Annotated in this window: 43 protein-coding genes, 2 tRNA genes and 3 rRNA genes (2 of these 48 cut by a window edge); 21 read left to right on the forward strand and 27 right to left on the reverse strand. The window is 40.7% G+C overall.

Features of this window, described 5'->3' with window-relative positions; translation table 11 throughout:
• The 5 genes from rrf to QE382_RS17725 form a co-directional block, all read right to left on the reverse strand.
• Positions 1–24, reverse strand: a 5S ribosomal RNA gene (gene rrf, locus QE382_RS17705) (it extends 88 nt beyond the left edge of the window).
• Positions 25–149: 125 nt separating this feature from the next.
• Positions 150–3,031 (reverse strand): 23S ribosomal RNA (locus QE382_RS17710).
• A 227-nt stretch (positions 3,032–3,258) separates the two neighbouring features.
• Positions 3,259–3,332: transfer RNA gene (locus QE382_RS17715), tRNA-Ala, on the reverse strand.
• 11 nt (positions 3,333–3,343) lie between these two features.
• A tRNA-Ile gene (locus tag QE382_RS17720) sits at positions 3,344–3,417 on the reverse strand.
• Positions 3,418–3,543: 126 nt separating this feature from the next.
• A 16S ribosomal RNA gene (locus QE382_RS17725) occupies positions 3,544–5,073 on the reverse strand.
• The 16S, 23S and 5S rRNA genes sit together here with 2 tRNA genes alongside, the layout of an rRNA operon.
• 1,060 nt (positions 5,074–6,133) lie before the next feature.
• Between QE382_RS17725 and QE382_RS17730 the strand changes: the two genes are divergently transcribed.
• Positions 6,134–7,156 (forward strand): LacI family DNA-binding transcriptional regulator, encoded by a 1,023-nt coding sequence (locus QE382_RS17730; protein WP_307187094.1) that lies wholly within the window; start codon positions 6,134–6,136, stop codon positions 7,154–7,156.
• Positions 7,157–7,296: 140 nt separating this feature from the next.
• On the opposite strand, the gene uxuA is transcribed toward QE382_RS17730, so the two are convergent.
• The 9 genes from uxuA to ettA form a co-directional block, all read right to left on the reverse strand.
• Entirely contained in the window at positions 7,297–8,457 is a 1,161-nt protein-coding gene (uxuA, locus tag QE382_RS17735) for a mannonate dehydratase (RefSeq protein ID WP_307187095.1), read from the reverse strand.
• 12 nt (positions 8,458–8,469) lie between these two features.
• A complete protein-coding gene (locus QE382_RS17740) occupies positions 8,470–9,288 on the reverse strand; it encodes an SDR family oxidoreductase (protein WP_307187096.1) in 819 nt (272 codons plus the stop codon).
• A 105-nt stretch (positions 9,289–9,393) separates the two neighbouring features.
• Positions 9,394–9,555, reverse strand: coding sequence for a cbb3-type cytochrome oxidase assembly protein CcoS (gene ccoS / locus QE382_RS17745; protein ID WP_307187097.1), 162 nt, complete (start codon positions 9,553–9,555; stop codon positions 9,394–9,396).
• A gap of 5 nt (positions 9,556–9,560) precedes the next feature.
• Positions 9,561–11,954 (reverse strand): heavy metal translocating P-type ATPase, encoded by a 2,394-nt coding sequence (locus tag QE382_RS17750; protein WP_307187098.1) that lies wholly within the window; start codon positions 11,952–11,954, stop codon positions 9,561–9,563.
• 9 nt (positions 11,955–11,963) lie between these two features.
• Complete coding sequence (hemN, locus tag QE382_RS17755; RefSeq protein WP_307187099.1) at positions 11,964–13,334, reverse strand: oxygen-independent coproporphyrinogen III oxidase; 1,371 nt, start codon at positions 13,332–13,334, stop codon at positions 11,964–11,966.
• A 1-nt stretch (position 13,335) separates the two neighbouring features.
• Positions 13,336–13,752: a Rossmann-fold NAD(P)-binding domain-containing protein gene (locus QE382_RS17760; protein ID WP_209579136.1), complete on the reverse strand. Its 417-nt coding sequence runs from the start codon at positions 13,750–13,752 to the stop codon at positions 13,336–13,338.
• 233 nt (positions 13,753–13,985) lie between these two features.
• Positions 13,986–15,053: a response regulator gene (locus QE382_RS17765; RefSeq protein ID WP_307187100.1), complete on the reverse strand. Its 1,068-nt coding sequence runs from the start codon at positions 15,051–15,053 to the stop codon at positions 13,986–13,988.
• A gap of 68 nt (positions 15,054–15,121) precedes the next feature.
• Positions 15,122–16,306, reverse strand: a complete 1,185-nt coding sequence (locus QE382_RS17770; protein ID WP_307187101.1) for a PAS domain-containing sensor histidine kinase — start codon at positions 16,304–16,306, stop codon at positions 15,122–15,124.
• Between the two features lie 9 nt (positions 16,307–16,315).
• Positions 16,316–17,998 carry an energy-dependent translational throttle protein EttA gene (gene ettA, locus QE382_RS17775; RefSeq protein WP_307187102.1) on the reverse strand — a complete coding sequence of 561 codons (1,683 nt, stop codon included), beginning with the start codon at positions 17,996–17,998 and terminating at the stop codon, positions 16,316–16,318.
• A gap of 184 nt (positions 17,999–18,182) precedes the next feature.
• Between ettA and QE382_RS17780 the strand changes: the two genes are divergently transcribed.
• The 3 genes from QE382_RS17780 (at position 18,183) to QE382_RS17790 (ending at position 22,768) form a co-directional block, all read left to right on the forward strand.
• Entirely contained in the window at positions 18,183–20,708 is a 2,526-nt protein-coding gene (locus QE382_RS17780) for an ATP-dependent Clp protease ATP-binding subunit (protein WP_293953631.1), read from the forward strand.
• Positions 20,709–20,817: 109 nt separating this feature from the next.
• Positions 20,818–22,212, forward strand: coding sequence for a hypothetical protein (locus QE382_RS17785; protein WP_307187103.1), 1,395 nt, complete (start codon positions 20,818–20,820; stop codon positions 22,210–22,212).
• Between the two features lie 127 nt (positions 22,213–22,339).
• On the forward strand, positions 22,340–22,768 hold the full coding sequence (locus QE382_RS17790; RefSeq protein WP_307187104.1) for a hypothetical protein: 429 nt from the start codon (positions 22,340–22,342) through the stop codon (positions 22,766–22,768).
• 73 nt (positions 22,769–22,841) lie between these two features.
• On the opposite strand, the gene recN is transcribed toward QE382_RS17790, so the two are convergent.
• Complete coding sequence (gene recN / locus QE382_RS17795) at positions 22,842–24,503, reverse strand: DNA repair protein RecN (RefSeq protein WP_307187106.1); 1,662 nt, start codon at positions 24,501–24,503, stop codon at positions 22,842–22,844.
• 301 nt (positions 24,504–24,804) lie between these two features.
• On the opposite strand from recN, the gene QE382_RS17800 reads away from it, so the two are divergent.
• Entirely contained in the window at positions 24,805–25,419 is a 615-nt protein-coding gene (locus tag QE382_RS17800) for a SprT family zinc-dependent metalloprotease (RefSeq protein WP_307187107.1), read from the forward strand.
• Positions 25,420–25,486: 67 nt separating this feature from the next.
• Entirely contained in the window at positions 25,487–25,900 is a 414-nt protein-coding gene (locus QE382_RS17805; RefSeq protein ID WP_293953624.1) for a hypothetical protein, read from the forward strand.
• Between the two features lie 176 nt (positions 25,901–26,076).
• Here the strand turns inward: QE382_RS17805 and QE382_RS17810 are convergent, their stop codons facing one another.
• Both QE382_RS17810 and QE382_RS17815 read right to left on the reverse strand, forming a co-directional pair.
• Positions 26,077–26,337, reverse strand: coding sequence for a hypothetical protein (locus tag QE382_RS17810; protein WP_209579127.1), 261 nt, complete (start codon positions 26,335–26,337; stop codon positions 26,077–26,079).
• Positions 26,338–26,415: 78 nt separating this feature from the next.
• On the reverse strand, positions 26,416–26,715 hold the full coding sequence (locus QE382_RS17815; RefSeq protein ID WP_307187108.1) for a hypothetical protein: 300 nt from the start codon (positions 26,713–26,715) through the stop codon (positions 26,416–26,418).
• A gap of 453 nt (positions 26,716–27,168) precedes the next feature.
• On the opposite strand from QE382_RS17815, the gene QE382_RS17820 reads away from it, so the two are divergent.
• The 3 genes from QE382_RS17820 (at position 27,169) to QE382_RS17830 (ending at position 29,980) form a co-directional block, all read left to right on the forward strand.
• Positions 27,169–28,017: a hypothetical protein gene (locus QE382_RS17820; protein WP_307187109.1), complete on the forward strand. Its 849-nt coding sequence runs from the start codon at positions 27,169–27,171 to the stop codon at positions 28,015–28,017.
• Between the two features lie 38 nt (positions 28,018–28,055).
• Positions 28,056–29,324, forward strand: coding sequence for a MutS-related protein (locus QE382_RS17825; RefSeq protein ID WP_307187110.1), 1,269 nt, complete (start codon positions 28,056–28,058; stop codon positions 29,322–29,324).
• Positions 29,325–29,419: 95 nt separating this feature from the next.
• Entirely contained in the window at positions 29,420–29,980 is a 561-nt protein-coding gene (locus QE382_RS17830) for a plasmid pRiA4b ORF-3 family protein (protein ID WP_307187111.1), read from the forward strand.
• Between the two features lie 37 nt (positions 29,981–30,017).
• Here QE382_RS17830 and QE382_RS17835 read toward each other — a convergent pair whose 3' ends face one another.
• The 3 genes from QE382_RS17835 to QE382_RS17845 all read right to left on the reverse strand — a co-directional run bounded on the left by QE382_RS17835 (position 30,018) and on the right by QE382_RS17845 (position 33,501).
• Positions 30,018–30,488, reverse strand: a complete 471-nt coding sequence (locus QE382_RS17835) for a PDDEXK nuclease domain-containing protein (protein ID WP_307187112.1) — start codon at positions 30,486–30,488, stop codon at positions 30,018–30,020.
• Entirely contained in the window at positions 30,463–31,155 is a 693-nt protein-coding gene (locus QE382_RS17840) for a DUF6493 family protein (RefSeq protein WP_307187113.1), read from the reverse strand. The genes QE382_RS17835 and QE382_RS17840 overlap by 26 nt, the downstream gene beginning before the upstream one ends.
• Before the next feature lie 144 nt (positions 31,156–31,299).
• The gene (locus QE382_RS17845) at positions 31,300–33,501 is read right to left on the reverse strand and encodes a TlpA family protein disulfide reductase (RefSeq protein WP_307187114.1); all 2,202 of its coding nucleotides are present in this window, start codon (positions 33,499–33,501) and stop codon (positions 31,300–31,302) included.
• A gap of 321 nt (positions 33,502–33,822) precedes the next feature.
• Between QE382_RS17845 and QE382_RS17850 the strand changes: the two genes are divergently transcribed.
• A complete protein-coding gene (locus QE382_RS17850; RefSeq protein ID WP_307187115.1) occupies positions 33,823–34,350 on the forward strand; it encodes a hypothetical protein in 528 nt (175 codons plus the stop codon).
• A 60-nt stretch (positions 34,351–34,410) separates the two neighbouring features.
• Here the strand turns inward: QE382_RS17850 and tamL are convergent, their stop codons facing one another.
• A complete protein-coding gene (gene tamL, locus QE382_RS17855; protein ID WP_307187116.1) occupies positions 34,411–36,762 on the reverse strand; it encodes a translocation and assembly module lipoprotein TamL in 2,352 nt (783 codons plus the stop codon).
• Between the two features lie 8 nt (positions 36,763–36,770).
• On the opposite strand from tamL, the gene QE382_RS17860 reads away from it, so the two are divergent.
• The 6 genes from QE382_RS17860 to QE382_RS17885 all read left to right on the forward strand — a co-directional run bounded on the left by QE382_RS17860 (position 36,771) and on the right by QE382_RS17885 (position 44,009).
• Entirely contained in the window at positions 36,771–37,520 is a 750-nt protein-coding gene (locus QE382_RS17860; RefSeq protein ID WP_307187117.1) for a TrmH family RNA methyltransferase, read from the forward strand.
• 59 nt (positions 37,521–37,579) lie between these two features.
• Positions 37,580–38,752 carry an MFS transporter gene (locus QE382_RS17865; RefSeq protein ID WP_182332949.1) on the forward strand — a complete coding sequence of 391 codons (1,173 nt, stop codon included), beginning with the start codon at positions 37,580–37,582 and terminating at the stop codon, positions 38,750–38,752.
• Positions 38,753–38,950: 198 nt separating this feature from the next.
• The gene (locus QE382_RS17870; RefSeq protein WP_307187118.1) at positions 38,951–39,865 is read left to right on the forward strand and encodes a hypothetical protein; all 915 of its coding nucleotides are present in this window, start codon (positions 38,951–38,953) and stop codon (positions 39,863–39,865) included.
• Entirely contained in the window at positions 39,862–40,539 is a 678-nt protein-coding gene (locus QE382_RS17875; protein ID WP_307187119.1) for an ABC transporter ATP-binding protein, read from the forward strand. Before QE382_RS17870 ends, QE382_RS17875 begins: the two co-directional genes overlap by 4 nt.
• A gap of 21 nt (positions 40,540–40,560) precedes the next feature.
• Positions 40,561–41,124, forward strand: coding sequence for a GNAT family N-acetyltransferase (locus tag QE382_RS17880; RefSeq protein ID WP_307187120.1), 564 nt, complete (start codon positions 40,561–40,563; stop codon positions 41,122–41,124).
• A gap of 143 nt (positions 41,125–41,267) precedes the next feature.
• Positions 41,268–44,009: a DNA gyrase/topoisomerase IV subunit A gene (locus QE382_RS17885; protein ID WP_307187121.1), complete on the forward strand. Its 2,742-nt coding sequence runs from the start codon at positions 41,268–41,270 to the stop codon at positions 44,007–44,009.
• A 169-nt stretch (positions 44,010–44,178) separates the two neighbouring features.
• Here QE382_RS17885 and msrA read toward each other — a convergent pair whose 3' ends face one another.
• Together msrA and QE382_RS17895 are read right to left on the reverse strand one after the other, a co-directional pair.
• Positions 44,179–44,694, reverse strand: coding sequence for a peptide-methionine (S)-S-oxide reductase MsrA (msrA, locus tag QE382_RS17890; protein ID WP_307187122.1), 516 nt, complete (start codon positions 44,692–44,694; stop codon positions 44,179–44,181).
• A 148-nt stretch (positions 44,695–44,842) separates the two neighbouring features.
• Positions 44,843–45,883 (reverse strand): glycosylasparaginase, encoded by a 1,041-nt coding sequence (locus tag QE382_RS17895; RefSeq protein WP_370877882.1) that lies wholly within the window; start codon positions 45,881–45,883, stop codon positions 44,843–44,845.
• 390 nt (positions 45,884–46,273) lie between these two features.
• Here QE382_RS17895 and QE382_RS17900 point away from each other — a divergent pair, with 390 nt between their 5' ends.
• The 5 genes from QE382_RS17900 to QE382_RS17920 all read left to right on the forward strand — a co-directional run bounded on the left by QE382_RS17900 (position 46,274) and on the right by QE382_RS17920 (position 53,380).
• Positions 46,274–47,500 (forward strand): C40 family peptidase, encoded by a 1,227-nt coding sequence (locus tag QE382_RS17900; RefSeq protein WP_307187123.1) that lies wholly within the window; start codon positions 46,274–46,276, stop codon positions 47,498–47,500.
• 7 nt (positions 47,501–47,507) lie between these two features.
• On the forward strand, positions 47,508–47,996 hold the full coding sequence (locus QE382_RS17905; RefSeq protein WP_307187124.1) for an enolase-like domain-containing protein: 489 nt from the start codon (positions 47,508–47,510) through the stop codon (positions 47,994–47,996).
• A 37-nt stretch (positions 47,997–48,033) separates the two neighbouring features.
• On the forward strand, positions 48,034–48,564 hold the full coding sequence (locus QE382_RS17910) for an enolase C-terminal domain-like protein (protein ID WP_307187125.1): 531 nt from the start codon (positions 48,034–48,036) through the stop codon (positions 48,562–48,564).
• Between the two features lie 119 nt (positions 48,565–48,683).
• On the forward strand, positions 48,684–51,875 hold the full coding sequence (locus QE382_RS17915; protein ID WP_307187126.1) for a SusC/RagA family TonB-linked outer membrane protein: 3,192 nt from the start codon (positions 48,684–48,686) through the stop codon (positions 51,873–51,875).
• A 17-nt stretch (positions 51,876–51,892) separates the two neighbouring features.
• Positions 51,893–53,380, forward strand: a complete 1,488-nt coding sequence (locus tag QE382_RS17920) for a RagB/SusD family nutrient uptake outer membrane protein (protein ID WP_307187128.1) — start codon at positions 51,893–51,895, stop codon at positions 53,378–53,380.
• 60 nt (positions 53,381–53,440) lie between these two features.
• Here the strand turns inward: QE382_RS17920 and QE382_RS17925 are convergent, their stop codons facing one another.
• The 4 genes from QE382_RS17925 to QE382_RS17940 form a co-directional block, all read right to left on the reverse strand.
• Positions 53,441–54,844 carry a M14 family zinc carboxypeptidase gene (locus tag QE382_RS17925; RefSeq protein ID WP_307187129.1) on the reverse strand — a complete coding sequence of 468 codons (1,404 nt, stop codon included), beginning with the start codon at positions 54,842–54,844 and terminating at the stop codon, positions 53,441–53,443.
• A 1-nt stretch (position 54,845) separates the two neighbouring features.
• On the reverse strand, positions 54,846–55,904 hold the full coding sequence (locus tag QE382_RS17930) for a S66 peptidase family protein (protein ID WP_307187130.1): 1,059 nt from the start codon (positions 55,902–55,904) through the stop codon (positions 54,846–54,848).
• An 8-nt stretch (positions 55,905–55,912) separates the two neighbouring features.
• Positions 55,913–57,250, reverse strand: a complete 1,338-nt coding sequence (locus QE382_RS17935; protein WP_307187131.1) for a dihydroorotase — start codon at positions 57,248–57,250, stop codon at positions 55,913–55,915.
• A 141-nt stretch (positions 57,251–57,391) separates the two neighbouring features.
• Positions 57,392–57,671: the 3' end of a response regulator transcription factor gene (locus QE382_RS17940; protein WP_209579101.1), read on the reverse strand. It continues 416 nt past the right edge of the window; 280 of the gene's 696 nt are visible here — the last part of the coding sequence; its start codon lies off the right edge, out of view — the gene reads right to left on this strand; the stop codon is at positions 57,392–57,394.

The following is a 57,671-nucleotide window of genomic DNA, read 5'->3' on the forward strand; positions in this document are numbered from 1 at the left end:
GACACCGCCGATATAGGCACCTAAAAATCTTTATTGGCTGATCTATGATATCCATATCATGTGATCCATGCCAAATGACATATATACTGAAAGAGTTACGTTTCTGTCTGTTTCAAAAATTAAAGAGGAAGACAACAGTGTCTGTCTGCTTGAGAAAGCTTCGGGCTATTAGTACCACTTGGCTTTGGTCTCTCAACCTTTACACCTATGGCCTATCAACGTAGTCATCTTCTACGACCCTATAAGGAAGTCTCATCTCGTGGCTAGTTTCGCACTTAGATGCTTTCAGCGCTTATCTATTCCAGACGTAGCTACCCTGCCGTACACCTGGCGGCATAACAGGTTCACCAGAGGTCTGTCCAACCCGGTCCTCTCGTACTAAGGTCAGATCCACTCAAACTTCCAACGCCCACAACAGATAGGGACCGAACTGTCTCGCGACGTTCTGAACCCAGCTCGCGTGCCACTTTAATGGGCGAACAGCCCAACCCTTGGGACCTTCTCCAGCCCCAGGATGTGACGAGCCGACATCGAGGTGCCAAACCTCCCCGTCGATATGAGCTCTTGGGGGAGATCAGCCTGTTATCCCCAGCGTACCTTTTATCCTTTGAGCGATGGCCCTTCCATACAGAACCACCGGATCACTATGTCCGTCTTTCGACCCTGTTCGACTTGTCGGTCTCACAGTCAAGCAAGCTTATGCCATTGCACTCCACGTACGGTTACCAAGCGTACTGAGCTTACCTTTGAAAGCCTCCGTTACCTTTTTGGAGGCGACCACCCCAGTCAAACTACCCACCAAACAATGTCCTCCACATGATGGAGTTAGAAACCGGATACAGAAAGGGCGGTATTTCAAGGTTGATTCCATGACTCCTGGCGAAGCCACTTCAACATCTCCCGCCTATCCTACACATCCTGTACCCAATCTCAATGTTAAGCTATAGTGAAGGTGCATGGGGTCTTTCCGTCCCGTTGCGGGTAATCGGCGTCTTCACCGATACCACAATTTCACCGAGCTCATGGCTGAGACAGCGCCCAGATCGTTACACCATTCGTGCAGGTCGGAACTTACCCGACAAGGAATTTCGCTACCTTAGGACCGTTATAGTTACGGCCGCCGTTTACTGGGGCTTCGATTCAATGCTTCTCTTGCGATGACATCCCCTCTTAACCTTCCAGCACCGGGCAGGTGTCAGGCCTTATACTTCATCTTGCGATTTTGCAAAGCCATATGTTTTTGTTAAACAGTCGCCTGGGCCTTTTCACTGCGGCTGCTCTTTCGAGACAGCGCCCCTTCTCCCGAAGTTACAGGGCCATTTTGCCGAGTTCCTTAGCCATGACTCACTCGAGCACCTTAGGATTCTCTCCTCGACCACCTGTGTCGGTTTGCGGTACGGGTCTTCATAACCTGAAGCTTAGCGGGTTTTCTTGGAAGTCTGTTTACCTGCTCTATCAGCGCCACCGGAGCTTTGCTGTACTATTGGGTTTCAGCTAGAGTTGCGGATTTGCCTACAACTCCAATACCTACGCCTTTCAACGAACTATTCCGTCAGTTCGCGGCAGTGTCACTACTCCGTCACCACATCGCAGTTATGAAGAGTACTGGAATATTAACCAGTTGTCCATCGGCTTGCCCCCTTCGGGTGCGCCTTAGGTCCCGACTGACCCTGATCCGATTAACGTTGATCAGGAAACCTTGGTCTTTCGGTGGGCGGGTTTCTCACCCGCCTTATCGTTACTTATGCCTACATTTGCTTTTCCATAACCTCCACAGTTCATTGCCAAACTGCTTCTCCGGCGATGGAATGCTCCCCTACCAGATGCACATCTTTCAGTGCAAATCCATAGCTTCGGTACCGTTCTTGATGCCCGTTTATTATCCACGCCCGGCCGCTCGACTAGTGAGCTGTTACGCACTCTTTAAATGAATGGCTGCTTCCAAGCCAACATCCTAGCTGTCTGGGCAACCGGACCTCGTTAGTTCAACTTAGAACGAATTTGGGGACCTTAGCTGATGGTCTGGGTTCTTTCCCTCTCGGCCTTGGACCTTAGCACCCAAAGCCTCACTGCCGGCTATATTTGATAGCATTCGGAGTTCGTCTGGATTTGGTAGGATTTGACTCCCCCGCACCCAATCGGTAGCTCTACCTCTATCAAACTCCACGCCGACGCTGTTCCTAAAAACATTTCGGGGAGTACGAGCTATTTCCCAGTTTGATTGGCCTTTCACCCCTACCCTCAGGTCATCCGGAAACTTTTCAACGTTTATCGGTTCGGTCCTCCATTACATGTTACTGCAACTTCAACCTGCCCAAGGGTAGATCACAAGGTTTCGCGTCTACCTCATCTGACTATCCGCCCTATTAAGACTCGCTTTCGCTTCGGCTGCGTCCCTGAAGGACTTAACCTTGCCAGACAAGAGTAACTCGTAGGCTCATTATGCAAAAGGCACGCTGTCACAGAACTCGTCTGCTCCAACCGCTTGTAAGCACACGGTTTCAGGTTCTTTTCACTCCCCTGTTCGGGGTTCTTTTCACCTTTCCCTCACGGTACTGGTTCACTATCGGTCTCTCAGGAGTATTTAGCCTTACCAGATGGTGCTGGTGGATTCCCACAGGATTTCTCCGGTCCCGCGGTACTCAGGATACCACTATGCCAATATTCTTTACCTGTACGGGGCTCTCACCCTTGTCGCGCAGTTTCCCACCTGCTTCCAGTTCATAGCATTGTACAATATCGTGGTCCTACAACCCCGTCTATGCCGTAACATAAACGGTTTGGGCTCTTTCCCGTTCGCTCGCCACTACTTGGGAAATCATTGTTATTTTCTTCTCCTACGCCTACTTAGATGTTTCAGTTCAGCGCGTTCGCGTTTTATACGGCTATTCTTCAAATAGCCAGGTTGCCCCATTCGGAAATCTTTGGATCAAGTCGCATTTGCCAATCCCCAAAGCTTATCGCAGCTTATCACGTCCTTCTTCGCCTCTGAGAGCCTAGGCATCCCCCGTGTGCCCTTATTTACTTTCTTCACCGGCATAGCCTTTTGCTACTATGCGGCTGCTTTTGATATATATACCCGTATGCTACGTAAAGATTCGTTCGGCCTGGACCGAGGGTCTCCTCTCTACATCGAACACATACACGTATTGTCTCTATACTGTTGTCTTCTCTTGTAATTTTTTTTCTCTTTCAATATGTCAAAGAACTCTTTTTCCGGTATAGTTGAAGTATATCTTTTATACTTCCCCGGAGATGTGGAGAATAACGGATTCGAACCGTTGACCCCCTGCGTGCAAGGCAGGTGCTCTAGCCAGCTGAGCTAATTCCCCTTAACTTTTCGTAGTCCCGAGCAGATTTGAACTGCTGACCCCTACATTATCAGTGTAGTGCTCTAACCAACTGAGCTACGGGACTAGCTATTTCCTGTTCATCTATCTCTCTCGGTCCTGCTCCCTTCGGGGCGGGCACTTTCTTCTGATGTTTTTTTTCTTCTTATTCAATCATATGTAACGTGACGAGTACCGATCCGCGATACTCTAGAAAGGAGGTATTCCAGCCGCACCTTCCGGTACGGCTACCTTGTTACGACTTAGCCCCAATTATCGGTTTTACCCTAACACGCTCCTTGCGGTAACATGCTTTAGGTACCCCCAACTTTCATGGCTTGACGGGCGGTGTGTACAAGGCCCGGGAACGTATTCACCGCGTCATTGCTGATACGCGATTACTAGCGAATCCAACTTCATGGGGTCGAGTTGCAGACCCCAATCCGAACTGTGAATGGCTTTTAGAGATTAGCATCATATTGCTATGTAGCTGCCCGCTGTACCATCCATTGTAGCACGTGTGTAGCCCCGGACGTAAGGGCCATGATGACTTGACGTCGTCCCCACCTTCCTCACTGTTTGCACAGGCAGTCTGTTTAGAGTCCCCACCATGACATGCTGGCAACTAAACATAGGGGTTGCGCTCGTTGCGGGACTTAACCCAACACCTCACGGCACGAGCTGACGACAGCCATGCAGCACCTAGTTTCGTGTCCCGAAGGACGGATGCGTCTCTGCATCCTTCACTAACTTTCAAGCCCGGGTAAGGTTCCTCGCGTATCATCGAATTAAACCACATGCTCCTCCGCTTGTGCGGGCCCCCGTCAATTCCTTTGAGTTTCACCCTTGCGGGCGTACTCCCCAGGTGGATAACTTAACGCTTTCGCTGGGACGCTGGCTGTCTATCGCCAACATCGAGTTATCATCGTTTAGGGCGTGGACTACCAGGGTATCTAATCCTGTTCGATCCCCACGCTTTCGTGCATCAGCGTCAATACCAGCTTAGTGAGCTGCCTTCGCAATCGGAGTTCTAAGACATATCTATGCATTTCACCGCTACTTGTCTTATTCCGCCCACTTCAAATGGATTCAAGCCCGTCAGTATCAAAGGCACTGCGATGGTTGAGCCACCGTATTTCACCCCTGACTTAACAGGCCGCCTACGCACCCTTTAAACCCAATAAATCCGGATAACGCTCGGATCCTCCGTATTACCGCGGCTGCTGGCACGGAGTTAGCCGATCCTTATTCTTCCAGTACATTCAGCCAGATACTCGTATCTGGGGTTATTCCTGGACAAAAGCAGTTTACAACCCATAGGGCAGTCATCCTGCACGCGGCATGGCTGGTTCAGGCTTCCGCCCATTGACCAATATTCCTTACTGCTGCCTCCCGTAGGAGTCTGGTCCGTGTCTCAGTACCAGTGTGGGGGATTCTCCTCTCAGAGCCCCTAGACATCGTCGCCTTGGTAAGCCGTTACCCTACCAACTAGCTAATGTCACGCGAGCCCATCTCTATCCTATAAATATTTAATATCTAACCGATGCCGGTCAAATATATTATGCGGTCTTAATCTCTCTTTCGAGAGGCTATCCCCCTGATAGAGGTAGGTTGCTCACGCGTTACGCACCCGTGCGCCACTCTCACCATCTTCGAGCAAGCTCTCCGATGGATCCCGTCCGACTTGCATGTATTAGGCCTGCCGCTAGCGTTCATCCTGAGCCAGGATCAAACTCTCCATTGTAAAATGAAGTTTTTGATTCCAACTATTTATAAATAATCAGAATTCTTTTTTTATATCTCTGATCTTGGATCGAATGGAACAATTACTTGAATTTGTTCATGACTTTCGTTTGTCTACTCGTCACGCTTACATGATTGTGTTTTCTTAAAGAACTTTGTCGCTTCAACTTCCGTATCCGCTATATTCCGATGGCATTGCGCCGTCTTTATCTTTTTTGTTTTCCCTCCGTTTCAGTTGGGACTGCAAAGGTAGAAATCTTTTCTGAACTTCCAAAAACTTTTTGAAGTTTTTTTCTTTTCTTTTTTTCGATTTCCGCGTTTAACTCACATTAAACCCTTCTTTTTTCAAGGTTTCTTCTCTCGAAGCAACCGTTCCTCCCTTGCGGAGTGGTGCAAAGATAGGAAGTTTACAAACAAACTTCCAAGCCTTTTGTTCTTATTTATTTCATTTTGGGCATAACTACCTGGAAGGATGGGAGATTCTTTTTCATATGGGGTCTCCCGGAGCGATATTGCAGGGACGGATGGCCGGTGAAAGGTTCTGCGGGCAGGGGACTACAGCGAGGTATCTTTCACAGGTTGTATGCAGCAGGCAGCGCCGAGCTAAACGTAAACGGCCTGCCGAATTGGTCGTATAGGGCAGCCGGCAGCTGTGCTATCACGGAATGACTGCAGAAGTCGAAGTATGTGGAAAGGCACACCGCCGGGGCTCATGTCCGGTATCTTGCCCAGGTTGTATGCTGCAGGCAGCGCCGAGCTGAATGTAAACGGCCGCAAACATGGTCGTATCGGGCGGCCAATGCAGGGCATTTAAACCTACATCATATCATAGGTTAGTTTAGGGTTTAGTTAGGGTTAGTTTAGGTTTAGTATAGGTATAAGCTATACTAAACCTAACTTAAGGCTAAGCTATAGGGAAACAAAAACTATACTAAGGGATAAGAAGGTGGTAACGGTGTATTGCGTAACATGCCTGCTACAGAGTAATAATGCAAGCATATAAAAAGGCTTATATATATATTTTTATGTAGATTTATCTTTTTAAAATAACCAACAAAGCGATGAGCAGAACTACCCTGAAAGATATAGCATTGGCACTCAATATTTCTGTTTCTACTGTTTCCAAAGCATTATCGGAAAGTTATGAAATAAGTGAAGCCACTAAAAAGATCGTTCAGGAATATGCCAAAAAGCATAATTTCCAACCAAATAAGTTGGCAAGAAGCTTAAAAATAGGAAAGTCCAACACCATAGGAGTTATCGTATCCAATATCAGCAATACATTCGTTTCACAAATTTTGGATGGGATCCAAATAGCCTCTCAGCAAACCGTGTATGATGTTATCTTCATGCAAAGCCGGGAAGACGAACGGATTGAGAAAAATTGTATTGACGTCTTGCGTATGCGTGGAATTGATGGCTTAATGATAGCTCCGGTATCTTCAGATTCAAATATTGATGAACTAAAAGCATTGATAAAATCTCAGATACCAGTTGTTATCTTTGATCGTATCAACCACCAGCTTGATACATTTAAGGTGGGTGTCAATAATTTTCAAGGCGCCTACAATGCCACAAAGCATCTCACCGAGCAGGGTAAAAAAAGTATATTGCATATTACGGGAAAGAACTTGGGTGTGGCAACCGAACGGTTAAATGGCTTTATATCTGCTTTATCAGACGCGGGAATTCCTTTTGATAATAAACACCATATTGAATGTAGTTTGAATAACACCAAAGATATAGACCAAACAATCCGAGAAGTTTTGCTAAAAGAATGTATTGAAAACAAAAATATCGATGCAATTTTCGGTGCTACAGATGTTATTACAACCCGGACGTTGGGTATTTTGGCCGATCTTCAGATCCAGGTTCCTTCTGAGGTAGCTGTAATTGGCTTTTCAAATACACAAATTGCAGCTTCATTAAATCCGGCACTATCCACAGTTGTACAGCCGGCAATAGAAATTGGGGAACTAGCGACAAACAAACTAATCGCCACAATTAATCAAACAAGACCAATACATGAATTTGAAACGATTGAGCTCCCGACACAGCTTATTATTCGCAAATCTTCCCTATAATGTTTGCCATTATAGTGTTTGTCCACATAATTAAAATAAAAGTAGGAAAATAAGAGGTAAGCGCCCCTATTTTCCGACTGTCATTGCGTCTGATCTAAATTACCGCATAAGATCGCTAATCTTTACGTGAATTATTGGCATCATTCACCAATAATACCATATTCTAAACCCCGCAATTCAGCTAGCCCTCTCAGTCTTCCAATCGCAGAGTATCCGGGATTTGTCACCTTATTTAGGTCATCCAGCATTTGATGACCATGATCTGGCCTGAATGGAATAGCTATCGACCTCACTTGGTTTTCAGCAACCAATATCTTCATAATTTTATACATATTGACATCACCATCCAAATGGTCTGCTTCGTAAAAACTCCCGATTGCATCCTTCTTTACATTACGTAAGTGAACAAAGTTTACACGCCCTTTGATTTTTTCTAGGATAGCTGGCAAATCGTTTGTCTGACTGGCACCCAATGATCCTGTGCAGAAACAAACACCATTGAATTGCTGTGGAACTGCATGCAGAAAGTAGTCAAAATCTTCGCCGTTACTGGCAATGCGTGGTAAACCTAAAATAGGATACGGTGGATCATCCGGATGGATGGTCATACATATACCGTTCTCCTCACAAGCTGATGCAATACCCTGAAGGAAATAGATTAAATTATTGCGTAGACCTTCTTTTCCAATATGTTTATAGGTATTAAGGCTCGCTTTCAATGCGTCCAATTCCACACTTTTTTCTCCGGGGATTCCCATTAAAACAACATTTGCCAATTCCTGCTTTTGCTGTTCAGAAATCTCATCATATCGTAAAGTCGCCTGTTTGACAACATCTTCTGGATATGCAGACCTAGCTTCATCACGTTTTAATATAAATATATCAAAGAGAGCCAGATCAATCCAGTCAAAATATAAGGCTTTTGAACCATCGGCCATGGTTAAATCCAATTGAGTACGTGTCCAATCCAGCACGGGCATAAAATTATAGCAAATCGTCTTGATACCGCATTTCGCCAGATTAGCCAACGTCGTATTATATTTTTGAAGATACTCATCCACCTTTGCCCCTTTTGTCTTGATTTCCTCATGTACCGTCACACTTTCCACCACAGACCAAGTAAGACCAGCTTCTTCAATAATGCGTTTCCTTTCTTGAATATCTGCCAATGGCCATACATCACCGTGTGGAATATGATGTAGGGCTGTCACAATACCAGTTGCTCCAGCCTGTTTAATATCCTGTAAAGATACGGGGTCATTTGGACCATACCAACGCCATGTTTGTTCTAGTTTTCTCATCTTAAAATTCAATTATACGCCGCACCATGCATTAAAACCGCCATCTACAAAAACAGTTTCGCCTGTTACAAAAGCTGATGCATCGCTCAATAGATAGATTAAAGTTCCTTTTAACTCACGGGGGTCGCCCAAACGATTATAAGGAGTTCCACTAAGAATACGTTTGGTACGATCGCTATACGTACCGTCGGGGTTAATCAATAAATTTTTGTTTTGCTTGGTTAAGAATACTCCGGGCGCAATTGCATTGACACGAACCTGATCACCATAACGCTGTGCAAGTTCAGTTGCCATCCATTTTGTATAACCATCGATTCCATGTTTGGCCACAGTATAGCCCAAAACACGTGTAAAAGGACGGCTGGCTGTAAGGGATGAAATATTTACAATGGTTCCCTTTCCGCTCTCCGCAATCACACGGCCGATAATATGGGTAGGAATCATCGTACCATACAGGTTAAGCTCAATGGCTTTGATGGTATCCTGAATATTGCTGGCAAACAGATCTTGATCGGCACCGATTGTTGCACCTGGAATATTACCGCCAACCGCGTTAACTAAGGCGTCTATTCTCCCCCACCTTTGCAACACTTCATCCTTCGCCCTGATGACATCCTGTTCGTTCATGATGTCTACTTCCACAAATAGAGCTTCTCCGCCTAGGGACTCCACTTGCTGAACACGCTCTACACCGATCTGTCCATTACGTCCCAAGATTGCGACCTTGGCCTCTGCCTCGGCTAATGCCTCCACAAATGCCTCGCCTAAAATTCCTGTACCGCCCGTAATTACAACTACCTTATCTTTTAATGAAAATGGGTTATTATGCATAAATTTTAATTCAAATTGGTATTTACTCCCAATTTTATTGATAATAACCTTAAATACAAAGAAAAGTAATTGATTTAATTACGATAACGTTTTAGTTACGTCACCCTATTTTTCTTCGCCTTCTGTCATTTCATCATCAAACAGAATCCGAATAGCAGGTGTATAGGTATCATTATGCTGACCGGTTTTATTGGCCCAGAAAAAAGCACAGAGAAAAATCAAAGCCAACAAAACACTACAACCAATCAAAATATACATTATTTCCATAACAATTAGAGTTTACGGCGTTTGGCATACCATCTCGTCATGAGACTTGTAAAGGAGATAATCGTTACCGTACTGATTGGCATTAGAATCGCCGCAAATAATGGCGACATAATACCTTGCACGGCAAAGCTCAAACCAATTATATTATATAAAAGAGATATTCCAAAGCTCATATGTATTACTTTCACCGCATCTTTACTAAAAGCAAAGAAATTCGGCAGTTTTGAAAACGACTCCCCATCCAGTATCGCATCGCAACCTGGGGAGAAGTTATTGATATCATCACTCACAGCGATGCCCAGATTCGCTTTACGCAGTGCCCCTGCATCATTAAGGCCGTCACCAATCATGCAGACCTGCTTTCCGTCTGCCTGGAAATTTTGAATTATTTTCAGTTTTTCCATAGGTGATTGATTAAAAAGCAAACTTGCATTGGACGGAAAAATGAGCTGCAATGCATCCAGGCGTCTATCATTATCACCTGAGATTAAATGGAGTTGATAATTTATTTTAAAATCTTCTATCAGCGCCGAAAGACCATCCCGCCAGGATTGCTCCATACTAAAGTATCCTTTTAGCTCGCCGCCTATACGAACAAAAACCACCGACCCATCTGTTTTAATAGGTCCGATATCAAGAAAGCCTCCGCTACCGATTCTAATTTCATTGCCATTTACCTTGGCTTGCATCCCCTTTCCGGGAAATTCCTTAAATTCCTGTACTGCAATAATGGAAGAGACGTTGAGCCACTTGACAATTTCGCGGCTCAATGGATGGCTGGAATTTCTACAAACAGCATTCAGCAACTCTTTGTCGACTGCTGAAAGGCTACCTTCGAAATAAATTGAGGTTGCCTTGGGGGATGATATTGTACCAGTCTTATCGAACACCAAGGTATCAATCGTTGCCATTTGTTCAATGGCAGCAGTATTTTTTACATAGAATTTATTTCGATCAAATACACTTAAAGCCGCAGAAAGGGTAAATGGAGAGCTCAACGCCAACGCACATGGACATGCGATAATCAATACCGCCGTAAAAGCTCCCCAAGCCCTGCTTGCATCTCCACCAACAGCCCAAAATAGTGCTGCCAATAGTGCAATAGCCAATAAAACAACAGTAAAATATTTACTTATAAAGTTGACAAAAGTCTGAAAATGCTTGTCATAATCTTTATAATTATCATTATTCCACAATTTCGTCAAATACGATTGTGAAATAGGTTTGACGACTTCAAGTTCTATCGCTTCGCCGGTCTGACGTCCGCCTGCATAGATAATTTCACCCAAGGTTTTGCTCATGGGGCTTGATTCTCCGGTCACAAAACTAAAATCGATTGCAGCATCCCCTTTTAAAAGCATGGCATCCGCTGGTATAATTTCATTGTTCCGAACTAAAATACGGTCACCGATATGCACATCGGCCAGTTGTACGGGTTTGTCACCAGATTCAGTTAAGACAGTTACTGCAACAGGAAAATAACTGCGGTAATCCCGTTCAAACGAGATATGATAATAGGTCCGTTGTTGTACCCATTTTCCGATCAATATAAAGAATACAAGACTACAGAGTGTATCTGTAAAACCTGCGCCCGTCTGCGTTATCACTTCAAAAGCAGAACGCAAAAACAATACAAGAATCCCGAGGGCCAACGGCACATCCAGATTCAAACGTCTTTGTTTCAGACTCAGGTAAGCCGATTTAAAATAGTCCGATGCACAATACAATAAGACAGGAATACCAAAAGCAAGGTTTATATAACCAAAGAAATTAGCATATTCCTTTTCAAAACTCCCCATTCCAAAATAATCGGGAAAGCTGAATAGCATTGAGTTTCCAAAACAGAAACCGGCAACAGCAATTTTTGCGACCAAAGGATTCAGATTGTTTCGATTCCCTTCCTTCACAACATCCTGCAAGGTGATTTTAGGATCATAACCGATATTGACCAGAAGATAAACAAGGTCTTTCAATGGCAGCTCGTTGTGGTTGAATGTAATGCTCGCCTGTTTCTTCATAAAGTCCACGCGGGACTGCAGTACACTGGGATTGAGTTTATATAAATTTTCCAGCAACCAGATACAGGAGCTACAGTGAATAGCTGGAATATAAAAAGTGATGATGGTCATCTTATCATCTTTATAATCCACTAATTTACTGGCAATCTGTGGTTCATCCAGATAAGAAAAATCTTCGTGCTTAGATTTGTTCGACTTGCCAGGATGCTGATTATAGCGATAATATTGTTGCATACCACTGTCATTCAGCACCTGATATACAGTCTGACATCCCAGGCAGCAAAAGTCATGATGATCTAGTCGATAGCCCGTTTCCTCGATTTTATCACCACAATGGAAACATTTTTCTGCCAGTTGTACCTCTTCCTTGAGCTCCGCCATACCTTTGTTCTAAATTGCTTGACTAAATAACTGATTTCGTGTCCTTGAGCGCAGTAATCGCTGGTCAAAGGCCATGCAGATATTTCTTAAAAAAGATCGACCGACAGCAGTACACGCTATAAGATCGCCCGTTATCACTACCAAACCGTCTGCTACGAGCTCGGATAATTCCTCTTTAATTTGTCTGTTCAGCAGCTCCCCTTCCTGCAACTGCACTTTACCTTTGCACATCATATCTAAGATATAACGTCTTACAATGAGGTCCTCTTCATTAAGTAAATGTCCCTTTACAACGGGCAACTCGCCTGTGTCAATGAGCTTATGATATTCCTCTACCGTCTTTACGTTTTGAGCAAATGCACCCCAGGCGTCACTGATTGAAGAAACCCCAATACCGATAAGCAAGGGGCTAAACCGATCGGCATAGCCCATAAAATTACGGTGCAATCTTTCCTGTTGAAAGGCGATAAATAACTCGTCTTCTTTTTTCGCAAAATGATCCATACCGACATCTTCATAGCCATGTGCCAAAATCAATTTTTTCCCAAGGTTATAGAGAGCTAATTTGGCAGCACCACTGGGCAGGTCCGCTTCGGTATAATGCCGTTGACCAGGTTTTATCCAAGGTACATGCGCATAGCTATAAAAGGAAATCCGATCGGGGCTTAGCCGCATTGCTTTTTGTATCGTATCTTCTACCGTAAACAGTGTTTGCTTAGGCAGTCCATAGATCAAGTCGAAGTTAATGGAGTCAAATCCAATTTTTCGCGCATTCAACATAACCAATTCCACTTCTTCCAATGTTTGTTGCCTGTTAATCACAAATTGGACAAGAGGATCAAAATCCTGTATACCCAAACTGAGCCTGCGGAATCCCAAATTGAATAAAGTTTCTAAATGAGTGACTGTCGTGTTGGCAGGATGAGCTTCAAAGGAGAATGAGCTGTCTGGGGCCACATCTGCGAGTTTGAGAATCCCTTCGATAAGCATCTTCAGATTATCCGGGTCAAAAAAGGTCGGTGTCCCTCCTCCCAAATGTATCTCTGCCAGCACTGGCCTTTCGCCATTAAATAAAGCGACATACATCTCCCATTCCTTCAAAAGAGATGCGATATAGGGCTCTTCAACACGATGATTTTTTGTGATACGGGTGTTACATCCGCAATAGGTACATAGGCTTTCACAAAAAGGAAGGTGGATATATAAACTAATCCCTTTGTCTTTTGAGTGCTGAAATGTCTGGTACACTTGAGCTGTCCAAGCCGCGCTAGAAAATGTTGTGTTATCCCAAAAAGGAACAGTAGGATAACTTGTATAGCGCGGTGCTGCTACGTTATATTTCTGTACCAAATCTTCCATTTTAACTTGCGTTGTCATCATTCTATTTTAGTTTTTTAGCACAGTCGTCTAAACAACAACAGGCTTTTCCCACACATTTTTCTATCCCCCATAGGTTGAGATTCCGAACAGTTTGCTCAGCCAATCCCTTTGGACTCTGATCTTCAAATGGAGCATTGGCAATCTGTATATTCAGATCTCCAGCCTTTGCCAGATCAATATGAGTAGTATCCTTACTTCTGGTCATAATCTTATTGATTCCTAATCCTTTTAAATTAAGTAGCATGCTCTCGTCCAAAATATCGCTCACGGAAATCACTACCGCATCCTTTCCACGCGCATAGTTCTGTGTTTCCGCATTTAACCCATTTGAAATCAAAGTCAAATCATGTTGTTTGGCATTCGCTAGTGCCCAAAACTCTTTTTCAAATGATCTTACATTATATACTACTACTTTCATCCTGATTCTACAAGCACCAATTAAGGTTTATCCTAAGAACAAAAGTAAATCATGCATAAGCGCAAAACCATGATACAGCACCACACCTTAAAATGATATTTATCACAATTCGCAAATGCCTCTGGATATAAAGCTTTATTCTGAGCAACAATTTGCCCCTTTAAAGAAAAGGCGTGTTCAGAACAAACTGAACACGCCTTTAACATATTGTTATTAAATCTTCCTTTCTTTACCTACTGTTTCACCTCCCGAAGGTTCTTGATCGAATTGATATATATTTTACCTTTTTCTTTCGATATTAATTTTTCTTCTTTAAAATCTGAAAGCATACGGGAAACTGTTTCATTTGCAGTGCCTGCGATTGAAGCCAAACCATCCCTTGTCACATCAATTGAACACGTATTGACGGCATTCACATCGATACCACTTTTCTCGGCAACACTGAGTAGCGCATTGGCGACACGTTTACGGACAGAGTGATAGGCAAACCCGAGCAATTGCTCTTCCTTTTCACGTAAATCGACAGAAAGAAGCTTAATAAACTTACTGGCTATTGCCGGTTTTTTCCAAAGCAACTCCAAAAAGCTATCTTTGGGGATCAGCACAATTTCACTTGGTTCAACCGCTTCAGCATAGTCTTCGTAATTATCATTCAACAAGATAGAGGCATAACCAAAGTAATTCCCCGCAATGAAAATACCTGTAGACAGCTCTCTTCCATCTTTATATGACTTAAAGCTACGCACCTGACCAGATTTCACAAAATAGACATAGGTTGGCGAATCATCTTTTTCATAAATAGATTGCTTTTTCTTCACTGTCTTTACACGTGAATTAACAATGAGTTCCTGCAGCAACAGGACTTGCTCATCGGCGTTCAAACTAAAATCTCCCTCTTGAGGGATATCTGCTGCGAGCTGTTCATGTCTTTTAAGGCGTACATCTATAGCGTTCATCAATTCGACATCATCAAAAGGTTTCGTCAAATAATCGTCTGCTCCCATCTCCATCGCTTTACGCATGTCTGCACGCTCCGCTTTTGCAGTTAGAAAAATGAATGGGATTTTAGCTGTACTTTCAATTTTACTAAGCATAAATAACACCCCATATCCATCCAGCTCGGGCATCATGATGTCGCAGAGAATCAAATCAGGAATATGCTTCGTCGCCAAGTCAACTCCAATACGGCCATTTTCGGCCGTAATGACATCATACCTACCTGTCAACTCCAATATTTCGGTAGTTCCCTCCCGGATGTCAATATTATCTTCAATAATTAGAATTGTCTTTTTACTTCTCATCTGTAATTAGTTATTCTATCTTCTTTATGTTTGAAACGTTTATGCCTTGTTTTATTGCCAACTCCGCTTTATCTAAAACTCACCCGGAATGAGGTTCCCTTATGCACTTCAGACTCAAATTCCATCTGACCTTCCATGAGTTCTATATACCTTTTTACAATATTCAGTCCTAATCCGGTTCCGGGGATGTTACCTGTGTTATGTGCCCGAAAAAATGGCTCAAACAAATGAACCTGATCTTCTTCGGGTATTCCAATACCGTTATCTTTTACTGATATTGAGCAGCCTTCCTCGTCGATACACGTTGTAAACTCAATTAATGTATCCTCTCCTGAATATTTGATCGCATTGGAAATTAGGTTGACCAAAGCATTTTTCAACAAATTAGAGTCTAAGGTAAAATGGCCGATTTCTCCGGTATGTTGATAAACAATATGCTGATTTTTTTTACAGATCAACTGCATTTCCTCGGTGATTTCCTCAGCTAATTCGACCAAATTAATATATTGCTTATTCAACACAACAATACCAGTTTCAAGCTTCTCAAGGGAAAGAAAATCATTCAGAATACTCGTCAGCAATTGTACGGCCCCTTTGATCCTATTCGTATGTTTAATGATATTAACCTTATCATCCGGTCTGTCGGCATATTTTTCGATCAGAGAAGCAGATAGTTGAACGGAACTCAAAGGGGTGCGAAACTCATGTGAAGCCATTGACACAAAACGAGATTTCAGCTGACTCAATTCAATTTCTTTTTCCAGGGATTTAGAAACTTCTGCTTTGGCCTTTTCCAGTTCGGAAACTAAAGAAATCAGATCACTCGTACGTTCGCTAACTTTATTCTCAAGTTCTACCGCATGCTGTCTGAGCATATCCTCGGCAGCTTTCTCACGCGTTAAGTCATGAATAAATCCAGTAAAGATATTTTTGTCCTTCAACCAGACTTCACTCACAGCCAATCGGAATGGAAATGTTTCGCCACTCTTTTTAAGCCCCATCACTTCGCGCCCAATGCCAATGATTTTTTTGTGGCCGGTAGTCTGATAGTTATGAATATAGGTATCATGATTACCACGATCTGGCTCAGGCATCAACATGGAGACATTGTGTCCGATCACCTCTTCCGAGTGATATCCAAAAAGTTCCAGAGCAGCAGGGTTAATACTTTCGATATTCCCCCTGTTGTCTATGGTAATAATGCCATCAATTGCATGATCAATTATAGCAGCTAACAGCCGTCCGCTTTCCATGATTTTATATTACTTTACCAGTTTTTTGTATTTAATGCGGTGCGGTGTCACGTCACCGATACGTTTTTTACGGTTTTCTTCATATTCAGTATAGTTACCTTCGAAGAAATAAACCTGTGAATCGCCTTCAAAAGCAAGGATATGGGTACAAATACGATCGAGGAACCATCTATCGTGGGAAATCACAACCGCACAACCACCAAAGTTTTCCAAACCTTCTTCCAGTGCCCGCAAGGTATTTACATCAATATCATTGGTTGGCTCATCGAGCAAGAGTACATTGGATCCCTCTTTAAGCGTAATGGCCAGGTGAACACGATTACGTTCTCCACCCGAAAGTACACCTACTTTCTTTTGTTGATCAGCACCATTAAAATTGAATTTAGAAACATAAGCTCTTGAGTTCACCGAGCGGTTACCCAGCATCATATTGTCACTGCCCCCTGTAATATTTTCCCAAACTGATTTTTCAGGGTCGAGGTCGTGGTGCATTTGGTCCACATAGCCCAATTTCACTGTTTCTCCGACCTTGAAAGAACCCGTATCGGGCGTTTCCTGTCCCGTAATGAGGCGGAACAAGGTGGTTTTACCGGCTCCATTTGGTCCAATAATCCCAACAATACCCGCGGGCGGCAACATAAAACTTAAATTTTCAAATAAAATACGATCACCATAAGCTTTAGAGATATTCGTTGCCTCAATGACCGAGTTACCCAGACGTGGTCCTGGAGGAATAAACAATTCCAATTTTTCTTCACGTTCTTTGGTCTCTTCGGAAGCTAATTTTTCATAGTTATGCAATCTAGCTTTTGATTTGGCATGACGAGCTTTTGGTGCCATACGAACCCATTCCAGCTCACGTTCGAGTGTTTTTTGCCGTTTGGTTTCTTGTTTTTCCTCCTGCGCCAGACGTTTTGCTTTTTGATCAAGCCAAGAGGAATAATTTCCTTTCCAAGGAATGCCTTCGCCACGATCCAATTCAAGGATCCATCCAGCAACATTATCCAAGAAATAGCGGTCGTGGGTAACGGCAATTACAGTTCCTTTATATTGTTTCAAGTGTTGCTCTAACCAATCAATTGATTCAGCATCCAAGTGGTTGGTCGGCTCATCCAGTAGTAACACATCCGGTTCCTGCAACAATAAACGACACAATGCTACACGTCTACGCTCACCACCTGACAAATTGACAATCTTTGCATCGGGTTCAGGGCAACGTAAGGCATCCATAGCTCTTTCCAATTTTGAATCAATTTCCCAAGCGTTGGTGGCATCAATTTTATCCTGAAGTTCTCCTTGTCTCGTCAATAACCTGTCCATCTCATCGGCGTTTTCATACACCTCTGGTAGGCCAAATTTCTCATTGATATCTTCGTATTCTTGCAATATTGCCGTAATTTCAGCAACACCTTCCTGTACCACTTCAAGCACAGTTTTCTCCAGATCCAATTGGGGCTCTTGTGCCAAATAACCCACAGAATACCCCGGGGAGAACACCACCTCGCCCTGATAAGATTTATCCAATCCAGCGATTATTTTCAATAGGGAGGATTTCCCTGATCCGTTCAAACCAATCACGCCAATCTTGGCACCATAGAAAAAAGATAAATAGATATTTTTTAGCACTTGTTTTTGAGGCGGATAGATTTTGTTGACACCCGCCATCGAAAAAATGATCTTCTCGTCTGACATAAAATTTAAAAAAATTCGAAAACTCTTGTTATATTAACATACAAATGTAATCTTTTATACTGACATTTTGGACGTATCAAGGTCATGGCTTAATTGTTGATGACATTATTTAAAATAATTTTAAGGTTAAAATGCAGAATTTACTACATTTATATATCCTTAATATAAAACAGAAAGGTATTCAATGGAAGCAAAATTTTCACCGCGCGTAAAGGATGTCATATCGTACAGTAGAGAGGAAGCTTTGAGATTGCGTCACGATTATATAGGAACGGAGCATTTATTGCTCGGTTTAATTCGTGAAGGCGATGGAATGGCGATAAAAATCCTTAAAAACATAGGCATTGACACGACAGCACTACGTCAATCTGTGGAAGACGCAGTGAAGGGAGCATCAGTTTCACGCGCTCCTATTGGCAACATGCCATTAACAAAACAGGCTGAAAAAGTTTTGAAGATTACTTATTTGGAAGCTAAAATATTCAAATCGGATATCATCGGAACGGAGCACCTATTATTGGCTATCTTACGAGATGAAGATAATATCGCTTCTCAGATTTTACAACAATACAATGTGACTTACGACATCTTCAAATCTGAGGTGGAGCAAAATAGAACTACTATTAAGGATGAGGCACCGGGCTCACCTACAGGCGATGATGATTTCGCTGAAGATGATCAGTATATTCAACCGAAAAAGGTTTCGGATATCAAATCTAAAACTCCAGTTTTGGACAACTTTGGCCGCGACTTGACTAAAGCTGCAGAAGAAGGTAAACTAGATCCCATTGTAGGTCGCGAGAAAGAAATTGAGCGCGTTTCTCAAATTTTATCGCGACGCAAGAAGAATAATCCCCTATTGATCGGTGAACCCGGAGTAGGTAAATCGGCGATTGCCGAAGGTCTTGCGCTTCGGATCGTTCAACGAAAGGTATCACGTGTATTATTCAATAAGCGTGTCGTCACATTGGATCTCGCATCCTTGGTTGCTGGCACCAAATATCGTGGTCAATTTGAGGAGCGTATGAAAGCGGTCATGAACGAACTGGAAAAATCACCGGATGTCATTTTATTTATCGACGAGATTCACACCATAGTAGGTGCAGGTGGAGCTTCAGGATCGTTAGATGCTTCCAACATGTTCAAACCGGCTTTGGCAAGAGGCGAAATTCAATGTATCGGTGCAACAACATTAGACGAATACCGTCAATACATTGAAAAAGATGGTGCTTTGGACCGCCGTTTCCAACGCGTAACCATTGAGCCGGCTACACATGACGAAACGGTTGAAATATTGAACCGTATCAAAGAGAAATATGAAGATCACCACAATGTGACTTATACAGCCGAAGCTATTGAAGCCTGTGTATCGTTAACAACCCGTTATATTACGGATAGGTTTTTACCAGATAAGGCAATCGATGCGTTAGACGAAGCGGGCTCTCGTGTGCATTTGAATAACATACATGTACCACAATCTATTATCGACATTGAAAATAAAATTGAAGAGGTCAAATTAGAGAAAAACAAGGTTGTTCGGAGTCAAAAATACGAAGAGGCAGCGAAGTTGCGTGATACAGAAAAGAAATTGATCGAAGAGCTTGAGAAAGAGAAAATAGCTTGGGAAGAAGAAACAAAATCTAAACGTTATACTGTTTCAGAGGAAAATGTTGCTGAAGTAGTGGCGATGATGACCGGTATTCCTGTGCAACGGGTTAGTCAGTCTGACGGTCAGAAACTGTTGAATATGGCGGAGCTGATGAAGGGAAGAATTATTGGTCAGGATGATGCCGTAGGTAAATTGGTGAAAGCGATCCAACGTACACGTGCAGGCTTAAAAGATCCTAAAAAACCAATTGGTTCCTTCATCTTCTTAGGTCCTACTGGTGTTGGTAAGACAGAATTAGCTAAAGAATTAGCGCGCTTCATGTTTGATACAGAAGATGCTCTGATCCAAATTGACATGAGCGAATACATGGAGAAATTTGCAGTATCTCGCCTTGTTGGAGCGCCTCCAGGATATGTTGGTTATGAAGAAGGTGGTCAATTGACTGAGAAAGTACGTCGTAAGCCTTATGCCGTTGTCTTATTGGATGAGATTGAGAAAGCGCATCCGGATGTATTCAATCTGTTGCTGCAGGTATTGGACGAAGGCCAATTGACTGACAGCTTAGGCCGCAAAGTGGACTTTCGAAACACTATTATTATTATGACTTCTAATATTGGTGCACGCCAATTGAAGGAATTTGGTCAAGGTGTGGGTTTCACTACTGCTGCAAAATCACAACAGTCTGATGCACATTCTCGTGGAGTGATTGAAACAGCTCTGAAAAGAGCCTTTGCACCAGAATTCTTGAACCGTATTGATGATGTGATTGTATTTAACTCATTGACAAAGGAAAATATCTTCAAAATCATCGATATTGAATTGAAGTCATTATTCAAGCGTATCGCAGATTTGGGTTATACCATCAATTTGACGGATGAAGCAAAAGATTTCATTGCGGATAAAGGTTACGACAGTAATTTTGGAGCACGTCCGTTAAAACGGGCAATCCAAAAGTATTTAGAAGATCCAATTGCGGAAGAAATCCTAAAAGGAACTGTGCAAACTGGTTCGGTTTTGACGGTGAGCATTAATCCTGAAACCAAAGATATTGAGGTTTCCAGTTCAGATTCTAAGTCTTCAAAAGATACTGCGGAGAAGTAATCACAAACGCATCCGCAAACAAAAGGTTTAAAATAAACGAAATTATTCGTTTATTTTAAACCTTTTTCTTTATATTTATGGTGGATTTTAAATTTAAATCACAATAATTATGAGAAAGAAACTTTATTTCACCTTCTTTTCATTGCTATCTTTGACATATAGCTGCCAAAAGGATAAAACGAGCAATCAAGAAACTAACCAAATCATTCAGGAATTCACCCAAGACAATTATCATACTTTTGCAAAGTCTCTCGCAAAAATAATTGATAACAAAGAAATTAAAGCGGCTTTAAAAGCTAAAGCCCTTGAAAAATTTGATGGGGATTATGATGTTTTAGTCAAAGATTTTGTTCTTGTAAAACTGAAAGATGGTAACTCGGTATTAGATTTGTTAACGGAACAGAATGAAGAAATCAGATCAATTATCGCTAATAACCCACTATTAACTATCTATGTTCCAGAGCTAACGATCTTCAGCGCTAATAATTGGGATACAGAAAAGACTACGCCAATTATTGCCATTAGAAACAATAAGGGAGGCAATAAGATATATGCATATAATACTCGTTTAAATATTATTGAATTGGACAAAAAAATTGAGCCCACAATTCCAACTATATTAGTTAAATCAAATGAAAGATTACCTTTTATCGATAACGAATCAGTTCAAATAGTTAATTCTAAACCTTTTAGCAAAATTGCATCAGACAGAACTGGTTCCGACAGATCGAAAGACATGGGTTTTGCTCCAAGGATAGAAGAAGCTATTTCGAAAGGTTTACCATTATCAAATATTAGAGATTATGTTTACTACGGACTTGATCCTAAGAATAATATCCTTAAGGGAGAACTAAATTCGCAAAATTATGCTGAGCATATTAGAGCAATTGAGTTAACTAGCAAAGCGGTATTAGATAAAATTGCTGATTGGGGAGAAGGAGATCTTGAAATTAAAATCACAGTGAATATTCCTCAAAGAGATGGAACTCCATTACAGATAAGTAAAGCTATATTTTGCAAAAAAACAGATTTGTATCAAGAGCCGACAAGTCGAAAAGAAGGATTTGTAAGGCTTTTTGTAGGGTTTGATCCTATTCAAATTGCTACGTGGGACAATTACAATTTAGGTAACTTATGGACTTTTCATGCAGAGGAGTTTGATGAAGGAGAAGAAAGAACAAGTACAGAAACTATTGAAAATACTTTTACAAAAGAAGGCGGAGGTTCATTTGAAGTTACGCTCAAAGAAATTTTTAAAATAGGATTATCTGGAAAAGTTTCCGAAGTTGAAAGAAAAACCACTACTTTCACAATGAAATCCACTAATAATTCTGACAATCTTTATGGTGCGATACTTAATTATTTAGAACCAATAGCCATTGCAGACGGAACTGGGAATTATAATCCTTATTACCTAAATACTGGAGCTATTAAAATCAGGGTAGAACCATATCCAACAGGTGGAATACCGCCAACAAACACAGGAGGAACAAGACCTAGATAAGTATTATTACATTATTTTAGAAAATGCACCTTTATGGTGCATTTTTTGTTATAAACAAAGTTGACGTTAAACTTTCGAACCATTTTATCGTCATATAATAAAAAATCTCACAAATAATACAAACAATATGAAAAGACTTTTATTCGCAGCACTAATTGGAACCGCAGCTTTGGTTTCATTCTCTTCTTGTAAAAAGGAGTATATCACGCAAGAGGTAAACGTTTTAGATGGAGTAACTTTCAGTACCAATGTAAAATCTTCCTCGTGGGCAGTTGACCAATCAGGATACTCTTTTTCAAACGAATTGGATTTTCCTGAATTAGATGCAAAGTATTTTAATTTTGGACATGTTGGAGTTGCTATATCATTCGATAATGATAAAGATTTTTTTATCAATATTCCTTCGGCCGTTGGACCTTATAATTACCGTGTTGAGTATAAAATTGGCAAAGTATATCTTTATGCAGATTATGTTGGGAATGATAATAAACCTGTTCGTCCAACAGACATGTTCGTCAAAGTCACATTAACAGATGCTACAAATGGTGGTAATTAATAAAAAAAGATCTCAGAATTCTGAGATCTTTTTTTATTAAAAGAGTTATCTTTACCACACTTACAAAAACAAGCTATCCCCGCAACAATAACTCCGCATGTTCCAGCGCAGCATCCGTTGGATTTGCTCCGCTCAGCATCTGTGCAATCTCTTTTACCCTACCGGCTTGGTCTAACCGAACAATGTTGGATATTGTCCGATTTGCTTTATCTTCTTTGTACACTTTATAATGCGCAGCACCTTTAGCAGCAATCTGGGGTAAATGTGAAATAGCAATGACCTGCATATTCTCAGCTAAACTTTCCATTACTTCACCTACACGCAACGCCACCTCACCAGAGATCCCGGTATCGATTTCATCAAAAATAATAGTCGGCAGGGCAGAAGTTTTGGCAACTAAAGATTTTATGGCTAACATTACCCGTGAAAGCTCACCTCCAGAGGCCACCTTATGGATGAATTGCATTTCCTGCCCTTTATTGGCAGAGAACAAAAATTGGATAGCATCCATTCCGGATTCCCGCATCTCTCCTTCCTTTAAGGGCTCTAAAGTAATTTGAAGACGTGCATTGGGCATTCCCACATTTGCTAAGGTAGCTTGCACTTCTTTTGTGATTAACGCCAACACTTTGCTCCTGCCTACTGATAGTTCCCTACCATTTTTCTGAGCAATGTTCAACTTAACTACGACCTCTTTTTCCAGCCGCTCCAATTGCTCATCGGAAGAATTTATGGCCATCAACTTGGACTCAAGCTCATCCCTCAGTCGAATAAGCTCCTCAACGGAGTCCACATGATGTTTCTTCTGTAATGAATAGAGTAAGCTCAGGCGCTCGTTAATTTCCAACAAAGTACCCTCGTCAATTTGTGTCTCTTCTTCAAGCGCACTTAACTCTGCGGCAACGTCCTTGAGCTCAATCCATGCGCTCTTTAACCGCGCAGCCAAATCTGCTGTTTCAGGAAGAAATGAAGTGATACCTTCCACTTGGTTCATAGCGTCCTTCAAACGGCTTAAAACAGCCGTATCATCATTTTCCAATAGCTGCGATGCACCGGTTAGCGCGCGCTTAATATCTTCTGCATTTTCCAATTGGCGCTGTTGTATTTCGAGCTGCCCCTGTTCATCTGACACCAATTGCGCTGCATCAAGTTCATCAAATTGGAACTGAAAATAATCTTGTTCTAATGCAGCCTTTTTTACCAGCTCCTTAAATTCTTCGAGTTCCTTTTTTGCTTTCTTATAAGCAAAGAAACTATCTCGATAATCTTGCTTTAATGCAAATGTGCCCGCGACACTGTCGACCACTAAAAATTGGAACTCTTCCGTATTGATCTGCAATGTTGCATGTTGAGAATGTACATCGATCAATTGTTCTCCTAACTGCTTGAGAATAGTTAGGGTAACGGGAGAATCATTAATAAATGCTCGGGATTTACCATCGGGAGCGATTTCTCTTCGAATAATGGTATGATCTGCATAATCTAGGTCATTTTCTTCGAAAAAATTGAGTAATCTGTAAGAACCTATTTTAAATTCTCCCTCAATCACACACTTCTTCGTTGGATCGAAAAAGTATTTTCCCTCTACTCTATTTCCTAAAATTAACGATAGGGCTCCCATAATAATGGATTTACCAGCCCCAGTCTCCCCGGTAATCATATTCAAACCTTTGTCGAACTGGATTTCCAACTCGTTTATAAGCGCATAATTTTTAATATGTAAGGTATCCAGCATATTTTTAAAGGTCTTATTACAGTTTGGAGGAAATACCTTTCCTCATCATTTTGCATGTTAACATGACTTTTTCTACAGTTAATTTAACTAAAAATCAGACGATTTCAATACATTTTATTAAAAACATAGCTCATCTAATCTATTGACATATTCGCACGCAACATTTACAAACACTAAATACTAAAAATAATATCATTTTTCCAAATTTAAAACTACTTTTTTTAGTAAATCAATTCTATTTTTGACAAAAGAATGTCGACTTGGCGCTTTATTAACATGAATAAATTCCTATTTTTATGTCATGCAAGATTATAGTGCTACACTAAGAAAATACATGCCCGAAGAAGCAGCTCCAATCATATCCAAGTGGATTAATCATACGCACTGTTTATTTAAGATCTCTCGTTCCAGGAGTACCAAGCTAGGAGATTACCGCGCTCCGTATAAAGGAAGCCCGCACCGTATCTCGGTTAACCATGACTTAAACTCTTATTCATTTTTGATTACGACGATTCACGAATTTGCACATTTACAAACATGGAATAAACATCAGCATCGTGTCAAACCACACGGTACGGAGTGGAAAAATAATTTTAAGGAACTAATGAGACCATTTCTTGAACTGAATATTTTCCCAACCGACATCAGCCAGGCGATTTACCGCTATATGGAAAACCCTGCAGCATCGAGCTGCACGGACATCCACCTGTTTCGTACCTTAAAGTTATATGACACCGTCAAAAGCAGCGCCCTTACGGTAGAATCCTTAGAGGATGGGCACTTCTTTAAATTAAAAAATGGGCGTTCATTTCAGCGTATTGAAAAGATAAGGAAACGTTATAAATGCATGGAATTGACCAGCAAGCGTATGTACCTATTCCATCCAATTGCGGAGGTATTTCTGTTGGAACAATGATTTTTAACAAATACATTCAATATATTTTTATCTTTGCTAACTTAGGAAATAATTAAAGAGAGCTTTTATGTTACATTTACACTCGACTATAGCAATTGTCTTATTGCTAGCCCTGGTGATATCGATCGTGATCACCCTATCAAACTATCTAGGCAACAAACCGTACAATCGTAAAATTGCTTTATTGGGTTTCATCGCATCGCATATTCAATTAGTGGTGGGATTGATTTTATTCTTTTATTTAAAGTACCCTTCGATGATCTCTGGTGCTGTAATGAAAGATCCTTCGTTACGATTTAAAATCATTGAACACCCTTTGACCATGATTATTGCTATTGTATTGATCACCATTGGCTATTCTAAAGCGAAAAAGATTGAAAATGCAAAAAAAGCAAATCAAACCGTTTTGATTTTCTTCGTCATCGGTTTAATCTTGATGCTCGCTCGTATTCCTTGGTCGACTTGGTCACTTTTCGCTTAATAGCACGCGAGACATGATATAAAAAAAGCCTTCCAAAAAATTGGAAGGCTTTTTTTATATATGATCTTTTTATTTGACAATAGAACTGTGTTGCTAGCTTCTTATATGGTTTGCTTTATACATCATAAAAAAAGCCTCAGTAAACTGAAGCTTTCAATATCTTTGCTGAGTAGTAATTAGTCACGGTTTTTTCCAAATCCCAAAATTCCGAACACGGTTTTGAAAGCGATAAGTGCGCCTACGATCATGGAGATGTTAGCTATTGCGGAAAACAAAAATGTTTGTTGACCCATAGACGTACAAACATCCGGTACAAAACGGATAAATGTACCGATTAAACCTAAAGCGATCGCTACTACCAATGTTTTGTAGTAATGAGTTTGATTCGCATTATTATCAGTTGTCTTTGGACCTCTTGGTTGTACAGTTTCTGCCATTTCAATTTCGATTTTATTCGATACAAATGTACAAAATAATCTATGTTAGAAAAATAAAAATTAAAAAAGCAGCGATCATCAATTATTCAGTATATTTCTGTTCATATTTTTCTTTTTTTCGCCTGTAATCATGCGGATGCTCTTTCGTAATATAATATCCACCACAGTGGATGCAACCGTACGTATAGCGTTGCTTTGGCTTTCCTGCCCCACTGCCATATCGGTGCTTCCTTCGATTTTTCCCCGTAGCCACTTCTTATAGCACCATTTTAACCAATGAATAAAAAAGCTTGCTTCGCTCCTACTATTAAAACGCACCTTTCCGGTTGCGCGACATTTACGTCGCTCAATCAAGCTATTGATTTCAAATTTTCCCATATCATTTATTCTGAAAAAGGAGAAGGCACACGCACCATATGGAAAAGGAAAAATGCGCGGAAAGGTAGCACCCGAAAAACTGACAGACCTCTGCTCGAACTTCTTTAAACTTGGATAGAACAAAGCTATTTTGACAGACAAGTTAATGCCTTGGAAATTTGCAAAAGGCTTAAAGCAGAATCAAGCATTAAATTTAGAGTTAGCGACATTGAAAAGTGCATGAAGATTCTATGTGGTAGCCGTCAAGCTCTACTGCAGAAAGATTCTATTGATGGAGTGCAGAGGTATTGGAAGGAAGAACTGTAAAAGAAGTGATGTGACAGTTCAATTTACAATACCATTTTATCGGCTAGAATTAAGCGAATTAAAATCATTTACTTTATTTTCTTATCAAAAAATTGTATTTTAATCATAAATTACAGCCCCATGAAACGCCTATATATCTTATTTAATTTGTTATTTTTATTTTCTATAACAGTGCCAGTAAAAGCTAGGATCTCCCACCATAGAAACTATCCTAACCATTTAACTGATACACTTTCTGATGATATCCGAAAGTATATTACACAATTAGCTGTTTCGGAAGGCTTAGATAAAAGCTCCATTAAAATAAAAACTGATAGCTGGGGAGAGGTAACCGTTTCAGACAACTGGGGTAAAAGTATTAAATACAGCAAAGACCACTGGAACGGATATACAAAAACGGATAACAACGGACTTAAAACATCAGTAAAACAGGATCTTTCCGGCAATATAGTCGTAAAATATAACGAAGGAAAGGAAAAAACGGTCAGGAAAAATATAAGTGGAGATTTTGATATTCCAGATTGGAGTCCATCCACTAACTTCATAAATACCCTTGATAATTTGAAGATCCGTGACAGCCACGGCAACCTCACTACTATTTCAAAAAACATCTTCGGCGGTTTAGATATCAGTGATGCGAGTGGCAACCACGCCACTGTATCTAAAAATGTTATAGGTGGCTTAGACATTCATGACAGCCAAGGAAATAGTAGTCGTATATCAAAGGATGTTCTAGGAAACCTGACAATTGAAAATAACGCGGGTAAAAGCACAACCATTATAACAGACATATTGGGCGGCAAAACAATTGAAGACAACAAAGGCAGCCGTGTTTCTGTAAGAAAGGATATATTTGGAAATTATGAAGCCAGCGATAACAATGGAAACCATGCGTCCATAAAAAAGGATATCTTTGGAATAGTAATTATGGATGATCCAAAAGGTATTTTGGAAACTGTAAAACTTCAGCTAATCGAAGATTTAATGCAGGAGTAAAGTCAGCATAAACAATTTCAATAAACCTAAAAGCAATTATGAATGATACACAAGATTTATTTTTATCAAAAGACATTTTACCCATATTTGATTATACATTAAACTCAGATAGTCATTCGGCGCTCTATAAACTTCTACAAAATCCATTATCATCTATCTCCCAAATCAACGATAGACAAACAATCCTAAAACAAATTATTTTGTCCATATCACGCGGGAATGACTACTATTACACTAAAATTGAGTATGCAGATTCACATAAGTTCTTATGTCATTTCCCACTAGAGTACCTAAAAAAAGTCGATTTTCTGGCTTACAAATTCAAAAAACGTAAGAGCAACATCTTACTTGGCGAGTATGCGCAACTAATTAACTTCTTATCCAAGCTTGAAAATGATCTCACAGGAAATATTGAACTGAATGAATTTCCCCATAAATATCAAGAGGATCTTAGGTTTGTCATAAACTACCTCCACTCCTTCAAACTTCGACACTATATATCCAAAATCCGTAAAGGTACACTAGGCTATATTTCCATCCAGGAGCTAAACGCTATTGTTTCTGAAAACCGTAAAAATGGTGATACGCTTTTATTTTTTGAGAAACTAGCTCTTTTAGAAGCTTATTTTTCAATCGGGAAAGCAATTTATAAAAACAATTTTCAGTTCGCTACAATGAATGAATATTGTTTTCAACTCACAGAACTATATCACCCATTGCTATCTAATCCTGTAAAAAATGATATCGTTATAAACAACAATATCGTACTTATTACAGGTGCAAACATGTCCGGAAAATCAACACTGCTTAAATCCATCGGCTTATGCGTTTACTTGACTCATTTGGGATTAGCTATGCCTGCCAGCGCTGGAACCATTCCTTTTTATGATAATGTATCGATTCAAATTAATCACAGCGATGATCTAAAAAATGGTTATAGTCATTTTATGAAAGAAATTATCAAATTGAAAAACGTTGTTCATCAAGCGCATGAGGGTAAACGATGTTTCGCCATTTTCGACGAGCTATTTAAGGGGACCAACTATGAAGATGCATTGGTTATAAGTGTAAAAACGATCAAGGGTCTTCAAAAGTTTGCTACTTCTACATTCTTTATCTCTACTCATATAATTGAATTACGGCAAAAAATTGCAGAAGCCTACGTCCAAGTGAGCCCATACTATATAGACTGCAAGATTGTCGAAGAGACCCCAGCTTTTTCCTATGTATTGAAAACAGGATGGTCTAATCTGCAAATAGGTCAATTATTATTCAACAAAGAAGGACTAAATAGTCTTTTAGATTGACAAGAACATCCATTGATTGACAGAGAATGAGGGATTACAAAAATTACAGCTATTAGGAGTTGTTTTAATAGTGAAGAGGAATAAAATAAATACAGATGCTATTACAATTAAAAATACAGATTAAAGGGATAACAAAACCACCAGTGTGGCGAAAGTTATTAGTTCCCGATTATTTCACGTTTGACCGTTTACATCAAGTGATACAAGAAGCATTTGGCTGGAAAAACTATCACCTTTATCAGTTTTCGCCGAAAGGTTTTGGATCATATCCTGAGATTGCCATAATTGACGAAGAGTGGGACGAAGGAAATACCGAAGATGCCGAATTGTTAATATTGAAAGACATTTTAAATCAGACAGGGCAAAAGTTCACCTACATCTATGATTTTGGTGATAGCTGGACACATCAAATTGTGGTCGAGGACATTCTAGACAAGCATGTATTAAAAGCGGAGTTACTGGAGGGAAAAGGTGCTTGCCCACCGGAAGATTGCGGAAGTACTTGGGGATATCAAAATGTAAAGGATGTCATGAAAGATATACACCATGAAGAACATGATGAGATGCGAGCCTGGCTCGGCTTAGAAAAAGGTGAAAAATGGGATCCGAACTACTTTGATCTCCAAGCTGCAAAGAAGAGAGTAGCAGCGGTATAGTGTTGCATTTTAAAAATATATAATGCTCGTTGTAAATTTACTCATCGCCAACCTTACTCACAAAACTTTCCAGTTCTTTGTTCACCTCATCCAGCAACTGTTGCTCTGTAGGCAAGTAAAGCTCATATTGACTGGCAACGATTTGTTTTTGGTCTTCGGGAAGGGTGGGTTTCACAACCGCATCGTTTTTACTCGCACAGAGTAAAATGCCGATCGTGAGATGTTCATATGGAAGCCTTTCAATGCGATCATAGTAATTGACATACATCTGCAATTGACCAATGTCCTGATGGGTTAATTTGTGAGTCTTGATCTCAATGATCACAAAACTTTGCAATAGACGGTTGTAAAAGACCAGATCAACAAAAAACTCATCACCTTCTATATGGATGCGTTTTTGTCTGGCCACGAAGGAGAAGCCATTCCCTAATTCGAGAAGGAATTCTTGAAGATGAACAATAATGGCGCCTTCAAGATCTTTTTCATAATAAGCGCTTTCCCGAATCATTTTTACGAACTAACTGCAATAAATAGCTGCCCAACCAATTGGGTTTGGCATAGTTTAGGATTTGCATCACATCATGGCTCTTCGCTTGATTCAAAAGCTCATGAAAAATATTCCAGCTACCCGCATCTGAGCCGGAAAATGTGGCCAGCGCCAGCAACTTCACCGTTCGTTGATGTGCCTTGGTACCTCGTATACCCCAGTTGTATTGGGCTTTACTTTTAAATTCAGGATCTTTGGAGAGATCACTATAATCAACCCAGTAGCGCTTGGCAGCACGAATTTCTTTTTTTAAAACTTCTAGGTTGCCATTAGCGTATTCTTCCAAAAATGGAATGATATTTTCAATCCTTGCCTCTTTGATAAGCAATTTCAGCGCCTCTAACGCTTCTTCTTTCCGTCGGCTAGCAACCGAAAGCGGTCGAACAGCTGAGTCTTTTTCACCGCGATCGACTCCTACAGCACCATCTTCAGAATAGCCCTTTTTTATCTTCTCAGCAATTAGCTTTTCGGCATCCTTTAGACAGGCTTCTTCCGAGTCGAATGTTTTACTTTTACTTTGTCCAGCCGTTCCGTTTCGACCGTAGGTTACGGTATGTGTTGCCCCAGTTGTTTGAATTTCCCAAAATTTATCTGATGCGCCGTCGATATACCTTAAATGCTTTAACATTATTTCTAGCTATACTATCAATTAATTCCCTTTCTGCTTAAATATAACGAAAGCAGCATAAAAAAAAGTATATGGAAAGGTCATTGACTAGCTATTCATTTCATAGGGATTAAATAAATACATTTTAAAATAGCGAGAATTATATTAAAAAACGGCTATTTCTTCTAACAACTGCCGCCAGTCAAAACCAAATGGCATCGCTATCAACTTCCCCGCCGGTGTTAGAATATACTTGCTCGGATAACCCTGCACATTAAAATCCCGTTCCACCCGATTGTCCGACATGAGTACGGGTATGGTATAATTGTTTTTGGCAATAAAATTTTTCACTTTATCTTTTGTATCACTGCACGCAATACTGACAAAACCAATTCTTTGCGCCCTTTCTTTATCTATTTTGAGCTGCTCATAAAAATTATTAAGCTTTGGCATTTCTGCAACACATGGCCCGCACCAGGTGCCCCAAAAGTCCACCAAGGTCCATTTACCTTTCAAATCGTCCTTTGTGGTTTGACCATTCTGCAAGTTGCTCAAGATAAAATTAGGGGCATCGGGTAACTGCGAAACAACTTTTTGCATAAAAAATTCGCTAAACTTCTGATCTGAATAGTAATGTTGATAAAAATCACGCAAGCCCCTGTAGCTTGTTCCCTGCACAGTCAAAAATTCCTTAATGTATTTTGATAAGGCAGCATCCTTCTGTCCCGTCGAAGCCAGTTCGGTCAGATAATCTTCCGAATAGTTGTTTTTAGCCTTTAAAAAGTTCGTATCGTAATAGGAATCATAGGCAATTTCAGCATCTTTTTTTGGAGAATATAGCGCAGCTTTCTCCAAATAAGCCAAGGCCTCACTTCTATCATTTTTATGAATTAATTGGTAAGCAAAATAATAGGCGGTGGCAAGATGCGCACGTGTTACATCTTTACGTTCCGTCTGATCCGTATTGTAAAGTGTTGTTAATTTTGCTATGATGTCGTTTAACATTTGCCGACCATATTGCGCGTCAATAGTGCTCAAGCGCTTAAAGGCCATCAAAGCATACCGCCCCGCATTTCCATTGGTCCAATAATCAGCGTTCAACCCCATCAGCTCATTAAATAGGCTCCGAGATTGTGGTAGATCGTTGTCTTGGTCCTCGATTCGTTGCCACAATACCATAGGATAGATGTATTGTTTTTCCACTTCAGAAAAACCATTCAATAATAGTTCGATCTGTTCACCAGCAGATAGGTATTCCTTCGAAGGTGCATACCCTTGGTATAAACTATTCTGTATCCAGTTATATTTCTTTTCCTTGTCCAGCAAAGGAATTAAAGCCATAAATTTATCCTTCGATAGCTCGCCTCTGTAAAGCAAATTAGAGAGATGGTGTGTTCCTGCCAACAAATTTACTGGTGTATTTTTCAAAGTTAAGTCGTATTGTTTATCGTCTTTAATCTGCTGAAGTAGATTTAACTTTTTCTGCACAAAAAACTTATCATTGGGAAAAATAGCATCGTATTTCTTGATGTACTCCACTACTTTCACACTATCAACTGCCCCATCGGTCAATAATTTCTTGCTCACAAAACTGCTTGATAATAGCATTTCAGCATATGTTTCGTCATAAGTAGGATGCATAATGGTCTCCAATTGCTGTATGTTTGTTGTACTTAAGACAGGGCGATTATCAAACGTATAGGGTCGTTGATTTAGACTAATAAGTTTACAGCCTTTTTTAGCAATCACAAGCTCCCCTTCCAACTGTTGAGACGTATCTCTGAAAGTTAAATATACTTTATGCTTATCGCTTTTTGTCATGCTATACCGTTTACTCTCGACCAATTGTGGCTCAACTTGGAGTCTTTTCAAAAAATCTTTGTTTATATAGGCATGATTTAGCTCTTGGCTTAACACCGCCGCCACCACAGTCATATTATTAGCCACCATTGCTACGACATCATCTGTTAGCTCCCAATGCAGGGCCTTCGCCCGAATCTCCCTCTTGAGCGATGTCGTATCGACAATCGTCTCCCTTCCTTGAAAATTAAAATAAATAGGTTGTTGCAATTGAACCAAAATATCAGCCAATGCACTCGAATTTAAAACATTAAGATTACTATCTGGGCATAAACTGGAAAATATGAATTGCCTGTCCGGACCTGTAAATGTGATGGCTTTCGTATTTATTTCCAGCGGGAAAACCTTCTTCGACACTGTCTTATTGGAAGACACGGCCACATAAGTCGATTTGGAGTTTGCTAGCTTATTTCCGAGGAATAGCTCTTGTTTTATAAGATAACTCTCATTTTTTTGGCCGAAACACACAGCGTTCACCAAAACAAAAAATAATAATATACTCCTCATTGACAATAGTTTATATGGTTAGTTTCAAAAATAGTAAAATTTAATGAACACAAGACTATTTGAGTGAAAAATGCAAATGGTGCAAGCTTCTCTGGCTCCTCCATTATTTTGTTGCCGTAGAAAGAGACGGAGTACCCGATAGTAGTGTCGTGTACCGGAAACTTTAAACATTTCCAAAAGAAAATTAAAATACCTAAAATTGCAGAGTTAATTCAAAGAAATTGGATAAAGCTTGTTGATCCCTGCAGACGTTCCAGACGCTCTTGACATTAGGAGAATAAATTTAGCGTGGGTCACTGTAGACTTGTATAAAATAAAAAAATGAAAAAGATTATATTTTTTCTATTCATCATACCTTTTTGGGCTGCTGCTCAAGAGCAAAATATCCAAAACTTTGTCGTCAAAGAAAATCTTTCAAAAAACGGAAAGTTAGCGGTTATTGCATTGGATTCCTTAGGGAATACCAACGAGACCATCAATGGCAATTACTTATTTACGATCAATGGTTTCTCTCAACCTTTACAGTTTCACGATGGTGTTGCTGTCCCAAATCAGAAAATTGAGTCATCAACATTCGTTTTCTTTAGCCATAAAAACCAGCAAACATCTAAAGGGCGCCTATTTTACATCTACAAGAGTGATAGCGGCCTTTCTCCATTTGCCATTAGTGGATTGATGTTTTTAGTTATTCCTGCTATCGTACTAGGAATCGCTTATATGTTTAAAAAAGTGATTATGACAGCAATCGCACTGGCCATTGTTTTCTTTTTATTCAATCATTCCCAGGGGTTAGATTTAGGCAAAATTTTTGAATCCATTTTTTCAAGTCTCAAAAATATTATCGGTTAGCGCCTAGACCTACCTAGATTTCGTATCAATGAAAGCAAGTCAAAATAAATGAAGCGTGCTTTAAAACGGCATACCGATACCAAAATTATATTGAATAAAATTGTATCGATCTGGTTTGTGGGTTTCGTAGTACTGAGCCTTAAATTCTTTGGAATCAAAAAAGTGCTTAATAACCCATTGATCTGCACCTGAAAACTGGGGATCCTTAAGTTTAAGTCCGGCATCTAGACGGATCACAAAATATTCTGAATCGAAACGAAGTCCAAAACCGGTACCAATCGCGACTTGCCCGAGAAATTTATTGATTTTAAACTCTCCTCCAGGGTTCAATTCTTCATCTTTCTTCAGACGCCAAACATTCCCCATATCTACGAATGTCGCTCCGTTCATTTTGGCTCCCAAAAAATTATTGAGCAACCGGAAACGATACTCTGCGTTCGCTTCCAATTTAATTTCGCCGAGTTGATCCAGATTACGGAGATTTAAACGCAGGTCTTCACTTAAACTCTGGCGGTTGTAAGCACCCGGTCCCAACGTACGTGCCTGCCATGCACGGATACCGTTCATTCCGCCACTATAAAAACTCTTTTCAAAAATCAGCAATTTGGAGTTGTTACCGTATGGAATCGCTATCCCTGGATTAAAACGGAAGACAAACTGTCTATTTCCTCCAAGATTTCGATATAAACGATAATCGAGTTCAGTTTTGGCATACTGGAGAAACGGCACACCAAAGATCTTTTTCTCTCCGTCGGCATTCTTAGGCAATTTTGCCAAAGAACTAATAAGATCCAGAAAGTTCCCACTAATATCCAATGTCCCTCTGAAATATTGAAAATCTTCCTTGCTATTCAATTTTTTTCCATTCAACACAAAGGTGTACTGGGTTCCCAGACCGAAATATTGGCGGTCGTTACTCCGTACATACAGCTGATAGCCTTCTTGCACGAGCTTGTTCCGAAAATTGGAATCTAGGCGCCCATCCCGGTACTCCAATACGATGGGCGTGAAGCTATGGTATTTATTCTCCGTTTCATACCAGGAATAATTTAAGGACGTAATAAAATAACGGTTTGAATAGGTTTTATCCTGATCAAATAATTGCAATGTCATGGAATAGGTCGTTTTAGGCAAGCCAAATTTCCCTCCCGGATTTATACGAAAAGGGACCATCAAGCGCGGGATAACCAAGTTGACCCCCGCCTGAAAATCGTTGTTAAAGATCTTACTAGAAAGCCCTCCTGCCAATCGTGGGTCAAACAAAACTCCGTAGCGCAATTTAACCTCCAATTGCTCTGACCCTCCGAAAATATTACGTTGGGAAAAAGTATTGCCGATATTGAACCCACTCATGCCCGAACTAAAGGTATACTCACCCTCTATCTGGTTTCCCATTCGAGGTCTTGGAACAAAATCATAATGCACATTAAGCTTATTGGAATCTTTCTTGACAAACTGTATTTTGACAGAACGAAATCCATTCATCTCATACAATCGGTCATAGGATTTATTTTCCTCTTGTAACGAATAGTAATTCCCCGACCGCAAATACATATAACGCTCTAATGGTTTCCAACGAAAGCTATTTGTTTCATCAACAAATAAGAGTCGTTTCGCTGAATCTTGAATGCGACGCGGTGACTTCTTTGACATTGTACCATAATTCCTTATGGTCATATAAACACTATCAATCTGATACTTTTTGTGTATCGTAGAATCCGATGGATTTTCGACATTGATTTTGAGGTCGATCAAATTACCCGCTATAGCCGAATCTATACCTGCACGCATATACTGCCGCAAATAATTGTAATATCCGTTGTTCCGCATCGAAACATAAAGTTTCTCTCTTTCATCGAGTAATTTTGCTGCATCGTATTGCGTCTTTGGCTTGACAGCAGTCTTTGGCAGCACCTCACGCTCAAAGATATCTTTTATATCTGCTTCTTCAAAGTTACGATCTACACCTCTAATTTGATAAGGAGCACCAGCATCAACCTTAAAGTCTATATGCGCGCGCTTCTTCGAAACAGCAATTTCGGGTGTTACTCTGGCTTTAAAATATCCTTTTGAAAACAAAAATCGCCGGATTTGATTAGCGGACAAATCGACCATTGCCGAATCCAACAAATGAGGGGGTTCACCGACATTCCGAATTTTCTTGGTTTTATAGCGGCCGTTTGTAGTATTGAACGTATTGTAAATAAAGAGATTTACCCTTGAATTAGGTCGTATTTGATTGGAAATATACGTTTCGGATGATTCTTTCAATGCAGGGTTGACACCAGAAATCTGTACTTTTGTAACCAAAGCTTGGTCATCGTCAAGGTATTTTGAAGACCGGCAGGATGCAAAAAGTGACACTAAAAAGGTTATACTTGCAAATCCGATAAAACGAGGGTAATTAATCATCAATAAAAATGTTGTCAAAAGCGCAAATCAGTCTAATAACGTCTCTGCAAAATAAAAAGTTTAGAAAACAGCACGGCCTTTTTATCGTGGAGGGTATAAAGTCCGTCATGGAATTTATTTCTTCTCGCTATCGGGTTGAGTCCATTTTCTATACGGGCGACGCCAGCACAAAAGTGGGTAAAATCTCGCATAATATAAAATGCCACGAACTGACGGAGACTGAATTTCAAAAGATTAGTGCGTTGAAATCGCCGCAGGGAATTCTCGCTTTGGTCAAACTACCATCACAACAAACGATTGTATCAGCCAACTTAAAAAACAAGTTTAGTCTTGTGCTCGATGATGTGCAGGATCCGGGCAATTTAGGCACGATTATCCGCACCGCGGAGTGGTTTGGAATCGAACATATTATCTGTTCCATTGGAACTGTAGACGCCTACAACCCTAAAGTAGTACAGGCAACCATGGGCTCACTGGCCAGACTTCAGATCTATTATACTGATTTAACTGATTTTATTCCGGCTACTGGATTGAAAGTGTATGGCGCACTTCTTAATGGCCAATCCATTTATCAAACCCAATGGACCGATGAAGGCCTGATTGTCATGGGCAATGAGGGAAACGGTATTAGTGAAGAACTAACAGCATTGATCGATCAAGCCATTACTATTCCTCGCATAGGGCAGGCAGAGTCTTTAAATGTTGCTGTAGCAACAACGATCTTCTGTAGTGAGATTTCTAGACAAAAATTGGTTTGAGAATCCATTCATCGCTCCGAAAACTGTACATTTGCCACATTCCACAATAAAATTCCGCCATGCCCGCTGAACAGAAATCCATCTATACGTTACAATTTATTTTACTTTGCTTAAGCTCGCTCCTATTTTCTTCTAGTTTCAATATGATTATTCCGGAACTACCCAATTATCTGAGCAGTTTGGGGGGTGCGGAGTACAAAGGGCTAATCATAGCATTGTTTACTTTGACTGCTGGAATTTCGCGGCCTTTTAGTGGTAAATTGACCGATCGGTGGGGACGTGTACCTGTCATGGCAATTGGATCCATCGTCTGTTTTATCTGTGGTTTTCTTTATCCCATTTTAACATCAGTCGCGGGCTTCCTATTCTTACGATTGATACATGGTTTTTCCACAGGTTTTAAACCTACCTCAACTTCTGCGTATGTCGCCGATCTGGTTCCTCAAAAAAGATGGGGTGAAGCTCTTGGCATGCATGGACTCGCTTTTAGCGTCGGTACAGCTGTTGGCCCAGCAATTGGAAGTGCCATTTTCGAGGCCTTTGGTATCAATGTTATGTTTTATTGTTCTTCTTTCATGGCACTTCTCTCCATTCTTATCGTCATTAACATGAAAGAAACACTGGCGAAAAAAGAAAAATTCAATCTTTCCATGCTCAAAATAAACCGCAAGGATATTATTGAATGGCGTGCCCTTCCAGCTGGAATCGTCACGTTTTTATCTTATACCGCTTATGGAGTCATTTTAACTTTAATTCCCGATTGGAGTGAATACCTGGGACTTAAAAATAAAGGGCTATTTTTTCTGGCATTTACAATCGCATCGGTGCTGATACGTTTCGTATCCGGCAAAGTTTCGGACCGTTACGGGAGACCAAAAGTCATTGTTGTCGGAATAGTCATTATTGCTATTGCACTCGTTGCTATCGGTATGGGCAATAGTTTCATTGGAATGATGATCGGCGCAAGCATCTATGGCGTGGGCACTGGTATACTCTCCCCTGCCGTCAATGCCTGGACGATCGACCTTAGCCTACCTGAACATCGGGGCAAGGCAGTAGCAACCATGTATATCTCACTTGAAGCTGGAATAGGGCTTGGCGCACTGCTCGCTGGATTATACTATAGTGATGTTATCCTCCGGATTCCAGTCATTATGTATGCCAATGCAGTAGTTTTGCTACTGGCACTGACCTATATGCTGAGCTGGCAGAGAAAGCACAAAGCCCACTAGCCTTTATTGCTTTTGCAAACTCATGCAGGACAAAACCTCATTTCCTCTTTAAATGTATTTCTCAATGGATAGCGGAGAAATCAGTAAACTGCGCAGTAATCCGAGTACCGAGAAGAACAGAGAAAATCGAATACCTGTTTTTATATGCCACGCAATTATATTGCATATAAAAGGTAATTTATCTAAGTTTGATTTATCATGGTAAGCAATTATTTAAAGCTCCAATACAAATTACTCGTTCGTCATATCAAAGCTACAGGAATACCTGTTCCGATCGCCTATCTCCTATTGTTTGGGTTATGCTACCTAATCTATTATGCTTTGTTTCAATACCCTAATTTTGGCTATTACGCCCTGATACTGGGTAATTTTCAACTACTTTTTCTACTCACTGAAAAAAATAGAAATGATTTTTTAAAAAACACATTCAGCAGAAGAGATTTTTATAAAATCAGACTTTGGGAGAATGCCGTGGTCGTTATCCCTTCGTTTGTCATTCTTCTCCTTCAGAGTCATTGGCCATATGCACTGTTTTTGATTGTATTAGCTGTACTTTTTGCATTTTTGACATTTAAGGCTTTTGGCAAGTCCATTCCGACACCATTCGCAAAAAAACCTTTTGAATTTATTATCGGATTCCGTAGGAGTTACCTTCTTTTAATCACTTTATATCTATTGGCTGGCATAGGTTTTTATGTTGCCAATCCCAATCTTGTCTTGTTTTGTGTTGCATGCATTGGGCTCACTTGCGTTTTATTTTACCAGTTACCGGAACCGATTTTTTACCTTTGGAATGACAATCATACACCAAGTGGCTTTCTTATGCGAAAATTTAGACGGGGAATTTTGCAATGTCTTCTATTTGCATTTCCTCTCCTCCTTATTTACGTCCTTCTCTTTCCCTCAGCGCTATTCAATGCCTGCATTGTGCTGGGAGGTATCTTTTTTCTGCTCCCTTTTGCAATTACATTAAAATACGTCGCTTACCCAAGAGAAATCAATTTCCCGGAAGGCTTTGCGTTAGTGCTTTGTTTTAGCTTTTTTCCATTGATATTTGCGCTACTGCCCTTTTATTACATTAAAGCCGTCAACAACCTTAAAAATTATTTATGATCGAGCTTACGAATCTCAGTAAATCTTTTGGACAACATCAGGTACTCCGCGGAATCTCTTATACCTTTAGCGGTGGAAAGGTATATGGCATTGTTGGCGAAAATGGTGCAGGAAAAACAACGCTATTTCGTTGTCTTGCAGGACTTGAAACGCACTCAGGCACTATAACATCCGCTGAGCAGCCGTTAAAGAATAATTTAGGCTACTTAACGTCGGATCCTTATTTCATGTCGAAGCTAACAGGTGAAGAGTATATTTATCTGCTGACAGATGCACGTGCAAAGAAGATCAAAAATCTTAGTGAAAGAAATATTTTCGAGTTGCCGCTGAAGGAATATGCAAGCTCTTATTCCACAGGGATGAAAAAAAAGCTTGCGCTGACGGCTACGTTGCTGCAAGACAATAATTACTATATTCTGGACGAACCTTTTAATGGTATTGATCTGCAGAGCAGTATCATTCTTACAGAAATTATTCTCCGTCTAAAAGCAATGGGAAAGATCATATTGATTTCCTCCCATATCTTTTCCACTTTAAAAGATACCTGCGATGAAATCTTGGTAATCGAAGCTGGCAGAATCAGTAAATCCGTCAAAAGTGATCAATTTGGAGACTTTGAGGAAGAAATGAAAGAAAAGATACTGAAGAAAGATATCGATAAGCTTTGGCTATAACGGCGAATCAAGTCATTCAACATGAATAAAAAAGCTATGGAAAAATACCTACCAATACTGGAAACCGAACGTTTAATTATCCGCCCGATACAGCTCGATGATGCTGCTTATTTTTTCGCAATGGATTCACAGCCCGAGGTGCATACTTTTCTGAATAACGAACCTGTACAATCCATTGAAGAAATAAAAAAAGTAATCACCCATATTCAGCAACAATATGAGCGATACGGTATAGGTCGTCTAGGGGTCGTTGAGAAATCAAGCAGCGACTGGATAGGCTGGACGGGTTTCAAATACATGAACGAATTGGAAAATGGGCGGATTGGATTTCTAGATCTCGGCTATCGTTTCAGAAAGGAATCCTGGCGCAAAGGCTATGCGACAGAAGCGGCGGCAGCCTGTATGCACTATTATCGAGAACACCTGACCCATTTTGATGTACATGGCGTCACACATATCCAAAACAAGGGGTCGCGAAATGTGTTGGAAAAAATAGGTTTTCAGGTAACAGAGCAATTTCATCTCGATCCATGGGATATTCCGTGTTATTGGTATGATTTGTTCCCCGATACACTAAAAAACTAATTATATTAGTTTTAAAAGCTAATTTTTTTAACTTTTCATAGTTTCGCTGTGATAAAACAAAATGGTTTTGTATTTTTACACGTTCGAATAAAATAATATTTCGAAGATTTCTGTATTGTACAATTTAATCTATTGCTGAGTAAATGAGTGACGAAACAAACTTCCCAAAGGAAGATAATCAAGACGACCTGGGATCAGGAAAAACAGAAAGCGGAAGTCAGACGATCCCTTTATCGGGTCTCTACGAAAACTGGTTTTTGGACTATGCCTCCTATGTTATCTTGGACAGAGCCGTACCCCATATTAATGACGGTTTAAAACCCGTACAACGTCGTATCCTCCATTCCCTAAAGGAAATGGATGATGGCAGATATAATAAAGCTGCTAACGTCATCGGTAATACGATGAAATACCATCCTCACGGCGATGCTTCTATTGGCGATGCCATGGTACAACTGGGACAAAAAGACCTTTTGATCGACTGTCAGGGGAATTGGGGCTTCCCAATTACGGGCGATTCTGCGGCGGCTCCTCGTTACATCGAGGGAAGATTATCTAAATTTGCCAATGACGTGGTTTTTAACCCCGAAACAACGGAGTGGCAATTGAGTTACGATGGCCGTAATCGTGAACCTGTTACCTTACCGGTAAAATTCCCGCTATTGTTGGCTCAAGGAGCCGAAGGGATCGCCGTAGGACTGGCGACGAAGATCATGCCGCATAATTTCATTGAGCTTATCGACGGGTCAATTCAGGTATTAAATGGTGAACGTCCAAATATATTTCCAGACTTCCCTACTGGCGGTATGGCCGACGTCTCCAATTATAATGAAGGTCAACGTGGCGGTAAAATCCGTGTACGGGCAAAGATTGAGGAACGCGACAAAAAGACGCTCGCAATTACAGAAATTCCCTTCGGAACCACCACCGGCGGTCTGATTGAAAGTGTCGTTACAGCCAACGATAAAGGGAAGATTAAAATTAAAAAAATAGAGGACAATACCGCAGGCAATGTTGAGATCATTGTGCATTTAGCGCCCGGAATATCTCCGGATGTAACGATCGATGCCCTGTACGCTTTTACAGCCTGTGAGGTCTCCATTTCACCAAATACCTGTGTGATCAAGGATGAAAAACCTCATTTTATGAGTGTCAATGATATTCTCATCGAGAATACCATAAACACTAAAAACCTATTGAAAAGAGAATTGGAGATTCGTTTGAACGATCTTCAAGAAAAAATATTCTTCAGTAGTCTATTAAAAATATTTATCCAGGAAGGGATGTACAAACATCCGGATTACGAAAATGCAGGTGACTTCGATACCGTTGTGCAAGTTCTAAATCGCTTGTTTGAACCATTCTTTGATCAATTTTATCGGGACATACGCCCCGAAGATTACAAGAAATTGATCGATAAACCCATGAGCAGTATTACACGTTTCGATGTTAAAAAATCGGACGAAATGATGAAGACGCTCGAAAATGAGATCAAAGAAGTCAAACGGCATTTACGTCAACTGACAGAATATGCCATTGCATGGTTCGAAAAGTTACGTGAAAAGTATAGTAAAGACCGTGAACGCAAAACCGAATTGCGCATATTCGACAAAGTAGAAGCTACCCAAGTTGCCTTGGCAAACACCAAACTCTATGTCAATCGTGAAGAAGGATTTATTGGATCGGGCATGAAGAAAGATGAGTTTGTATGCGATTGTTCTGATATAGACGATATTATTGTATTCCGTGAGGACGGCAAATACGTCGTCAGTAAAATCCAGGATAAAGTGTTTGTCGGAAAGGGAATTATCCACGTTGCTGTGTTCAAAAAAGGTGACGAGCGGACAATCTATAACGCCATCTATAAAGAAGGTGAAACAGGCACCAGTTTTATCAAACGTTTCGCTGTGGTGGGCGTCACTCGGGATAAGGAATATGATGTATCCAAAGGTTCCAAAGGATCTAAAATCCTGTATTTCACAGCCAATCCGAACGGTGAAGCTGAGGTAGTCAATATACAGCTTAAACCGCATACAAAATTGCGCAAGTTGAATTTTGATATGGACTTTGCCGAAATAGCGATCAAAGGCCGTGCTTCGCAAGGAAATATTGTATCCAAATACCCCGTCAAAAAAATTAGCTTTAAAAGCTCCGGTGTATCCACATTGGCCGGACGAAAAATATGGTACGACACCATTATGAAACGGCTAAATGCTGATGAACGCGGTCAGTATTTGGGTGAGTTCGATGGCGATGATAAGATATTGATAGTACTATCGGACGGTAGCTACGAATTATCAAACTTTGATTTGAGCAACCACTTTGATGAGAAAATGATCCGCATCGAAAAATATTATCCAGACCACATCTATACTGTTATTCATCAGGATGGAAAAAGCGGAACATATTTTGTCAAACGTTTCAAATTTGATGATCAGCCTATTGGAAAGCGCATTTCCTTTATCAATGAAGACGCAGGTTCGAAATTGATCTTAATGAGTAATGCGACCGAACCTATCGTCAAATTGGATATTTTAAAAGGCAAATCCCAAACGGAAGAAACTCTTGATCAACCTTTGACTGAAATCATCGATGTAAAAGGGATAAAAGCACAAGGAAATCGTCTGTCGTTTCATACCGTAAAATCAGTTGTCCTCTTGACTGCTGATGAAGATTTAAGTCAAAAAGAAAAAGCAACGGCGACTTCTGCAAATACTACTGCTGCAGCGCAAACAACTGACGCTGCTGTAGAAACAACAGCTACCGCAACAGCAACTCCTCAAAAAGGGGATGAGCCAACAGATAAAAATGATGATATCACCTTGGAAATAACCAATCCAAACGATATCCAAATCGACGATAAAGGACAGATGGAAATGTTCTAAATTATATACTGTACGTAAAAAAGGCTCGAAGATCAGTTCGAGCCTTTTTTATGCTTATCAATTTTTTATCCTTTACTGCTTTTGTACATTTGTGGGATATCTAAAACCTATTTTACAGTATTATTTCCACTTGAAACTTTTCCAGTTACGAGACTTTGCTGTGGTTTTTTTACGCTTTAAATTCGTTAAAGAATTTTTGAAGTTTCGGCGCAATGACAACCGAACAGAATGGATTTTCAGGGTGGGTGTTGAAATAATTGTGGTGATAATCCTCCGCAAGCCAAAATGTTGAAGCGGGCTCAACTGCAGTAACGATAGGATCTTCATACACGTCTTCACTGTCCAACTCATCAATGAAATTCTTTGCTAAGATCTCCTGTTCTTCGTTATGATAAAATACAACTGATCGATACTGTGTTCCCACATCGTTGCCCTGACGGTTTAATGTCGTTGGATTATGTGTCTTAAAGAATATTTTCAACAGATCCTCGTAATTGACCAATTCCTCATCATATTCGAATTCTACAACCTCAACGTGATCCGTAGTACCGGTACAAACCTGCTCATAAGTAGGGTTATCTATGTGTCCGCCCATATATCCCGGCAAAACTGATGTCACTCCTTCGGTGTTTTGGAAAATAACTTCTGTACACCAAAAACATCCTCCTCCGAATGTTGCTTTCATACTTTTTATATTATTGTGTATTTTAATTTAATTATTCAAACAGCCAGATGCTGATGATACAATGACTTCTCCTACTATCACTGCAAAATAAATGTCTACGTTATATGATCTCTGAACACTAAGATCTCATATTCAGACACGCCTCATCTTAATAGTAATGCTTTCCCTTGATGAGTAAATCTTGCTGTTCACCGTCGCAAACTGCATAGGAAAAACCTTGTTGTAAAGCATATGCACCATATTCACCGTTTTTATTGATGGCTAAGAATCCAACTTGGATTTCTTTGGCAATTGCAGGCTTTTTCTTCACGATACGCATAACAGCTTCCTTGCAGGCATCTTCAGGCGTATATCCCTGGCGCATCAACTCGACAACCAAAAAACTACCGACATTGCGTATCACTTCTTCACCCACTCCGGTAGATGTGGCCCCGCCAACTTCATTATCAACATAGAGCCCAGCACCAATAATCGGGCTATCTCCCACGCGTCCATGCATTTTGAACGCCATGCCACTTGTGGTACAAGCGCCAGATATATTCCCGCTGGAATCCAATGCCAACATCCCGATCGTATCGTGGTTATACTGGTTGCCAGGCAAGCGCTCCGCTGCAAAAGACTGGTTTTCGATATTGGCTACCGGCTTGTATTTCTTCTCTTTTAACCACTCCTTCCAAGCTTTTTCACCTTCTGGAGTCAATAGATTTTCTTCTTTAAAACCATTTTCCAAAGCAAATTGCAACGCACCCTCGCCGACAAGCATCACATGCGGTGTTTTTTCCATAACCAAGCGTGCGACAGATATTGGATGTCCAATTTTTTCCATTCCGGCAACAGCGCCACAATTTCCGTCCGAATCCATGATGCAGGCATCAAGTGAGACATGCCCATCGCGATCGGGATAGCCCCCCTTACCAACGGTCATATTTTTCAGATCGGCTTCGGGCACACGGACGCCTTGTTCTACGGCATCTAATGCCTTCCCTCCCTTTGACAATATTTCCCAAGCGGCTTTATTTGCTGCAATGCCGAAATCCCACGTGGAAATAACGATAGGATATTTTTTCAAATTGCCATTTGCTGCACCCGTCAATCCTTTTGCATCAAATGCTGTCAAGGCCCCCATTGTCGTAGCAGCCATCAAACCTTGCTTAATAAAATTACGTCTTGAACTCATTTTCTTATTCATCTTTTATATAAAATCTTGGTTTAACCTTGCAGCAACACAATTGCTGAAAGCTGATTTTAGCCTCCTAATAAAACAAATCTCCCATTGGATGCATCTGACCACGTATACTTTCGCTGCATTATACCCATCCAAAATAGCCTCAATCCACTTAATCAACTTACGTTGCAGAACAGGGTTTCGCATTTTAAAGGCATCAAACCAATCTAGAACCTATGATTTCACAATCAATAAGCAATATTACAAAATGGTTTTAGCAATTAGATACTTTTATTAAAATTAAACCCACTCATTCGTTTTTTAGCAACATAACATCAAAATCACTCAAAAATCGACAATAAAAATTGCCTTATATTACGAATTAATCCTATCTTTAAAAACAAACTAATTCGCATGAAAAACACCCTAAAATTCACTATTTTAGCTTATGCATCCCTCGTAGGCATTGGCAGCAGCGCTGCACAACAGCTAGATTCCACTACGTATTTCAAGGTTAAAGAGTTGCAAGAAAACGTAAAAAGTCAATTTGCTCCTGATAAAAGAACCAAAATCGTGGCCATCCAAAAAGCGGATGTCGTACAAAATCAATATGTGATTGAAACAACCGAGAAAGATGCTCAATTCGTTTTGGAAAAAAAAGCAAAAGAAATAGCGGCTAATATTCAGGTACAGCTTCTTCCTGACGCCAGTGTAGGCGAAAAAACTACTGGAGTGATTCGGCTGTCCGTTGCAAATATGCGGACATTTCCAGATAATGCGGCGGAGTTAACGAGCCAGGTTTTATTGGGCACGCAGGTGGATCTTCTGCAGAAAAAAAGTGGAGACTATCGTGTCCGCACACCCGACGGTTATATTGCGTGGGTACCGGCCTCGTCCATTGAAGTGATGGACAACATTGCATTGGACAATTGGCGGCAAGCAGAAAAAGTTATCTATACAGCAGAATTCGGAAAATCATATTCCGAACCAAATGAAAAGAGCCAGCGCGTTTCTGACCTGGTGTATGGTGACATCCTGCAATTAAAAGGGCAGAAAGGTAATTTTTATCAGATCGCCTATCCCGATGGACGTTTGGGCTATATTAAAAAGTCAGAAAGCCTGACGCTAAAAGATTGGTTTAAAACGCGCAATCCGACAGCAGAAAATATTATCGCCAGTGCGAAAACCATGTTGGGTCTTCCCTATTTATGGGGTGGAACTTCGGTAAAAGGTGTCGACTGCAGTGGTTTTACCAAAACCAGCTTCTTTATGAACGGCTTTGTGATACCGAGAGATGCATCGCAACAAGTTCTCGCCGGAGAAAAAATTGATATTTTAGATGAAGAAGGACATTTTGACCCTGAGAAAGCACTTAAAAACTTAAAACCGGCCGACTTACTGTTTTTTGCGGCAGGCAAAAATAACAATCCAAATGCTCGGGTAACCCATGTGGCGCTTTATATGGGTAATGGCACTTTTATTCACGCAGCAGGTTTGGTTCGGATCAATAGCATGCTCAAGGACGCCTCCAACTACGATGATTTCCAAACCCGTACTGTCGTTGCTGCACGCCGTTACCTCGGCACCAATGATAGCGCTATACAAAAAATCGCTGAAAGCAATTATTACAACAACAAATAAGATAACGATGAGCAACCAATCTCAATGGATCAATAAAGATTTTGGAGCCTTTAAATTAAGATTCCGCCCGTATACACTAACGCTCAACCATGTCTTTACGGTCGCTTCTTTCAGCAGAAGCACTACACCCATTGTATTGACCGAGTTAGAATATGATGGGATTATAGGTTATGGTGAGGCAAGTATGCCCCCTTATCTTGGCGAATCGCAAGAAAGTGTCCTATCGTTCCTCAATCAGATCGATCTGACAGGGTTCAATTCTCCTTTTCAAACCGAAGATATTTTACATTATATCGATCAGATTGCGTTGAAAAATACAGCTGCAAAGGCCGCAATTGATATCGCCCTGCATGATGTCCTTGGAAAAATCATGAATCAACCTTATTATAAGATATGGGGACTAAATCCGGATCGTATTCCTCCGACATCGTATACAATAGGCATTGATTCCGAACAAATGATACGGAAAAAAGTAGCCGAAGCTGATCAGTTTTAAAATTTTAAAAGTAAAGCTTGGGCTAGATACTGACAAAATGATTATTGATACCATCCGGCAGGTGACAGACCGCCCGCTGTGCGCGGACGTCAATCAAGGTTGGAAAACGCGCGAGGAGGCTTTGGAGATGGCGCACTGGCTTGCAGAAAGAAACGTTTCCTTCTTAGAGCAGCCCATGCCCAAGGAACAGATAGATGACAATGCCTGGTTAACCGAAAACAGCCCAATACCAACAATTGCCGATGAAGGATGTCAACGACTTGTAGATGTTCCTGCATTAAAGGGTGTGTATTCAGGAATTAATATCAAATTGATGAAATGTACTGGCATGCGGGAGGCCAAACGTATGGCCGAGCTTGCCCATTCTTTGGAAATGAAAGTGATGATCGGCTGTATGACCGAGACATCCTGTGCCATCAGTGCCGCGGCACAACTTGCCCCCCTATCGGACTGGGCAGACTTAGACGGCGCATTATTGATTGGAAATGATGTTTACGACGGCATGACCGTTGTACATGGCAACTGCATTCTTCCGGACCGTCCAGGGATTGGAATTGTAAAAAAATAAGATTATATTCAGTGCAATGTTTTTTCTTAAAGAAAATATTGCACTGATTGCTATCGCAGTTTGACCAACGCTCGAAAGCACCAAAATATTAAAAACTAAACTAATCAATTCAAACTTTTATGAAACAACATGTGCTCACAACGTTGTGTCTCATAGCCTGTAGTTCGATGCAGTCTTTATATGCACAACAGATCCAAATTGCCGGTAAAATTACGGACAGTAATGGAAAACCAGTTAGCGGAGTTACAATAACTGTAAAAAGCGCTAGCCAAGGAACCTCAACAAATGAAAACGGCCTGTTTACCTTAACCACAAACGCCAATTCGATATTAAGTATATCTGCTGTTGGCTATAGCCCACAAGAAATTCAGGTCAATGGACGCAAAACGATCAACATCACCTTAGCCAGTAATGAGCAAGCCCTGGATGAAGTTATGGTTGTGGCTTATGGTACTGCAAAAAAAAGTACCTATACGGGTTCCGCTGCTACTGTGAAAGCGAAAGATATCGATAATGTACCAGTCACTTCATTCGAAGGGGCTCTCAGTGGACGTGTTGCCGGACTTACGGTATCGACTCCCTCTGGCCAGGCTGGATCTACACCAAGTATTCGTATTCGGGGTATTGGCTCGATGAATGCCTCCAATGAACCGCTATATGTCATTGACGGAGTACCGGCGAATTCCGGATCCGGAGGACAGATGGGCGATTACATCTACACCTCCAATAATGTCATGGGCAATTTAAATCCCGATGATATTGAAACCATCACGGTATTAAAAGATGCGGCAGCATCCTCTTTGTATGGTTCAAGGGCAGCAAATGGGGTGATCTTAATTACGACAAAAAAGGGAAAAGCTGGCAAACCGACGGTAAATTTCAAGACATCCCTTGGCTTTACGCCAACTTGGGCGACAGATAACTACGAACCTGCCTCGCCACAGGACCAAGTGAATATGTTGTACCAGATCTTTTACGACTACCGCGCCTCAAACGGAAAAACTGAAGCGGAGGCCAATACCTATGCTTTAACGCAGCTGAATAATAAATTCAACAAACACGGTTATCGCTTCGAAACAAACGGTAATGGTCGATACGATAATGTAAACATCCTCGGAATGACCGATGGTATCGAAAATAGGGAAGGTAAATATTACGATTGGGACAAAGCACTATTCCGTACCGGAATTTTTCAAGACAATAACCTTTCGCTTTCTGGCGGAACTGATGCAACAAAGTACTTCTCCTCCATAGGTTATACCACCGATAAAAGCAGAATTAGAGTCAATGATTTCGAACGTATATCCGGCCGTCTTAACCTCACGCAAAAGATTGTAGACAACCTCGAATTTGGCACCAATATCAACATTGGACACAACAAGAAAAAAGGTTTTAATGACACTAGAAATACAGGTTCCAATTACTTCCTCCAATCCAGAAATCTTTTGTGGCCTTTGTATTGGCCGACAAACTATAAGACTGGAGAAGATTGGACCGATAGATACGGTAGTTATGCGTATAACGCCGATTATTATGATAAACAATGGAACAACAGTTCCAAAACAAACAAATTGGGTGTCATTAGCAATTTGACTTGGAGTATCCTTCCGAGCTTAATCGCCAAAACGGTATTCTCTTATGACTACACAGACATGAAAGACTACCTCTATTATAGTGCTAAACATTTCAATGGGGTTAGTGATGGTGGAGTTGTCAATCAGTTTAATACCAATATGCTGAAATTGGTGAGTTCAAACACGATCAATTACAGTAAGTCCTTCGATAAGCACAGCCTGAACTTACTAGCTGGATTTGAGGCCGAAAAAAATAAAACAGATTTTATGCGCACAACAGGAAGAGGTCTGGGCTCTGCGGAACTTCCTTACATTTCCTCTGCGGGTAAGTTTGAGGCCAATGCGTATAGTTGGGGTTATAATCTGATGTCGTTTCTCGGAAGAGCAGAATACAACTATGACAATGCGTATTTTCTTGCCGCTTCCTACCGTCGCGATGGCTCTTCCAAATTGGGACCTAAAAACCGATGGGGAGATTTTTGGTCGATATCAGGTGCCTATAGTTTAAAAAATCTTCCATCGCTTAAAGAAAACGAAGCAATCAGCACACTCCGTCTTAAAGCATCCTACGGTGTGAATGGAACATTACCAACCGATAATTTTGGATGGAGAAGACTTATATCCTTCAACAACTTCAATTACAAAGGTCAGCCTGGTGGAAATTTGGTATCGAATCCGGACCCCGATATCACCTGGGAAACATCGTATACCACAAATGCTGGCCTAGAATTTGGCTTTCTGCAAAATAGGATCACAGGATCGGTAGAATACTTTAATAGAACTTCTAAAAACCTATTGCAGGACGTACCCACATCACAAACAACCGGCTTTAGTACAGTATTGAGAAATGTAGGCCAAATCAACAATAGAGGCCTAGAAATTGAACTGACCGGCGATATCCTTAAAAAGGAAAATTTCAGATGGAGTGCCAATGTAAATGCTGCATTTGTTACCTCTAAAGTTCAAAAACTAAACGATAATCAAGATATCATTTGGTATGATCCGACAGGATCAGTTGGAAATGACACAAAAGGAAGTGGGGACGTGAGAGCGCAATTCATTTATCAACAAGGACAATCCACTTTAGCCTTTTACGGCTACGAATGGGCTGGTGTAGATCAAAAAAATGGTAGAAACGTTTATTATACCAACAATAATAAAACAGGAGAGGATATTTTTGACTACAATGGACGGAAGGCGACCTATGATTTTGATCAGGCAAGCTATACGATTATTGGCAACGGTGTTCCAAAAGTGAGTGGTGGTCTAAATACAGATTTCGAGTATAAAAATTTCAATTTAGGCTTCAATTTCATTTATAAAATTGGTGGAAAACTTTATGATGGCGCATTCAAGGATGTCGCTGACGATGGTTATTACTGGGAACGAATTCGTTCTGAATACGCATTTGAGCACATGTGGACAGACAATAATACGGCAGGAACACTGCCAAAACTGGACGGTAATGACCTGACAGATCCGCAAAAATATAGTTCAAGGCAATTGCATGACGCGTCTTTCCTTAGATTAAAGAATATCAATTTTGGTTATAGACTACCTAATAGCATATTGAACAAAATCGGATTTAGCAACGCACGAGTTTATTTTAATGGTACGAATCTATTAACGGCATCCAAATACAAGATTGCAGACCCAGAAGTCGGTCAGTATGCGACGCGCGGATGGGAAACCCCTATTGGAAAGACCTATACATTTGGAATTGAACTCGGTTTTTAATACTTAATTTTTACATCATGAAAATAGTTAAAATATCCATTATAGCAGCTGCTCTATTGACGTCATTCAGTAGTTGCAAAGATTTCTTAGATGTCGAACCTGGGAATTCAATCGATGCCAACACAGGCTTAAAAAGTGCAAGCGATGCCAGAAACCGAATCAATGGCCTAAGCCGGCTTATCGCCTCATCAAGTTATTACGGCCGAAATTTTGAACTGTATGGTGAGGTTAAAGGGGGAGATCTAACGGTGTACTCGCAAGGAAGAGGGTTAGATCAGTTATACTCCTTTAATCAAGATGCTGAAACCAACAACTTCTCTGGCTTCTGGTCTCAAATCTATTATTGTATCGCCCAAACAAATGATGTCTTAGAGAAAATCGAAAAAGTCGATGCAGCATCCAAAGCCCAGTACGCCAATGCGCAAGGACAATTATTGACCTTGCGCGCCTTATTTTATTTTGACCTCGTCAGGTTATATGGTAAATCCTATACGCAGGAGAAAACAGCCCGAGGAGTACCGATTGTTATCAATTCAGCTTCCTATAATAATAAACCGGGTCGTTCTACAGTAGATGAGGTCTACATACAAATTCTAAAGGATCTGAAGGCAGGCCAAGAGCTGCTCAGCACGAACAAAAAGCCCGATAACGGCTATATCAACTACTATGCAAACCTAGCCATCCAAAGTCGTGTTTACCTGACCATGGCAGACTACGAAAATGCTTACCAGAAAGCGAATGAGATTATTGCTGACAATGTATATAAATTGTATGAGAATGAAAAATGGGCGAGCTCTTGGACAACTATGTATGGCAGCGAATCGATCTATGAACTCGGCATCAACGAAGGTGAAGCAGACCTTGGCACAGCTAGCTTAGGCTATTATCTCATGCGGAGAACCGGAGGTCAGGGCGGCATGTTCTACGCCAGTGATTATTACCTTAACCGACTAAAGGAGGATGCCGGTGACATCCGTTGGGCCATTTTAGGTCGTGATGAAAGCTCAGCTACCCGTATGGGAGCAGTCTATAAAAATTTAGGCAGTGTCAATACCAATACGTCGCTCCCATTAAATTCTCTGGGTGATAAAGGAAACACCAATAACACAGCAGTCAATATCAAAGTCATCAGGCTGTCGGAGGTTTATCTTATTGCAGCTGAAGCAGCGTTAAAAAAACCAGCATCAGATCCGACAAAAGCGGCGGCTTTATTAAATGCCATTAGCAAACGTTCTCCTAATCGCCCTGCGTTCACTGCTGTATCGATCAGTGAGGAGGCCATCCTAAACGAAAAGAGTAAAGAACTGTTTGGCGAAGGACATCGTTATTGGGATATGATCCGTCTAAATAAAAAGATCAATTTCAATGATGACTTTCAGGGCTTAACGATCAAAACACGACCAAAGGAAATTGATCGAACGTTTGACAAAACGCTATTACCCATTCCTCAATCTGAAATAAACGCTAATCCTGCGTTAAAAGATGAACAAAATCCAGGATACTAATTTCTTAAACAAAAAAGGTCATTAAAAATGACCTTTTTTGTTTAACACACCACCAAGCAATTAGTACAGTCTATTTCTATGCTGTAGTTGATGGTGACTAACAGCAAGGTCTAAAAAATAGCCGTTAACAACAGCATAACGCATTTTTTGATCCGTCCCAATAAAAAAATTCGCTGAAGAATCGAGTTTAAGCGAACTTTCAAGTAGGAAACGATCGCTGGATACAATGTTCATTGGGAACTGATGCAGTTTACCCGCAGCGCCACAGCCTACCACATGGACTGCAGCAATACCCGCTCTCAAAAGATTCTGAATAAAACCGCTGTTCAATTGGTCCCAACGAAGCGACTTATCATATTTCTTGGCCGGAATGAATTTAAGGCCAGAAACATCAATATCCACATAACCATAAAAATCTGCCAAATCGCCAATGTCTACTATTGCTCCTTCCACATAATAGTCAGTCCCTATTGTCTTTTCCTGCTGTCGAATGGCAACATCAACAACGATTTGGTTCCCCTCCTGCACAACCGTCAGATTTCTCAACACTACATCGTGAAGTTTTCCATCATTGAAGGGTATGCATTCGTAATCGGCAATCGCATATTGTGCAAATGATTGGTCAGCAATTTCCTCAAATGCTTTGAGCAATGCTATAAAATTACATTTTCTCACCACCATTTTTTCGGTATCACCCGCAAAAGCTCCTGACTCAATCAAGATCGTCCTTGCCCCCCATTGTTGAAAATTATCGCCAAATCCCCGCGGAGTATGCTCATCGTCATACTTTGCTACCGCATTAGGTATAAATTCCTGAAGAATCTTATTTATACCGACAATCACCCGCATGGCGTCTCTCCGGGTTTCATTGATATTACGCGCATAATCATAGGCGGGTGCCAATAGGGAAATGGTCACCGGTGTGCTTGTTCCGGGAATGTTATAATAATTGTTTTGGTTGTGAAGATTGAAGGCAAAATCAGGCTTTAACAACATGGCTTGCTTTTTTAATAAGGCGGCTTCCACGGTTGCTGTTGCTCTTGCATCTCTGTTCATATCCACATCCATTGCAGTTCTCCGTTGAAACCGTTCAGCGCCATCAGGATTTAGCATAGGAATAAAATACAAAGTCACGTTGGATTCTATATCATGCCTATAAGCATCAAAACCATCATCTTTACCCTTAAAAAAATTAAACAGATCAAACATTGCCATTGTTGCCGTAGGTTCATCGCCGTGCATTTGTGACCATAGAAGTATCTTGATTGGTCCTTTTCCGTACTGCAATCTAAATATCGAACGACCTTCCGTAGAAGCCCCAATTTCCGCAAGAGCAAAACGTTCAGATCTCCCGATATTTTCTATTAGCGGTAAAATATCGGCATGCTTAAATCTTCTATGCATCAAAGCCTTTTCTCTATAAAAAGAAAAGGCTTTGATGAAATCTTCTTTTACTAATTTCATCTTAATCTTTTAGCGCTGGCTCCATTAAAGCAATCGTTCCTTGCGATGCATCTATACGGACTTTTGCTCCTACTGGCAAAATAAATTGCTCGGCAATATGTCCAATGACAGCTCCTGTATAAGCCGGTATTTTTAACGGTTTGATATAATCGTTGAATAATTGGTCAAGTGTTACGGATCCATATCCCCCAGATGGTTTACAATCGGTGCACTTGCCAAAAATAAACCCCTTGATTATCCCCAGTATACCAGCATTTTTCAACTGGCAAAACATGCGATCAACACGTTCCATATCTTCGTCCACCTCTTCGATAAAAAGAATGGCATCTTTAAAGCTTGGCAGATAGGATGAACCACATAAGCCGGTCAGTACGGTCATATTTCCACCCAGCAATGTTCCTTCTACTATACCAGGATGAATGGTGGCAATTCGGTCTTTGGTCTGTACAAGGTTATCACCTTTCGATTTGGGATTCTCAAATATCGACGGCTTATTGGCTACAAATTGGGCATTGAAAGCTTCTGCCAGCTTCTTCGTCCAGGTGCTGATACCCACCGCACCATGAAATGTCACAAGTCCCGTTTTGGCATACAATGCCAAAATTAAGGCTGTAATGTCCGAATATCCCAATAAGATTTTTGGGTTACTTGCTATCAGCTTATAATCTAATCTATCCAAAAGACGGGATGTCCCCGAACCGCCTCTGATGCAGACAATCGCATTGACGCTCTTATCTGCAAACATATCGTGTATATCTGCAATACGCTCTTGATCTGTACCCGCCAAATTACCGTATCGACTGCGTATATGTTTGCCCTCTTTAATGTTAAAACCTAGCGTTGTAAATACTTCACCTGCAATGCGAATTGACTCCTCATCATCCAGCACACCAGCTGGCGTTATTAATCCTATGGTATCACCCAGTTTTAGTTTCGTCGCAAGTAAAGCAGCTTGACCGAACAATTCAGTTTGATCTTTTCCCGACTGTGTCATCCCTAACATAGGAATTGACAATCCGCCTAAAGCGATCGACTTTATAAAGGCCCTTTTCTTCATCATGTTAATTACTATCGGTTGAACAACAGACATTCTCCAGCACCCTTTTCAATCAGCTGTCCATTCGAGAAAGCAAGTTTACCCGATACGAAAGTATGCTCGATTGTTGAACTAAATGTATGTCCTTCAAAAGGCGACCAGCCGCATTTTGACAGGATATTAGCTTTCGATACGGTATACGGCTTGTTGAGGTCGACCAATACAAGGTCTGCCCAATATCCCTCACGAATGTAACCTCTATCTTCAATTTCGAACAATGTAGCCGTATTATGTGCAGACTTTTGCACCAATTGTTCCAGGGTCATTTTTCCGGCTTTGACCATATCGAGCAAAGCTTGCAATGCGTGCTGCACAAGAGGCCCTCCACTTGGCGCTGAAGCGTAGGCCTGAGATTTTTCCGCTAGGGTATGCGGAGCGTGATCTGTCGCTATCACATCGATATGACCATCCAGTACAGCTTTTAGAATCTGGTCGCGATCATTCGCTGTTTTAACCGCTGGATTCCATTTGATAAAATTACCTTTTGAGGCGTAATCCTGGTCCGAAAACCACAGGTGATGAATACACGCTTCAGCGGTTATTTTTTTATCTTTTAATGGAATATCATTCGTAAATAATGCAATTTCTTTGGCAGTTGATATATGAAGGATATGCAAGCGCGTATCGTATTTTTTGGCCAGTTCGACAGCTTTTGAGGAAGATAAATAACAGGCCTCTTCAGAACGGATTAGGGGATGCATCTCAATTTTCAGTCCATCTTCGCCATATTTTTCTTTAAATAAAGCCAGATTGGCCTTTATCGTTGCCTCATCTTCACAATGTGTAGCTATTAAGGTTGGAGCATTCGCAAAAATCCCTTCCAATGCTTTTTCATTATCCACCAACATATTTCCAGTAGAGGAACCCATAAAAACTTTTATGCCACATACATTTTTCGGATTCGTTTTGAGGACCTCCTCAAGATTATCGTTCGCCGCTCCCATAAAGAAAGAATAATTGGCCAGCGCACTTTTCGCTGCAATATCATACTTATCTTGAAGTAGCTGCTGCGTTAATGTGTTTGGAACCGTATTAGGCATTTCCATAAAGGAGGTGGTGCCTCCAGCTACTGCTGCACGGCTTTCATGCCATATATCTGCTTTATATGTTAATCCGGGTTCTCTGAAATGGACTTGATCATCAATAAGCCCAGGGAATAAATGTAGTCCCTCCGCATTGATTTCCTGATCAGCAGGATGGTTTATTTCCTGAGCAATCATTTCGATTCGACCATTGCTGATATATACGTCAGCAACCTCAACTTTACCTTCATTAACAAGTTGTGCAGATTTTATAAGAATAGATGACATGTTGATTTTTTACTTTGCTTTAGGTCAAAAGTAAAGATTTGTAACCGTGATATCAAATGATCTGGCGAAAGAGTTCGATGCCTGAACAGGATGTCTTTCCCAAAGATTGGAAAAACAAGAAAGAGGCCTGAGCCTCTTTCTTTATTCTTTATCAAATTTGTATCCCACACCTTTTACAGTAGTCACGTAATCATCACCTATCTTTTCGCGCAGCTTGCGGATATGGACGTCAATCGTGCGATTGGTTACTACCACTGAATCTTCCCAAATACTCTTTAAGATCTGCTCGCGTGTAAACACCTTATTTGGTTTTGATGCCAATAGATATAATAACTCAAACTCTTTCTTCGCTAGAACAATCTTTTGTTCTCCTTTGTAGACCAAGAATGAATCTCTATCGATAACCAAGTCGGAAATTTCA

Source organism: Sphingobacterium zeae (genome assembly GCF_030818895.1).
GTDB classification, from domain to species: domain Bacteria; phylum Bacteroidota; class Bacteroidia; order Sphingobacteriales; family Sphingobacteriaceae; genus Sphingobacterium; species Sphingobacterium zeae.

What these genes read in the sequence shown, in the direction of transcription:
- QE382_RS17895 (WP_370877882.1), bottom strand. Translation starts at nt 45,883, where the DNA reads ATGAATAAGAAAATGAGTTCAAGACGTAATTTTATTAAGCAAGGTTTG.
- QE382_RS17750 (WP_307187098.1), bottom strand. Translation starts at nt 11,954, where the DNA reads ATGGCGGAGCTCAAGGAAGAGGTACAACTGGCAGAAAAATGTTTCCAT.
- QE382_RS17800 (WP_307187107.1), top strand. Translation starts at nt 24,805, where the DNA reads ATGCAAGATTATAGTGCTACACTAAGAAAATACATGCCCGAAGAAGCA.
- QE382_RS17785 (WP_307187103.1), top strand. Translation starts at nt 20,818, where the DNA reads ATGAGAAAGAAACTTTATTTCACCTTCTTTTCATTGCTATCTTTGACA.
- QE382_RS17915 (WP_307187126.1), top strand. Translation starts at nt 48,684, where the DNA reads ATGAAACAACATGTGCTCACAACGTTGTGTCTCATAGCCTGTAGTTCG.
- QE382_RS17830 (WP_307187111.1), top strand. Translation starts at nt 29,420, where the DNA reads ATGCTATTACAATTAAAAATACAGATTAAAGGGATAACAAAACCACCA.
- tamL (WP_307187116.1), bottom strand. Translation starts at nt 36,762, where the DNA reads ATGATTAATTACCCTCGTTTTATCGGATTTGCAAGTATAACCTTTTTA.
- QE382_RS17740 (WP_307187096.1), bottom strand. Translation starts at nt 9,288, where the DNA reads ATGCATAATAACCCATTTTCATTAAAAGATAAGGTAGTTGTAATTACG.
- ettA (WP_307187102.1), bottom strand. Translation starts at nt 17,998, where the DNA reads ATGTCAGACGAGAAGATCATTTTTTCGATGGCGGGTGTCAACAAAATC.
- QE382_RS17935 (WP_307187131.1), bottom strand. Translation starts at nt 57,250, where the DNA reads ATGTCATCTATTCTTATAAAATCTGCACAACTTGTTAATGAAGGTAAA.
- QE382_RS17905 (WP_307187124.1), top strand. Translation starts at nt 47,508, where the DNA reads ATGAGCAACCAATCTCAATGGATCAATAAAGATTTTGGAGCCTTTAAA.
- QE382_RS17810 (WP_209579127.1), bottom strand. Translation starts at nt 26,337, where the DNA reads ATGGCAGAAACTGTACAACCAAGAGGTCCAAAGACAACTGATAATAAT.
- QE382_RS17780 (WP_293953631.1), top strand. Translation starts at nt 18,183, where the DNA reads ATGGAAGCAAAATTTTCACCGCGCGTAAAGGATGTCATATCGTACAGT.
- recN (WP_307187106.1), bottom strand. Translation starts at nt 24,503, where the DNA reads ATGCTGGATACCTTACATATTAAAAATTATGCGCTTATAAACGAGTTG.
- ccoS (WP_307187097.1), bottom strand. Translation starts at nt 9,555, where the DNA reads ATGGAAATAATGTATATTTTGATTGGTTGTAGTGTTTTGTTGGCTTTG.
- QE382_RS17770 (WP_307187101.1), bottom strand. Translation starts at nt 16,306, where the DNA reads ATGGAAAGCGGACGGCTGTTAGCTGCTATAATTGATCATGCAATTGAT.
- QE382_RS17910 (WP_307187125.1), top strand. Translation starts at nt 48,034, where the DNA reads ATGATTATTGATACCATCCGGCAGGTGACAGACCGCCCGCTGTGCGCG.
- QE382_RS17870 (WP_307187118.1), top strand. Translation starts at nt 38,951, where the DNA reads ATGGTAAGCAATTATTTAAAGCTCCAATACAAATTACTCGTTCGTCAT.
- QE382_RS17880 (WP_307187120.1), top strand. Translation starts at nt 40,561, where the DNA reads ATGAATAAAAAAGCTATGGAAAAATACCTACCAATACTGGAAACCGAA.
- QE382_RS17850 (WP_307187115.1), top strand. Translation starts at nt 33,823, where the DNA reads ATGAAAAAGATTATATTTTTTCTATTCATCATACCTTTTTGGGCTGCT.
- QE382_RS17815 (WP_307187108.1), bottom strand. Translation starts at nt 26,715, where the DNA reads ATGGGAAAATTTGAAATCAATAGCTTGATTGAGCGACGTAAATGTCGC.
- QE382_RS17885 (WP_307187121.1), top strand. Translation starts at nt 41,268, where the DNA reads ATGAGTGACGAAACAAACTTCCCAAAGGAAGATAATCAAGACGACCTG.
- QE382_RS17765 (WP_307187100.1), bottom strand. Translation starts at nt 15,053, where the DNA reads ATGAGAAGTAAAAAGACAATTCTAATTATTGAAGATAATATTGACATC.
- QE382_RS17920 (WP_307187128.1), top strand. Translation starts at nt 51,893, where the DNA reads ATGAAAATAGTTAAAATATCCATTATAGCAGCTGCTCTATTGACGTCA.
- QE382_RS17835 (WP_307187112.1), bottom strand. Translation starts at nt 30,488, where the DNA reads ATGATTCGGGAAAGCGCTTATTATGAAAAAGATCTTGAAGGCGCCATT.
- msrA (WP_307187122.1), bottom strand. Translation starts at nt 44,694, where the DNA reads ATGAAAGCAACATTCGGAGGAGGATGTTTTTGGTGTACAGAAGTTATT.
- QE382_RS17805 (WP_293953624.1), top strand. Translation starts at nt 25,487, where the DNA reads ATGTTACATTTACACTCGACTATAGCAATTGTCTTATTGCTAGCCCTG.
- QE382_RS17840 (WP_307187113.1), bottom strand. Translation starts at nt 31,155, where the DNA reads ATGTTAAAGCATTTAAGGTATATCGACGGCGCATCAGATAAATTTTGG.
- QE382_RS17860 (WP_307187117.1), top strand. Translation starts at nt 36,771, where the DNA reads ATGTTGTCAAAAGCGCAAATCAGTCTAATAACGTCTCTGCAAAATAAA.
- hemN (WP_307187099.1), bottom strand. Translation starts at nt 13,334, where the DNA reads ATGATGACAACGCAAGTTAAAATGGAAGATTTGGTACAGAAATATAAC.
- uxuA (WP_307187095.1), bottom strand. Translation starts at nt 8,457, where the DNA reads ATGAGAAAACTAGAACAAACATGGCGTTGGTATGGTCCAAATGACCCC.
- QE382_RS17865 (WP_182332949.1), top strand. Translation starts at nt 37,580, where the DNA reads ATGCCCGCTGAACAGAAATCCATCTATACGTTACAATTTATTTTACTT.
- QE382_RS17730 (WP_307187094.1), top strand. Translation starts at nt 6,134, where the DNA reads ATGAGCAGAACTACCCTGAAAGATATAGCATTGGCACTCAATATTTCT.
- QE382_RS17925 (WP_307187129.1), bottom strand. Translation starts at nt 54,844, where the DNA reads ATGAAATTAGTAAAAGAAGATTTCATCAAAGCCTTTTCTTTTTATAGA.
- QE382_RS17790 (WP_307187104.1), top strand. Translation starts at nt 22,340, where the DNA reads ATGAAAAGACTTTTATTCGCAGCACTAATTGGAACCGCAGCTTTGGTT.
- QE382_RS17900 (WP_307187123.1), top strand. Translation starts at nt 46,274, where the DNA reads ATGAAAAACACCCTAAAATTCACTATTTTAGCTTATGCATCCCTCGTA.
- QE382_RS17930 (WP_307187130.1), bottom strand. Translation starts at nt 55,904, where the DNA reads ATGATGAAGAAAAGGGCCTTTATAAAGTCGATCGCTTTAGGCGGATTG.
- QE382_RS17845 (WP_307187114.1), bottom strand. Translation starts at nt 33,501, where the DNA reads ATGAGGAGTATATTATTATTTTTTGTTTTGGTGAACGCTGTGTGTTTC.
- QE382_RS17760 (WP_209579136.1), bottom strand. Translation starts at nt 13,752, where the DNA reads ATGAAAGTAGTAGTATATAATGTAAGATCATTTGAAAAAGAGTTTTGG.
- QE382_RS17825 (WP_307187110.1), top strand. Translation starts at nt 28,056, where the DNA reads ATGAATGATACACAAGATTTATTTTTATCAAAAGACATTTTACCCATA.
- QE382_RS17875 (WP_307187119.1), top strand. Translation starts at nt 39,862, where the DNA reads ATGATCGAGCTTACGAATCTCAGTAAATCTTTTGGACAACATCAGGTA.